We start from the raw sequence: 57,671 nt of genomic DNA on the forward strand, positions 1-57,671 counted from the left end.
CATCTCTTCCCCAAAATATTCCTGTCCCTCTCGGCCCAAACATCCATTTATGCGTGCCGGCGACGAAAAAGTCGCATCCGACCTCCTCTATATTAACGTTTTCAACCCCTAGCCCGTGAACGCCATCGACACAAAGAAGGATTCTATCATCATCTTCTCTAGATCTATTCTTGTATGATACCATCTCCCCAATCTCTCTCACCGGTATTTTAAGCCCCGTGCTGGAATGAACCCAGGTAAGGGCAATAACCCTTGTCCCGGGGCTGATTGAGCGGTAGACATTGCCCACTAACTCGTCTATAGATGTGTTATAGCTTCCGTTGTGAAGGCTTATCTTTCGAACTGTGGCACCCGTCCTGAGCGATCTCAAGTCGAGAGATTCCAGGGTAGAGTAATACTCGTGCTCAGTCGTTAAGATCTCCTGGTCCCCTCTGACCTTGATTCCCGTATATAAAAGACCCAGCCCCATGGTGGTACTGTCCGTCAGCGCGATCTGAGAATAATGGGTGTTAAGATATGATGCTGCAGCGAGCCTTACCCCCTCCTCGGATTTTCTAGAATTCTCACGATAATATTGAACAGGATTTTCATCCAAACCGTGCCTGTGCCTTTCAATTGCCTGCTTTACAGGCTTTGGATGAGAAGCTAGGAGGAAACAAGACATATGCACATAATTCCAATTAAGGTCAAACTGCCTTCTAACCTGTTCCCAGTCGTCTTCGTAAAGGATCTCTTTAGGCTTTTCCTCAATCGGCTCAATAGGTCTCCTTGCACAGGAAAATTGTGCTAGCAAGACTGCCCCACTTGCTAAACCGATTGAATTGACAAACTTCCTACGGCTTATATCCATGTTATTCTCCTTCTTGATCGAATATCATAATCTGTAATGGTACTATTTTAAAATACACGATCCTTTTCTTTTGACTTGAGATTCACGCGACATTATTTAAAAATATTAAGATATGATCAGGCATTCTATTTTAGGATAGGTCGATCGTTCGAAGAATGGAGGTAAAAAATGAAGTCAACCATTGTGTCAGTGATACTCTTGGTTTCCATGATGAACTTTAGCATGGCTCTTGCCGAAGAGGAAACTGACTCCGATAGTGTAAACTGGGTATCAGGGGTAGTTGAGTCCATCCAATCGGGGAAGGAGAACAGCCTTGTAAGCGTGACTATGCAAAATGGTGAAAATTTTAACTTTTCTTCTACCAACGATAAGATGGAAGGAATACAGGTTGGTGAGAGCATTTCAGCCAAGGTTGTGAATGGCTGGGCGCAATCGATCGCGAGACTCGGAAAGCCTGTAGAAATTGTACATCCAAAGAAAGATTCAGAGGGATTTCAGTGGGTGTCGGGCGAGATAACGGCGATTCAAACAGGCAAAGAAAGCAGCCTTGTCAGCGTTAAGATGCAAAATGGCGAGAACTTTAATTTCTCGGCTACGAACCAGATGCTCCATGGAGTCATGGTAGGCGATAGGGTGAGGGCGAAGGTCAATAAGGGTTGGGCGGAAACTATCGCGACTAATGGGGGTCATTTCTGAACCTTATACTAGAAACACAATTTATAGTCTTGAGACAAATATGAGGCGAGCGAAATAAAGGCTTCAACAAGTGGGTACCACTGTTTGCCTGATAATGATTCACGCTGGAGCAATCTGCAGGGTATTAGCACCTAAACGAACAGTCTTTTCAGTCAATTGCGAGCGGAAACCTTCCTTCGACAATGCTCAGGACAGGTTAGGTTTGGATTCCTTATGCTTTACCTATGCGGGGTTGGAAAACCCCGCCTATCGTTATTGATGACGGTATTTATTATGGATAGTCGGGATATTCTTGCCCCGATAGGTTTCCATGTCATCGATCTTCTGGAGGACTTGAACGGCCTTCCAAAAATTGCGTTAAGAAAATCAGGAACGAAGACGTATAGAAAAATTTGCTGGTTGCGGTTGGAATGAAACTCCCTGTAGCAAGCTACAGGGAATTCACTAGTTAAATTTTTTAGTCGGAGTGTATGATTTTTAGCGAATTTTTGGACAGCCCAGTCCTGAGCCCTGAGTTTCATCGAAGGGCCTGTCCTGAGTTTATCGAAGGATCGAAGGGTTGCTTCTTTGTATCAAGACAAAGAAAATAAAAAATTAAAAGATGGATCCCCGATTAGAGCATTCGAGGATGACGGATGACTAAGTTTCGACCAAATTTACTATTTTTTTGGCTTCTCTCCTCGAATTACGAGACACTTACGCCAACGACATTGGAAACCGTGTAGGAAGCTACAGGCAATTCGCGAGTTAATATCTAAAATATGTATGACGTTTAGAAATAGCCCGTATACGGTTTATTTTAAAGTTTTAGCACACCCCTCAGAATATCCGTTGTGGTTATGATCCCCACCAGGTCCCCGGTGCCGGAAACTACAGGGAGGGCGTTGAATTTACATTCACATATTATTCGGGCCGCATCCTTGACCTCCGAATCTTCGGATATAGTGACGGGACCAGCACGCATGACATCGCCCACGGTTAGATCTGATTCTACATAAGTCTGAAAGAGTGCGGTACGCAGGTCTCTGTCTGTAACAATGCCAATTAGTTTTCCATCCTCAACGACAGGAGCCTGGCGGAAGCGATGCTCTAACAACAGGTGAAAAGCATCATTGATGTCTTCCTCTGGAGAGATTGTCACAGGATCGGGAGTCATAAACTTTTTCACAATCATATATATACACTCGGGAATCTAAATATGTTAAGAAATTATACCAAGAGTTTTACTTTAAGAAAGCGAATAAAGAAACAGGAATATGGCGTCAGAACTTCGAGACGACAAAAGTTATTGTCACTTTCTTGACGCAGGTTATTGGGATGCCAATTAAACCCCTTTGAGTTCAATTACTTGGGACCGTGCCTCGACATTTGAATAAATGATCATTATATAGGGCGGATGGATTGTCCAGATGAGATTGACATCGCTTTAAATTAGAGTATATTTAACTAAGGAGTTTGCTGTAGTAGTTCTGTTCTAAATTAAGATTCGCGTCTAAATTTTTTTCTGAACCACTCGCATGATCCAATTTTATAGATAGGAGGTACCTTAACATGGCAGGACGTGAGATTGGCACTGTCAAGTGGTTCAATGCAACCAAGGGTTTTGGTTTTATTGAGCGCCAAAATGACAAAGACGTGTTTGTTCATCACAGTGATATAGCTGGCGACGGCTATCGTTCACTTGATGAAGGACAACGTGTAGAATTCACGGTTGCTGAAGGGCAAAAAGGCCCAAAGGCCCAAAACGTTGTTCCCGCTAAGTAAATTCATATTTAACTAAGGCGAACAATAAAAAAGCCCAGCGAATTTGCTGGGCTTTTTATTTAACAAATGTAAATGGGGTCCTGAACGTATGCCCACGTGCATCGAGTAGTTTCATCTTAGTAGGTGTGGATTCCCGAATACAGATTTCGGCAATGGAAGGCGAGGCTTGGTTGAGTAGAAGATTGCTTCGTGGCGTTGCCACTCGCAATCGTAAAAGCCAGGAATTTCGAGGATAGAATCTTTTCCAGTTTTTTCTTCATTGATCTAACTCGCCTTTCTATCTTCTTTGTCTTGATACAAAGAAGCAACCCTTCGACATCGCTCAGGACTGGGCTGCCCAAAAATTTGCTAAAAATCATTAACTCCGACTAAAAAATTTAATCCAACCGCAACCAGCAAATTTTTCTATACGTCTTCGTTTCTGATTTTCTTAACGCAATTTTTGGAATGCCGTTCAAGTCCTTTTTATTCCCTACATATATGTGTCGGATCGGCTATTCTTAATAATTATGTTTTCTTCGTCCGACACTGTTTTACACTCTTAAGTACAAATTTGTGATGATGGGCAAGTTGTTCTTCAGTATACTGATGCTCCTTCCCATACGGGCAGGCTCGCCTTGATGCACAATTGTTTTCACAAGTTTCACTGCTCAGGCGGTAATCCATGCACGCTTCCCAATTCCAGCCCCTGTTTGAAATGGTTTTCGCGGGGCATGCTGTGATGCAGGGCTTGGGGCAAGGAGGGCAGGGGGTGAAATTCTTGAGCGGGCTATCAAAAGCCGAGAATACCAGATCGGTATGTATAGCACCTCTTAGAGAAACCCAGGGACCATACTCGGGATGTAAGAGTATTCCCAGGAGGCTGTCAACTCCTACTCCGGAAATTCTTCCCAATTCCATAAAGTCCAGATCAAGCGCAGTGGTACCGAACGGAAAAATAATTTCGTATGAAACACCGCTCTCTTCTAAAATCTCTGCTGCCGATTTGAATATCAATTGCGTGTAATCATCTATCCAATCAATCCGAGATTGTTTGAAATCAGGATTATTTCTCAAGAATGTGCGCAAGATATCCCAGAACTCATTACCGGCAAATCCTATGAGGATGATGGATTTACCACATTGCAAGAATTCATCCAAGCCTTCTCTCTGTGTAACATTCTTGTGGTAGTCGTTTGTTTTAACTTTACTTACGATATTGAATCCGGACTCGTTAAAAAGGGCTTCAATTTTTTCAAACAGATAATCTGAGTTCATGATGGATTGTTTAGAAGGATTATAACCTAGATTTACAAACCTTTAGCAATCGAAAGAGAATTGGCTAGTTAAATTGATCAGATAATTGAAATTGGGTAATTTAAGTTTTCATATGAAATTATCAATATTAGACAGGGTCAATCGCTTAAGGAGCGAACAGAAGAAGAATTTGAAAAGGAAAGCGATTTTCATACTTAAAACACTCGATGTTTCAAGAAATAAGGAGTTGTGTGTAGCATTTGTCGACGACGAGGAAATGCGGAAGCTGAACGCCGATTATCGAAACATAAATCGGACCACCGACGTCCTGTCCTTTCCCCAGGACGGCCCTGATGATTCCATGCTTGGAGATGTAATTATTTCGATTGACACGGCAATAAGACGTTCAAAGCTGCAAAAATTAAACATTGAAGATGAGATTCACAAATTGATGATACATGGGATATTGCATCTCCTGGGATATGACCATAAGAAAAAAAATGAAGCCAGGGTAATGAGGAAAAAGGAATTAGAAATCCTATCAAGCATCGAGTCCCTGTAAAGGTTTTTCAAACGATGCTTCTATCTCTTCAAGCTCTTTAAGGCTGGGGAGGTCCCTCAAGCTTCTGAGTCCGAAGGTCTCGAGAAATTCGCTGGTGGTTGCATACAGGAATGGTCTTCCGATCACCTCCTTTCTGCCACTGATTTCGACGAGGCGTTTTTCCAACAGAACTCCTATGACACCTGTTGAATCGACTCCCCTTATCTGATCAACCTCAAGTCTTGTGATGGGCTGATTATAGGCGATTATTGCGAGTGCCTCTAAAGCGGCACGACTCAGACGGAATGGCTTGGTCTCTTTAAAACGGATAATTTCCTCACTGAAATCCGAATTGGTTCTGAACTGATAACCGTTGGCAACCTCGTGCAATCTAAATCCCCTATCTAGGGAATTCCATTCGCTTATCAGCTCCTCAATACACTCACTAATTTCACTTCTTTTTAGTTCAGGTAATACCTTTTGGAGCCTCTGTATTGAAAGCGGTTTTTCTGAAACAAAGATGATGCATTCAATCACCTTTTTTAAGTGTTCTTTTTCCAAGCTACATGTTCTCCCGCGTAGGCTAATTTTATCGGTCCAAACGGATATTCCTGATATGCATTTATCGTACGAGCTCTTATAAGCTCTAAAATGGCAAGAAATGTAATGATCAGGTCCAATCTCGATGCATTTTTTCTAAAGAGGTCCTCAAACCTCATTTCCTTTCTTGAAATAAGTATAGATGTTACCTCCTCAATCCTCTCATCCAGTGTGACTGTTTCAATATCAAATTGTATTCCCTCTGATATACTTAGATTTCTGCGCTTGAAAACCTCTCTTAAAGAATCGATTAACGACCAGAGGTCAACCGTTAACAGCTGATTTGCGTCATCAGCCGTGTCGTCCTCATACGATCTTGTAAACACATCCCTTTCCAGCGCTTCAAGCCTGGAGAACTGTTCAGCCGCTTCTTGATATCTCTGGTACTCAATGAGCCTTCTTACGAGGTCGGATCTGGGATCATCCTCTTCAATTTCATCATCATCTTCAGGCTTTGGCAGCAGCATCTTTGATTTGATATGCCCGAGCTCTGCCGCGATTATCAGATAGTCTCCGACAATCTCTAAATTCAACTCTTTCATCATATTCAGGTATTCAAGATATTGCTGTGTGATTAAAGCAACTGGGATGTCGTAAATGTTGATCTCATGTTTTTTTATAAGGTGTAACAAAAGATCAAGAGGACCCTCGAAAGCCTGTACTTTAACCAAGCATGTCTCAGGACTGTCCAAAGTCGGCGATGCCTCCGTGATTCATATAATACAGGATTTCTTCGATGTTCATCTAGTAATATGATGGATTATTTGCCAAAGTTGACCATAACCCAGCCCTGAAATTAGTTCGGTAATTATTGAAACAGGGTACCAAATAACGACCGAAAAGATACGTCCCCCAAATAAGAATAGTGCGAATAATACCATTACTCCGTAAGGCTCAAACCTACTGTAGGCATATGCTTGTCTCTCAGGCAAAAGTCCATAGAGCACTCGCGAGCCGTCCAGCGGGGGTATTGGCAGTATGTTAAAGATAGCAAGCCCCACTCCGTAAATGACGGTAAGAACTATCACCACGAGAAGTGTTGAGTAAAATCCCGACGTCGCCTGATCGAATGTTACAATACTGGGAATTAGATTTCTCAGAAATATACCGGCAACAATGGCCGTCAACAGATTAGAAACGGGACCGGCAAGTGCGACGAGAAGCATTCCCTTTTTGGGGTCTTTAAAATTAAGTGGATTTACGGGGACAGGCTTCGCCCAGCCAAAGCCAACCAGAAACATCAGAATAGTGCCGATTACATCAAGGTGAGCGATGGGATTCAGGGTTAACCGACCCTGCCTGAGCGCAGTATCATCTCCCAAATACTTGGCAACCAGGCCATGGCAATACTCATGAATCGTAAGTGCGAACAGAATAACAGGAGCCTGGATTATGATGAGTTTATAGTTGAAATCCATGTATGAGATCTCTATTTACTGTTTAAAATAACGATAAAAAGACAATCAAATTCAAGATCTGGGGTGATATTTTTTATGTATCTCTTTTAGCCTCTCTTTTGCGATATGTGTATAAATCTGTGTAGTCGAAATATCAGAATGTCCGAGCATGATCTGGATTGTTCTCAGGTCTGCCCCTCTCTCTAGAAGATGTGTAGCAAAAGAATGCCTTATAGTATGAGGGCTTATTTTTCTATTTATACCACACTTAATTGCATGGGCTTTCAGAATCTTCCAAAACCCCTGACGAGTCATTCCCTCACCGCGTCTGGTAACAAATAGGTAAGGTGAACTCCTCGATTTAAGAATATTTGGTCTCGATAGAGCCAGGTAATCCTTCAAGGCAGTTCTGGCTTTCTCACCCGTTGGCACTAACCTTTCCTTTGAACCCTTGCCGTATACAATCAGGTAACCCAGCTCAAAGTTTACACTATTGAGATCAAGGTTCACAAGTTCTGATGCCCTGATGCCGCAGGCGTACAATGTCTCCAGCATCGCTCTATTCCTTATGCCTTCATATGACGTGGGATCGGGTGAGGAGAGGATCCTTTCCACATCTTCTAATGATAGAAAGCCCGGAATGCTTCTCTTCATTTTGGGTGTTTTTATGTTAAGGCTGGGATCTTCAACTATGATCTTCTCGAGAAGCAGAAATTTAAAAAACTGCTTAAGAGAAACCAGATTGCGTGCAACTGATCTGATATTGATACCTTCATCCAGCAGAGTGGTAAGATATTCTAAAAGGTCGTTGTACTTAACACCCTCAATCCCGGATATATTCCTTTTCTCGAGGTAATCTATAAATTTTAGGACATCCCTTCCGTATGCTTCCAGTGTATTTTTTGAGAGCCCTTTTACTGCAGCCTGATAAGAGAGAAATGAATCTACAAGATTGTTCATCCTAAGATTTAGATCTGAAATTCTAAGTGCCCAATTCCCAAGAATGAAGGTAACTCTTTTGCTGAGGTGTAAGCTTATCGATCTTTACACCTAATGAATCAAGCTTCAATTCGGCAACGAACATATCCACATTAACAGGAACATTATACACCTTTTTCTCTAAGGTTTTGGAATTCTTAACCAGATGCTCGACACAGAGGGCTTGATTTGCGAAGCTCATATCCATAACACTCGGGGGATGTCCCTCTGCAGCGGCAAGGTTTATTAATCTTCCTTCGCCAAGGACATTTATCCTTTTACCGTTTTTGAGCGTATATTCAGCAACGTATTCTCTAAAATCTCTTTTCCCCTTCGATATACTCTTGAGCCCATCTAGATCCAGCTCGACATTGAAATGTCCTGAGTTGCATACAATTGCACCATCCTTCATTTTCAGGAAGTGCTCTTTCCTTATAACATTGATATTCCCCGTAACAGTACAGAATAAGTCACCTATCTTCGACGCTTCATCAATCGGCATTACCCTAAAACCATCCATCACGGCTTCGAGTGCATTTAGATTATTGACCTCCGTGACTATTACGTTTGCACCGAGTCCCCTGGCCCTCATCGCAAGCCCTTTGCCACACCATCCATATCCACAAACGACAAAGTTTGTTCCTGCGATTAGTTTATTTGTTGCCCTGATGATTCCATCCAGGGTGCTCTGTCCGGTCCCGTATCGATTGTCGAAGAGATGTTTCGTGTTTGCATCGTTGACCGCTACGATCGGATACCTCAAGACACCGTTTTCAGCCATGCTTCTTAAACGGATTACGCCGGTTGTTGTCTCTTCGGTTCCTCCTATTAGATTGTCAAGAAGATCAACCCTTTTCTTATGGAGGGTTGAGACCAGATCAGCGCCATCGTCCATCGTAATCTGCGGTCTGGTGTCCAATACATCGTTAATGTGATTGTAATAGGTCTTTGTGTTCTCGCCCTTTATGGCAAAGACTGATATCTTATGATCTTTCACAAGACACGCAGCAACGTCATCCTGCGTGCTCAGCGGATTTGAGGCGCAAAGAGCCACGTCGGCACCGCCTTCTTTTAAGGCTATCGCGAGGTTTCCTGTTTCAGTAGTTACATGCAGGCAGGCCCCGATCCTTATTCCCTTGAGGGGCTTTTGCTTTTTAAATCTACTCCTGATTTGGGCCAAAACAGGCATCTCGTTTGCAGCCCACTCGATTCTTAATTTGCCCGTTCTCGCCAATCTTATGTCCTTTATATCGTATTTCATGAATATTCTCCGATATGTTATAAAATTTTTAACACATTCTTGAGTTTTTTTGTGATGATTGGTACTTAGATAAGTTTTTTGGGAAATGATATGCCTTTAGCTTCACCAATCTATTTCAAATTTTTGATATGTTATTATTGAACTGCCTTTCTCAATAATTCTGTCTTATCGGTTGCCTCCCAGGTGAAATCCGGTTCTTCTCTTCCGAAATGCCCATATGCCGCTGTCTTTGTGTAGATCGGTCTAAGGAGTTTAAGTGTTTTTATTATTTCAGCGGGCCTCAGGTCAAAGATCTCTCTTATACCCTTTGAAATCTTCTCTTCAGGGACAACCCCTGTATCAAATGTATCGACCATTACCGACACCGGCTCGGCAATACCAATTGCGTAGGCGACTTGTACCTCACACCTCTTTGCCAGACCCGCCGCAATAACATTCTTGGCAATATAACGAACCATATAACTAGCGCTTCTGTCAACCTTTGAAGGATCCTTGCCGGAGAATGCACCGCCTCCATGCCTTGCCCACCCACCGTAGGTATCTATTATGATTTTTCGCCCGGTTAGTCCCGCGTCCCCTTTCGGGCCTCCTACCACAAACCTGCCTGTGGGATTTATAAAAATCTTAGTTTTTGATGATAATAGTTCTTCAGAGATTACCGGTTTTATAACATTCTCTACGATGCCTTCATGAATTGTCGAGTTGGATACCTCGGGTGAATGTTGAGATGACACAACAATTGCTTCAACGGATCTTGGTTTATTGTTCTCATACCTGACTGTTACCTGAGTCTTTCCGTCTGGTCTGAGAAAGGGTAGAGTGCCGTTCTTTCTCACCTCGCTCAGGCGTCTTGCGAGTTTGTGAGAATACATGATCGGAGTCGGCATGAGTTCAGCGGTCTCATCTATAGCATAGCCAAACATGAGTCCCTGGTCTCCCGCACCCTGTTCCCTATCCTCCGAAGGATTAACACCGAGGGCAATGTCTGGAGACTGTTTGCCCATTACCATCAGAATACCGCAATTCTCAGCATCGAATCCCATTGAGCCATTTACATATCCTATGTTTCTTATCGTTTGTCTCACGACCTCTGGAATGTCCACATTCGCAGTGGTTGTGCGTTCGCCCGCTACAACCACCAATCCTGTGGTTAAAAGGGTTTCACATGCTACTCTGCCGTTCGGATCCTGGGCAATAATTGCGTCGAGTACCGCGTCCGAAATCTGGTCAGCCATTTTGTCAGGATGCCCTTCTGTAACAGATTCAGAGGTGAATATGAAATCTTTTTGAGCCATACGAATTATCTCCTAGCCTAACAGCCTCCCGTAAAACGCAAAAAATATAATCCTTTAACTAATTAAGTCAAGGAATTACGGGATTTATTATCCTTATATTGAGTCAACTTAACTCAGGATCATACTGGCATTTATGGAAATAAATTTAAACAAAAATAATATATCGTATACGCTGAATGCAGATGGTATAATCGTATATTAGATTTCAAATTCAGTAATATCAGGTGTGAATTTAGCGAGCATTTTTTGATACCTAATCTTTCAGGCTATTTTCATTTATATTGAAAACTTTGAGGATATTTTCTCTGAGAAGCATTGTATAAAACGATATGGACAAAATAATTGCGCCTTCAATTCTCTCAGCTGACTTCGCTAGGTTAGGGGATGAGGTAAAAGCAATCAGTGACTGCGGCGTTGAGTGGATTCACGTTGATGTAATGGACGGTCATTTTGTGCCTAATATAAGCCTTGGGGTACCGGTAATCGAGGCGCTTAAGAGCATTCCATCTCCACCGATGGACATCCACCTGATGATTGATAATCCAGACGATTGCGTGGAATTATACGTCCGCGCCGGAGACCCATTTGTGAAGGTTATCACGGTACAATATGAGACCTGTAAATTATTACACAGCACAATATCTAAGATTAAATCGCATGGTGTCATGGCTGGTATCGCGTTGAACCCATTGACCCCTCTCACCACACTAGAGGAAATAATTCCTTTTGCAGATCTAATACTGATAATGACGGTTGAACCCGGTTTTGCAGGTCAAAGTTTTATAACGTCAATGATTCCTAAGGTGGAACGCCTGAGAAAACTTATAGACACTTTGGATCACAGGCCCTTGATCGAGGTGGATGGTGGAATAAACCTGGATAACGTAGGGGAAGTAGCAAAAGCCGGAGCCGACGTGTTTGTATCCGGGTCCGGCATTTTCAAAACCAATAGTTACGCCAAGACAATTCGAGAAATGCGAAGGAAGATCAAAAACTCAATTAAATAGAACATAAATCAATCTTTGTATTGCACTGGAGAGTTAGTAATATTATTATGACAATCCGGCCTACAATTAACGAGATTTTGAACACTAAAAAGGGAAGAGAGCTTTGAAAGGCAATAGTTTAAATGACTTTGTAAGAGATATTGAGAATTACTATCTGAATCTAAAAGGGGAGGGCATCATGCTCTCACCTAAAGAGTATGACCTGATCGTGAATTGGAGGTCGAGGTCAGTGCCCAAAGAGATAGTCATAAGGGGAATTAGAAGAGCCTTTGAGAAAGGTTTTAGCGATGATCACGATAGAAAACAGAATTTTCGAAGTCTAACTCAATGTGCAGTTTATGTCGAGGAATTGATCAGGGAATACAAATCCATCCAGCAAACTGATCTAAATGAGGCCAAGCATGGCAATGAGGATATGATTCAATTAACAGTGGAACGACTCAATAAAATAATATCATCTGAAAAAAGGGAATCTATAAGAAAACATTATATAAAATCAAGGAAGAGAATATTAGATCTTCTTAAGGAGGGTGAAGCTGACGTGTTTAATCGACTAATACAGATTGAGGCTGATTTTTATGAAGGTTTGTTCCAGAATATGTCCGGAATAGATAAGAAAAGATTAATCACACAGGCCGAGGCCCATTTGAGCACCAGAGAACGATTCATGACCGAACGGGCCCGCGGTGAAAGTCTTGTCTCATTTCGAAATGAGTTGCTGACAAAAGAGTTAAAATTAATAAACTTCAACAGAATCTATTAATAACGAACTATGGTTAGAAAGAAAAGCGTAATCGGATGTGAGATTTGTTATGGCGACGGGTACATTGTTGAAAAGAAGGGTCAATACGCTAACGCACGGGTGTGTAATTGTGTGCTACAATGCACTGATTGCAATTCATCAGGGTTGGTACTCACTAAAAATAAAGCTGGTTACATCCACACCAAGGCGTGTGAGACATGTGGAACGGTACGTCGGAATGTAAAACTCTATAACATGGCGGGGATACCGGCAAAATTTTCCCATGTGCTACAGGTGGACGCAGGTTTTGATCCATCGAATAACGAGTCTCAACAAAGGGCTCTAAAGTATGCGAAGGAAGAGTTCGTGAAGAAGTACCCTACAAAACTGGGTTTCCTACTCATGGGGGCATCGGGTCTAGGGAAAACGCATCTCACCATAGGAACAATATCCGAGCTCACCCTAAAATATGGTGTAAAGTGTATGTTTCAGGATTTCTTTGATCTTCTAACGGAACTGAAAAAGGCTTACTCACTTGGGACTCCGGAGATCGAGGTGCTCAACCCACTAATTGATACGGAGGTCCTGGCGATCGATGAATTAGGAAAGGGTAAGAGTAATGACTGGGAATTAAACATCCTGGATCAATTGATCTCAAAAAGATACAATGCTTCAAAGACTACACTCATAACGACTAATTTTATTTCAAGTGATTATACGAAGGATCACATGGTCGAGGATTATGAAATTCTTGACTTAAGGGTTGGCAAAAGGATAACATCCAGACTCCATGAAATGTGTGAATTCATTCACCTCAGAGGCATCGATAGAAGAAGGGTGCGTAGAAACGTTTAAAATTTCCAGTACTGTGAGTGTGTACTCTTTACATCTGCGATAATTGAATCTGCGCTCGTCTTTAGACCTGTTGCAGGGTAGCCCGTTTTCTTTTTCTCTATCAATTCCTCTACAACCTCCCTTGTCGAGAGCCAAAGACCCTCAAGACTGTATCCACCCTCGAGAATGAAAATAATGTTCCCACCGCTATACGTCTCTGCTGCCTCCTTTAGAAACCTTGTCATCTGCGCGAATCCCTTTGGTGTTATTTTCATACCGCCTAGCGGATCTTCGAAATAGGCATCAAAACCCGCTGAGACCAGGATAAACTCCGGACGAAATTGCTCTATCACGGGGCCGAGAATCTCAAAGAAGATTTTTGTATATTCAGTATCCCCCATGCCCCCAGGAAGTGGTACATTAATGTTGTAGCCGGCACCATCGCCCATGCCAACTTCTTTTAAGGAGCCAGTGCCAGGATAATGAGGATACTGATGGGTCGAGAAGTATAGAACCTCTCGAGAGCCATAAAACATATTCTGAGTCCCATTTCCGTGATGGAGATCCCAATCTACAATTAAGACTCTTTTAAAATTCCGTGATTTAATAATATAGGCTGCGCCTATTGCAACGTTATTAAAGAGACAGAATCCCATTGCCATATTTCTTTCAGCATGATGTCCCGGAGGACGCACCAAAGGAAATGCCATATCGATTTTCCGGTTGAGTATGTCATCAATAGCGGATAACATACCTCCTGCTGCGCGAACCGCTGCAGCAAAGGATACCGGGCAGGTGGATGTGTCGGCGTCTAGAAATACCCTAGGCTTCCCACTTGTAGATTTTATTATATCAAAGTATTTTGGATCGTGAACTAGACATATCTCTTCCTTGGTTGCATCCCTGGGCTGCAATACTTCCAGCTCTTCGGTTAGCTTAGTTTCCTGAAGCATATCCCAAATGGCCAAAAGACGGTCTTGGGACTCTGGGTGCCCCATGCCATTGTCATGTTGAAAATAAAGATTATCAAGAAAGATCCCTAGCTTTTTAATCTACGACCTCCTACAGGAAAATAGAGACTAAGAAGATTTGGATCCGATGTAAGTCTCCATATTTTATACTAACTTTCGTTTTTTTCTAATGCTTTTAGAATCTTCCATTATTAATTTCTTTATGGCGCCAATTAGATAAAGAGAGCCAGTGATGCAGGCCGGGGTTGAATTATGTTTTTGAAGCTCGATGAAAGCCGCTTTGGAATCATTCATGACTCTTACGTTATTAACATAACTCCGTGCGATATTTGCAAGATCTTCTGAGGGCATATGTCTTTCTGATGGAACATCTGTGATTATCATACCTTCGGTGATGGGGGATAATTCTCTCAAATAATTTTCATGATCCTTGTCGGCAAGCATTCCTAATAAGAATAGAAATTTCTTCTCTGGGTAGGCATGCTTAAGTGAGCTTCTTAATGCATATGCAGCAGAAGGATTATGTGCACCATCCAGAATCAAAGGGGGATTTGATCTCAGCGTTTCCATCCTGCCTTCCCAATTAGCTGTTGAAAGTCCTATCCTTAAACTTTTCTCATCTATGTCTATTCCATAACGTTCATACAGGATCTCTATTGTGGCAATTGCCAATGTCGCATTATTAATCTGATATAAGCCGGGAAGCGCAAGTTGAAGGTTTATTAAATTGAATGAATGACCTTTATAGTTAAAGTAAGCCAAGTTTTCTGATTCTGAGGAGAAATCCCTTCCCATATAGAACACTCTGGCAGATTCTTTCTCTGCCGTAGTACTTATAACATTCAGCGCCGATCCATCTGTGCCAGTGACAACCGGGACTCCATATTTAATCACTCCCGCCTTTTCGTAGGCAATCTTGTCGATATTGTTTCCGAGATACTCAGTATGATCCAAATAAATGTTCGTTATCACAGAAACGATTGGGTTTGCTATGTTAGTGGCGTCAAACCTCCCACCCATACCTACCTCAAGCACTGCGTAATCCACCTGTTTTTCATGAAAAAATACAAATGCAACAGCCGTTAATACCTCAAAATAAGTTGGTTGCTCGGTTAAGATCTTTGAAGCCTTTCCTTTAATCGTCATGATCAGTCGGTTCAGATCACTAAGGGATATCTCCTCGTCATTTACTTTTATTCTCTCTGAAATTCGGACGAGATGAGGTGATGTGTAGAGACCAACCGTGAATCTAGCAGCGCGTAGTATGGATGCGATGACCGCTGCTACGGAACCTTTGCCATTTGTTCCGGCAATTATTATACAGGTTAATTTCTTATGTGGATTATCAAAGGCTTCGAGGATTTTTGAAATCCTATCAAGACCCAGATTTATCCTGTGTGCGCCAAGAGAATTGAGATAGTTAATTGCGTTACGCATTTTTCAGTGTCTGGCTCTTATGAATTTTGGGTTATCCATTAATTAACCGGGCGGCCAGGTCATCCTCCGTCCCCCCAACATATGTATATGAAGATGCCATACGGACTGCCCGCTCTCTATACCACAATTTATAACCAGTCTGTATCCCTTTTTACTTATACCCTGTTGCTGTGCCACCTTATTTACCACATCGAATAGATGTCCGATAATCGGTAAGTCAGCATCTTTAATCTCGGCTAAGGAGCGCATATGCTTCTTCGGGATTACCAGAATGTGGACCGGCGCTTGCTTATTTATATCAGTAAATGCCATAGAGTCAGGATCTTCATAAACTATGTCGCAGTCCGCTTCCTTTTTTACTATATTACAAAATATGCAATCATCCATTCTTGCTCTCCTCGTCAGTTAAAAATTTGGTTGGGTATATGATAGCTAGAATTATAAATTGTAACAGGAAACTTGACCATGTAGTGGTAATTATTGCCAAATGGTATTTTTTAGTTGATAATATCAAATAATCTTGTACAATTGATACTTATTATCAAAAAACATAAATAAGGAACCGAAATTGATTCCAAAGATTAGACCAAAGGCCGAACGGAAAAAGTACCTGGAGGAATACATCGCGAAGAAGCGCCTTAAATCCACGACTCAAAGAGACGTTATATTTGATAAATTTTTCAATTATCTCGGTAAGCATGTAACGGTTGATGAGCTTTACGAGAGTGTCAAGAAACATTATCCCAGGATTGGCTATGCTACGATTTACCGAACACTAAAGCTCTTTAAAGAATGCGGTCTCGCTTTCGAAAGGAATTTTGGAGATGGTAGAGCCAAGTATGAACCGGTAAAATTTGAAGGAGAACATCACGATCATCTCATATGTATTGGATGCGGGAAAATTATAGAGTTTGCCAATAACCAAATCGAATCCTGCTCGCACCAGGTGGCAAGAATGAACAATTTTAATGTAATGAATCATAAGCTAGAGCTCTATGGTTACTGCTCATCTTGCCCTGAACAAAAGGAAAGTGCTTCTGGTTTTTAATGACGCGGAAAACCAGGATAATCCGTACTAGATCAATTAGTATAGAATTTACAGAAATTGAATTTCTTAGCGGCAAAGGGCGACCATATCCCTTACAGCCTTTTCAATTCCTACAATAACTGCATTAGCAATAATACTGTGGCCTATATTTAATTCTTCGATTCCCTTCAGAGTGGATACTTTCCGTACGTTTGTATAGTTAAGACCGTGCCCGGCGGCGACTCTCAGCCCAAGCTTCTCCGAATACTCGATTGCTTCTTGGATCTTGCTGAGCTCATTCTCTTCGTCTTTTTCGTTTGTAGCATTGGCGTAAATTCCCGTATGTATCTCTACCATGTCTGCGCCAGCTTTCCTAACCAGTTCAATTTGTTTAGGGTTAGGATCGATGAAAACGCTAACAAATATCCCAGCTTTTTTGATCTCATTTACAACATGGGCGACCGTCTCAGGGCTTTTTAAAACATCGAGTCCACCTTCAGTCGTTATTTCTTGTCTCTTCTCGGGAACGAGCGTGACCATATCTGGCCTCACATCCAAAGCTATATCTATCATCTCACGGGTCGGTGCCATTTCCAGGTTGAGTTTTGTCTTGACGGTTTTTCTAAGAATTAAGAGGTCCCTGTCTTGAATATGCCTCCTATCTTCTCGGAGATGGACTACTATGCCTTCCGCTCCGGCCAATTCAGCTACGTAGGCTGCTAGGACCGGATCCGGCTCTTTTGATTTCCTTGCCTCCCTTAATGTAGCGATATGGTCTATATTCACATTCAGTCTTGGCATGGTTACCTTTCACCTATATGCCGATCTATTTCATTGGCGACTTCTTCGGCGATTTCCTTTACTATAATATCGTCTTCCCCCTCTACCATAATTCTTGCCAAGGGCTCGGTACCAGAATATCTCAAGTTTATTCTTATTTTTCCGTTGAATTCCTTTTCTTTTGACGAGATTAATTTGGTAACCATGGGTATTTCGCTAAAGGGTCTTTTCTCTTTAACCCTGACGTTTATCAGTAATTGAGGAAAGAGATCAATTATTTTCGTAAGCTCAGAGAGATTTCTGCCTTTACTCTTCATGATTGATAAAATTTGAAGGGCAGCTAAAGTCCCGTCTCCTGTAGTTCCGTGATTTAAGAAGATTAGGTGTCCTGATTTCTCGCCTCCAAAATCGCATCCCATTCTCCTCATCTCCTCGACTACATATCTGTCGCCGACCTGTGTCCTAACCAGATGACATCCCCTATTTTTTAAGAATATCTCAAGAGCCATATTGCTCATAATAGTTGCAACCACCGTGTTTTTTGACAGTGAACTAGTTGAAATCATTTCATCTGCAAGAACTGCTATGATTTTGTCACCATCGACTACATTGCCAGTCTCATCACAAAAAACCACTCTGTCTGCATCTCCATCCAGGGCGATCCCTATATCAGCACCCGTTTCTAAAACCCTTTGTTTTAGTAATTCGGGATTTAAGCTTCCACAGTTTGTGTTTATATTTCTGCCGTCCGGACTAATACCTACGGTTGTTAGCTCTGCACCTAGTTCCTGAAATACTAAGGGAGAAACCCTATAAGACGCTCCGTTTGCACAATCGAGAACCATCTTTATCCCATCAAGTGTTAAATCTTTAGGAAACGTATTCTTAACAAATACCACATACCTTCCAGGCGCGTCATCAACCCTGAAAGATTTTCCAATCTCTGTTCCCCTGACCCTCAGATTGTCGATCCTGTCGGTTGAAATTAATTCCTCTATTTCCAATTCCTTCTCATCCTGGAGTTTAAAACCAAATTTATCAAACAACTTAATTCCGTTGTCCTCAAAGGGGTTATGGGAGGCGGATATCACTACGCCAGCATCGGCTCGCATATTTGTTGTAAGAAATGCTACCGCAGGGGTAGGGAGGGGGCCAACAAGCAAAACGTCTGCTCCCATTGATGCAATTCCAGCAGATATAGCCTGTTCAAAAATGTACCCTGATAGCCTTGTGTCTTTTCCAATTACGATTTTCAGTCTCTTATCATCTGATTTTTCATCCATCAGGACACTTACAAGAGCCTTTCCAAGTCTCAGGCTTATCTCCGGAGTCATAGGGTGCAGATTTGCTATCCCTCTTATCCCATCTGTGCCAAAGAGACGCTCTCTTTTATGGTTCAAATCTATTCTCCAGCTAGTTTAATTTTATTTTAAGAGTCTTGGGTTCCTGTTTCTTTAGCTTTATGCTACCGGTAAAAGGATAAGAAACACTTACATTTAATCTCTGTAATTTTTTAACAGATTCTTTAAGCTTACCAACATCCACATACACCTCAATATCATTGCTATTCAGGTTCTTTATAAGGCTATAAGGCCCTTCGAATGCAACCTCGGCCTTTAACAATCCTCTAGGTTCAAAATTTAGATTCTCAAAGTTTACAAATTTTATATCTAGGTCTTTGAACGCTTTTTCCAGCGTCTTTTCCTCTATATTTATAGTAACGCGAGTCGTTTTATCACCAACCAGTTTTACCAAACGATTAGGGGATCTCAGAGGTACTTCGATTGTGAACTTCGACGTTTCTCTAATCGTTGATATGGTATCCGTTGGGATAAACTTCATGTCTGAGACAATTGATTTAGGACCACTGACTGTTGCTGTAGAGGGTACAGCTTCAGGCTTTCCTATAATCTCATATCCAGTTTCTGGAGGACCTACTATAGGTTCGACTGCGATATCCTTACGGATTAACTCATCCACATCAACTGTTACTTCAGCGGGGCTGATTCCAATTACTTGTACTCCTCGAGGTGGCCTTATCTGCTCTGTCCGGATGTTAAACTTGGATACACCCTCTGAGACATGAGCGAGGTCGATTGTAAGGATTAAACTTTGGGGTGAGAGGGATGATAGTTGGCTTCGTGGGCCCCTAACAACAAGATTTAGTTCTTCCGGAGGTTCATTGGTAATTACTAGACCCGAAGGCAAGTTTGCGTAATTGACGTCTATTGTAATATTTTTCTCAACACTTGACTCCAGCGAGACCACAAGCCAAATAAATATTGCAATGGCAATCGCGAAAATCTTTTTGCCTATATTCTTAACAAAAATATTTCTAAATGCATTACGTATGCTGTTAAACACTTGTCCTTTCTACTTGCTTCTTCCTTAGTATGCGGTTTATAAGACCTTTTCCTTCTGTGTTTTGCTTTTTTAAATCCAATAGGTCGTTAAGGCGGTTGGTAAGAGAAGTTGCATCAAGCCCCCTAATTAATTCGCCTTGATGAGCAAGGGATATAATGCCGGTTTCCTCAGAGACAACAACAACTATGGCATCTGTTTCCCTGGATAGTCCAATTGCGGCTCTATGCCTAGTACCCAGTTCTCTCTCAAGTTCCGGATCGGTTTCGAGGGGGAAAAAGGATCCGGCGGATAAAATTTTGTTATTTCCTATTATTATTCCACCGTCATGCAGTGGAGATGAAGGATTGAATATACTTATTATGAGTTCCGCGGATACCCAAGCATCAATCTTCATTCCAATTTCAACAAAATCAGCAAGACTGTTATTTTTCTCCAGTGCTATAATAGCGCCGATCTGCCGACTGGATAAAAAGCTCGTGGCCTTCACGAGGTCGTCAACAATATGTCTTTCTGATTTTCCTGGAGATATATTTATGAGAAAAGGATTTTTCCCAAGTGCCGCGAGGGCTTTTCTAATATCCTGTTGAAATAGTATGACAACAATTAAGATTATGGAGCCAAGGAAATGCCCTAAGATCCAGCCGAGCGTGAAGAATTCCCATCGTTGTGAGAAGAGGTATAAAAGGAAAAGCGCGCCGAGACCTACAAGCATCTGTACTGCACGGGTTCCCTCGATCAGGGTCAGAATATAATATATGATCAAGGCAACTATAATTATGTCTAGGCTGTCCCATAAGATTCTAAAATTCGATATAGCATCAGACACAGTTTAAACCCTCAAATTTGATGAATTTACCTTCACGCTAAAAGGATTTACTCATTCTGCATTTATAATTGCATCCACTACCTTAGCAACTCGATTCATATGCCGCACATCGTGTACCCTGATAATCGAGGCACCATTCATTATCCCTATTGCCACAGTAGCGGAAGTACCTTCTAATCTGTCGTCTAAGTTATTAGAGCCAATTATTTTACCGATAAATGATTTTCTTGAAGTGCCGATCAACACTGGCTTTCTAAGAACAAGTAATTGATTTAGGTACTTCAGAAGTTTGAGATTTTGTTCAGTGGTTTTTCCAAAGCCAATGCCGGGATCTACGATTATACTGTATGGTGACACCCCAGCGCTCTCTGCGAATTCCACGGAATCGCTAAGTGATTTAATTATATCGTGAATAATCGATTCATAATGGGTCATATTCTGCATGTCTATTGGATGAGAAGAGGTATGCATGATAACAAGTCCTGCCTCGTTAGCCGCCACTGTATTTGCAATCCCTGGATCAAATGTAAGTCCACTAATATCGTTTACTATAGACGCGCCTTCTTCTAAAGCCTCTTTGGCTACCTTTGACTTGGTTGTATCTATTGACACTGGAACATTGAAGCGCTTTACAGCCGCTTTGATTACAGGTATGACTCGCTCAAGTTCTACTCTTTCAGAAACACCGTATGAGCCAGGCCTCGTTGATTCTCCCCCAATATCTATGATATCCGCCCCATCTTTAATCATTCTATCTATATGGCTTAGGGCTTTGTCTATTTCAAGATACCTTCCACCGTCAAAGAATGAATCGGGTGTTACATTAAGAACGCCCATGATAAGCGTTTTGGAGCTAAGATCGAAACTAAAACCTCTGAGTCTTAGATCATTGGACTCGATTTCGCGACAAACCAATTGTTCTTTTTCTGTAGAGATAACCTTGTCAACTTGAGATATGCTTTCTTGCATAAAAAATGCTTGCTTGCTTTTTACTTACAGATTTTTAGGCAATCGCAATCCAAAGGTCAGCAAATTTTGGATTAGATAATAACTTGCAGTTGGGTAGCTCTTTGAGAGCAATTATGTGCTGGAATCATCGATCTTTGTTCTCAACGCTACTGTACTCTGTTGACTAAGCCCGCTCTCCCAAGAGGGATAGTTCTTCCTATTTTGCTTCACGAGCTCGTCGAGTTCTTTGCCATCTACTACCTCTTTGTCAAGCAAGACTTCGGCAAGTTTGTGGAGTAAGTCTATATTTTCCTCTAGGAGAGTCTTTGCCTTCCTATAGCTTTCATTTACAATCCTTTTTATTTCGTTATCGATTTCGAGGGCAGTCGCTTCACTGTAATCTTTACTTCGAGCAATCTCTTTCCCCAGGAATATCAGTTCCTCCCTCTTGCCAAATGTAACTGGACCAACCGTCTCGCTCATACCCCATTCGCAAACCATCTTTCTCGCTATCTCAGATGCCCTTTCGAGATCATTCCCTGCACCGCTGGTTCTTTCTGCAAACACAATTTCTTCAGCTGCCCTTCCACCAAGAAGTACCATAATTGTCTTGTTTAGATACTCTCTTGCGAGCGTGTACTTATCCTCTATAGGGAGCTGCTGTGTTACCCCGAGAGCCAAGCCTCGAGGAATTATAGTCACCTTATGAATTGGATCGGTTCCGGGAGTTAGCTTGGCAACAAGAGCATGACCGCCTTCATGATAGGCTGTAATTCTTTTTTCATTATCGCTGATTATCAGACTCTTTCTCTCGACTCCCATGATAACCTTGTCCTTCGAATATTCAAAATCTTCCATGCATATTTTTGTCCTGCCAACACGAGCCGCATGCAAAGCTGCCTCATTAACTAGGTTCTCCAGGTCAGCACCTGTAAATCCGGGAGTCGAACGCGCTATTAATTGAAGGCTGACATTATCCTCAACTGGCGTGTTAGTAGTGTGCACTTTAAGTATCTCTTCTCTACCCCTGACATCAGGTCTCGGGACGACTACCTGCCTGTCAAACCTGCCGGGTCTAAGAAGCGCCGGATCTAAGACGTCAGGCCTATTTGTAGCAGCAATTACGATAATCCCTTCGTTAGGTTCAAATCCATCCATCTCAACAAGAAGCTGGTTAAGGGTCTGTTCTCTTTCGTCGTGTCCCCCGCCGAGTCCGGCTCCCCTGTGTCGTCCCACAGCATCTAGCTCATCTACAAATATTATGCACGGAGAGTGGCGTTTTGCCTGGCCGAAAAGGTCTCGGACCCTGGATGCGCCAACACCCACAAACATCTCCACAAAATCGCTTCCACTAATTATGAAAAAAGGAACCCCTGCCTCTCCGGCTATCGCCTTCGCCAGGAGTGTTTTTCCTGTTCCCGGAGGCCCTACGAGTAAAACCCCTTTTGGAATACGTCCTCCTAGTCGGGTGAATTTCTTTGGATTCTTAAGAAACTCTACAATTTCTTGAACCTCTTCTTTTGCCTCTTCTATGCCTGCAACATCTTTAAACGTGATCTTATTCTGGTTTTCTGATAGCATGCGTGCACGGTTTTTCCCAAAGGACATGGCCTTAGTACCGCCGGCCTGCAATTGCCTCATAAAGAAAACCATTATTACGATGAGAAGTATGAGTGGAGCCCAGTTCAACAAGAGGTGTGTTAAGGATCCTTCCTGTTGTTCGGCGAATTTAAACGTAACACCCTTTTCACCAAGCTTCTTTATAAGTTCGTCACTCGCTGGTCCTACCGTTTTGAATCCTTGGGATAGCTGATCTCTATCATTGGATAAAAAAGTACCCTTAATCTCTTCCCCCTTAACTTCAATATCTTTGATTTCGCCTCGGTCCAGGCTCGAAAGGAACTCACTATATGGTATCTCCAAATAATTGTTCCTCGGGGTATGGATCAATTGGTAGAGCGCAATAATTGCCACGAATATTACTAACCATAGAATTAAATTTTTGAACAATTGGCTACTCACAATTACCTCAATTTATTTGGAAATAGACACTAAAATGATAGCATAAGTAAAATTGGTTTTCAATATTAGTTGTTAACATTAATTTACATGATGGAGTAGGGTTTCTGACAGTTCATTCTTTAACTATTACCGATTAAAAACACCTGTACTCAAGTATCTTTCCCCAGTATCACAAAACACAGTTAAGACCTGCTTACCGGGTCCAAGCCTCTCGGCAATCCTGGCAGCAGCGAGTCCATTAGCCCCTGCGGATATTCCTACAAGGAGTCCCTCTTTTCTCGCTATAAGCCTTGTAAACTTCTTTGCCTCCTCTCCCGTTATAGTAATGATCTCATCGTAGATACTCGTATTCAAGATTTCTGGAATAAAACCCGCACCAATTCCTTGAATCTCGTGAACACTTGCTTTTTTCCCCGATAGAACAGCACATTCTGCAGGTTCAACAGCTACGATGAGAATATTAGGAAATTTTTCCTTGAGGACCGCACCTGTCCCGGTGATAGTTCCACCGGTTCCAACGCCGGCAACAAATGCGTGGATCTCGCCCGGAAACTGCTCAAGTATTTCGGGTGCTGTAGTCTTCCTGTGTGTCTCAGGATTTTCTGGGTTTTTAAATTGCTGCGGCATGAATGCATCGGAATTATTGCAAACTATCTCTTCGGCTTTTCTTACCGCTCCTTCCATCTGTTCCTCAGCGGGGGTAAGGATCAGTTCTGCCCCATATGCAGCTAAAAGCAATCTTCTTTCAATACTCATGTCATCGGGCATCGTGAGTATTAACCTATAGCCTTTTACTGCACAAACAAGGGCAAGCCCAATACCGGTGTTACCACTTGTAGGTTCTACCACGATTGTCTTTGAAGGATGTATTTTCTTTTCCCTTTCTGCGGCCTCAATCATGCCTAAACAGATCCGTTCTTTAACACTTCCTGCGGGGTTCATGTTTTCAAGTTTGGCCCAAACTGTTGCTGAGGACTTGGGAATAAGTCTATTGAGCTTTATGATATAGGTGTCTCCAATTAGATCTAAAATATTATCGACTGGGGGTCTTATCACCGCTTTCTCCGGGTCTTATTATCCATACCTATTATTGATGACTTATATGGATCGAGCGCTTCGCATCAGAAATATTTCAAAAAATAATTTTCAGGAATAATAGAAAATGAAGTATCTAAAGATCCTGCTAATCCATACTTATTAAATTTGCCAATAATGATTCTATCAACTGTGTATTGTGCCGAGAAAAACGCGCTCTTTATTTTTAAGGAACAATAGAAAAATGTAAGCGTAGCCTAATGAATAATCAATGACAGAATTTCGTAAAAGGCGTCTTTATCTTTATTGTTGAGTGATTTGAGGATAGTCTTAATATCTACCCACGGAACATCGGGTTTTCTAATCTCATTCTTAAGCTTTAACAAAATGCCCTTTAACTCCTGGTCTTTAATGTCTCGGATAAACTCATCAAGTGATCTATTTCCTTGATTTTTTCGATTTTCCATTGTTTAATATACTGGTAAATAAGGAGAAATACATATTTTAAAACTAATTAATACACTTAACGTTGTCAAATAAACATGGGTGTAATCATTATTGATGAAAAAGAAGCAATTGAAGCACCGTCGTAATAAACCAAGAATAAAACTTTTTTTTCTCCTTTTTTTTGTTTTTGTAATATTACCCCTTTTATCTCTTTATATCGTATACTGGTATTATATATACGATCTCCCAGATCTAACGAAAATCACAGGTTACGAACCCCCCTTAATAAACGAAATTTACTCATCTGACGGTAAGCTAATCGCGGAGTTCGCGATTCAAAAAAGAAAACTCATTCCATATGAAGAAATTCCTCAACACGTGAAAAATGCCTTTTTAGCTATAGAGGATAAGCGTTTCTTTCATCATAGGGGTGTTGATGTTATGAGAATTATAGCTGCCCTTATAACAAACATAAAGGAAGGTGAAATTGTACAAGGAGCTAGCACCATAACTCAGCAGGTAACAAAAAATCTGGTTCTCTCACCTGAGAAAAGCATTTCTCGAAAAATCAAAGAGGCTATTCTCGCATACAGGATGGAAAATAACCTTTCTAAAGAGGAGATATTCTATATTTATCTCAATCATATCTATCTAGCAGATGGGACATATGGGATTGAAGCTGCGAGCAATAACTATTTCGGGAAATCATCGATGGAAATAAATATTGCAGAGGCTGCTTTTCTTGCTGGTCTACCGAAGAGACCAGAGTACTACTCGCCCCGTAAACATTTTGATAGAGCCATTAACAGGCAGAGGTTGGTGTTAAAGATCATGGAGGAAGATAACTTTATAAGCAAAAAACAAAGACGGGAAGCCGAGGCGTATAAAATTAATATTATCCCAAAGGGCAACATGGTTATTGATGTTGCACCTTATTTTGTAGAGCTTGTAAGACAGCATGTTGAGAACATGGTAGGTGCAAAAGCATTTCGTAAAGGTGGCTACAAGATATTTACTACGCTCGATACTGATCAAAGTCTAGGAGCTCAGTGGGCATTGAGAAGGGGCATACTCGATCTTGAATCTAGAAGGGGGCATAACCTGGTTATCAAGAATTTGAATAACGAGGATAGCATAAATAAGTTCAGAGAATCACAAAAGATAGATAACATGTTAGAAGGCAATACCTACGAAGCTGTATTAATCGGTCAAGATAATGTCGACAAATTAGAAACCGTATACAAAGCAAAAGTCGGTATAGGAAATAAAACGGGAATGCTCAACTATGCGGTTAGCTCGCCATTAGGAAGCCCCGTAAAGGGTTTGAAATCTGATTTATCTGAAAACTTTGCCCCTATAAACGGATATCACGGGGTTAGCTTGACCCCTTCCAAACTAAAAGTCGGAGATGTCATAAGAGTAAAGGTTAATGGCAGCAATGACGGGGTCTATCGGGTTTCATTGGACGCTACGCCTAAGGTTCAAGGAGCCTTAATGGCCATGGATGTCTCTGGAAATGTAACGGCGCTGGCGGGCGGTTACGATTTTTTAAATTCACAATTTAATAGGGTTACGCAAGCACTAAGGCAGCCAGGATCTGCATTTAAACCGTTTGTTTATGCTGCAGCGATTGCCAAGGGTTACACCGAAACATCGGTAGTATATGATATGCCTGTTGCAATCAAAGACTGGGCGCCCAAAAACTATGACGGAGAGTATTTGGGACCGATGATTCTAAGGAATGCCCTTGCTAAATCAAGAAATATGGCAACTGTGAGGATACTTTTAGATATAAGTCCCAGACGAGTTGTTGAATATGCAAAGAGGTTTGGATTCGAATCCCATCTATATCCTTATCCCTCTCTCGCACTCGGTGGATCCGATGTAACTCTATTAGAATTAGTAAAGGCTTATAATGTGTTTGCATCTGGCGGTAAGCTTGTAGAGCCTAGATTTATACTTCGTATATACGATCGGAACGAAAGGATGATAGAGGATAATGTTTCGGGCAAGTTAGTGTCTAATGATGAGATTCAAAGGGAGGATAGAGAAAAAAAACGCATAAAGATTTTAGAGAAGATTGCTAAGAGCATAGGCAGTACTTTTAGGAGCGGGAGTGATGACGAAGAAGAGAATTACCTTAGGGAGGAAGATATTAGCCATAAAGACTTCAACAAAGATGAAGGGTTGTCATATTTATCACCTCAAGATTTTCTCGAAGGATTAAGGTCAAAATCAGTTAGCTTGTCAGCTACAGGTTTCGGAAAGCAGGTCATAAGTCCCGAGACAGCATTTATCGTTACTGATTTACTCGAAGCAGTTATTAACGAAGGGACCGGACGGAGGGCGAGTAGTCTCAGGTCTATCGCGCCAGTTGCCGGGAAGACAGGAACTACAAATGAATTCACAGATGCATGGTTTATCGGGTTTAGTCCTCATACCACTACTGGCGTCTGGGTAGGTAAAGATAATCACACGTCATTAGGAAAGGGTGAATCCGGTTCCAGGGCTGCTCTGCCCATATGGATGGATTTTATGCAGACAGTCCTGAAAGAATCTCCTGGTGGTGAATTTGAGGTGCCGCGCGGGATACGATTTGCCTATACGCCTTATGGTAGTATTCCATACACTTCGGATTCATCAATTCGTGAGACGGTTACTGATATCCGAGATTCAAACAAAAACTACATGGAAAGCAGCTATGATGGGAATACAAGTAAAGCCAAAAAAACGAGTGAAGACGAGGTTGATATTGATTTCTTATTTCGTCATTAATCCAGGCTTATAAGCTGTTTTATGGAGCTAAACTTCTTTTCTCCTATTCCATCTATCTTCTCCAACTCATAAAGATTCTTAAAATTACGATTGAATTTTCTATACTCGATAATTTTTTGAGCTAATTTCGTACCTATTCCTGGTAGATTTTCGAGGTCCTCGAAAGTTGCGGAATTGATTCCGATAGGAACTCCGAGGACTAGGCTCTTTCTACCGTTCATTCTAGAGAATATTACCTTATTTTCCGCAGTGATAATCAACTTATCACCATTCTTTGGGAGCCTATGGAGTCGATACGATTCGACAAATCTATTGGCTTCATAATCGCCATTTAATTCAACAATATATGGGGACTGATTTTCTTTTGCTATTTCAAGATAAACAGGTTTGGAAATCGGGGTTTTTTCTTTAGGAGAACTGATTTTTTGAATGTAGGTATTCAGTGAATAAAAGACCGTTATGAACAAAGACAGCAGTAAAATTGATCTGTTGTATGATTTTGCGAAATCATAATTGTCGTTCATCCTAAATCAAGCTATGGATCTAATATATTCCTTTCACAGCTCCTCCGTCTACCTGTATAGTCGTTCCGGTTATATAACTTGCCCTTTCCGATGAAAGGAATACAACAAGGTCAGCTAATTCTTTCGGCTTACCAATTCTTCCTATCGGTATGTCTTTTTCCATGGACGATAACACTTCTTCAACGCTCATATTGGCATTCTTGGCTCTGGTTTCGGCCAGGTGGATTATCCTGTCGGTAAGTATTCTGCCAGGGCAAACATTGTTGAATAAGATATTATCCTTAGCATATTCATTGGATAATGTTTTGGTGAGGCCTATTACTCCAGCCCTTGAAGTATTCGAGAGGATTAGCCCTTCGATGGGCTGCTTAACGGCTACTGAAGTAATGTTTACAATCCTTCCCCATTTTTGTTTTCTCATGTGTGGAATTGATTCTTTCATGAAGCTTATAGTGCTCAATAGGTTAAGTCCTAAGGCTCGCTTCCAATCCTCAAGAGAGAAATCGGCAAAATATCCCAAGGGAGGTCCCCCTGCATTGTTTATCAGAATGTGAAGCTTGGAGTACTTATGCAACGTTTCGGAAACCACGCGTTTAATGTCATCAGCATTTGAGACGTCGGCTTGGATTGGTAAAACACCTACGCCGGCTTTGGACCTTATTTCTTCGGCAGTGTCTTCTAATGCCTCTATGCCCCTTGCACAGATGGTTAAATTCACCCCTTCCTCAGCAAGTCCCAATGCAACGCCTTTACCCAAGCCTTTACTGGATGCTGCTACTATTGCGACCTTATTTTTTATTCCAAGATCCATTTTCCGATTTTTCCCCCTTTGCTTATATTAAAGTATAAGTCGAAAATGCAAAAAAAGGATATCAGGAAAAAATATATCAAGAATACATTAAAACATTCAGACTACTTCGATAAATCCGATTTAAAGAAGTTCGTGTAATGGAATTCTTTTGAAATGAATTTGAAATGAAATAGAAGACCTGGGCTGTCTTAAAGATACTATTCAGACCTTTGTATACCGTTTTTTTCGATAACCCTTCTGGATGATCCGGCAGGTTTTGGCTCGACAGCCGTTTTCTTATCGCCATCCCCGCTCGGTTTAGTCCCCTTCGTGCTGTCGGAAATTGCCGGATTATCCTGGGCTTCGGCCCTGGGGGGGATTCCAACATTCTTTGCATAATCGGTTGAATACCAGCCATTGCCCTTTAAATGAAAGGAAGAGAGAGATACTATTCTTTGTAGTTTTCCCTTACAAATCTTGCATCTTTTAAGTGGCTTGTCATTAAAGCCCTGGAGTGCTTCGGTTATCTCGCCACATTTAGTGCACTCATATTCATATATCGGCATGTTAAGAACCTCTGATTTTGATCTTGTGGATTCTAAAATAGTTTTAATATAATGGATAAACCTTATTTTTCAAGCTCTCAGATTAATTGATTTGAAAATAAATTAGAAGAACCTATCGTATTATGGCCAATGTATTTAGAAGGGTAGGGCAGAATATTGGAGAATATTATTCTGCCTCTATCCATGCAATTACCTTTTTTTAATATTGCATAAAGGATATTGCTCACACGTCTAGTTATTGTTGCTTCTTGAGGATTTCGTGCTTCATTGCCTCGATCAGGGGATCGGTATCGCCCTTTTTTATTCCTAAGGTAATGAGTTTTAGATCATGCTTATTCAAAAGCGCATGTTGTGTCAATGGTCTTATGAGGAGCTCTTCCCCATATGGGTCCGCAAATAGTCCACCATGGAGCCCAATTAAAGCGTTTTTTAATCCCAGTTTGCTGTGCACGGCATGAATATGATCAGCAAAATTATCAACTATATCCTTAACGAAATGAATTGCTAATCTGTCACCTTCGTGAGCGGCTTTAAGTACAACTTTAGAAAGACCTGCTATCTGGCTGTTAACATTGCTTTTTGTACCTGATGGCGGATAGATTAGCGGAATTATCTGGCCAAGATTCGTAACATTAAAATGATCCCTTATTCTGTGATATAGAACAGTAGGTATTTGTCCTCTCCCATCTTCTATCTTGAGCGCAGCATCAATCGCCCTCATTCCCAATTGGTACCCCCCTGGTTCTGAGTATGTCCGAAATCCATAACCGCCCGCCCGGACATATATCTCTTTCCCGTCCTCTGATGCCTTTCTCCTACCTATACATACGGAGCCTGTTCCAGCGATTAAAACTATCCCGATATTTCCGATTGCCATTAAAAGCAGGCTGGCGTCACTGGTAATATTGCTCAAGTTCTTACGAAAGCCATGTTTCTCAAATCCTCTTTGAATATCTCTATGAGATTTGTCTGTTCCAGCACCGGCAAATCCACCAAGCAGAAGGGTATTCTCTATGTCCTTGATCTGAAAAGTGCATAGGATTTCTTTAATAAGCTGATTCAGACCGATAATCCCATCTTGTCTATAATTATATGAATTGAAGTAGGTTTCTCTTATTAATCCAAACCCTATTTTACTGGTATCTGCGACAGAAGCGTGGACAACTCTAGTTTTTGAACCACCCGCATCAATTCCAATAATGTTTATCATACCTTCAACCAAAACTTAATCATCGATCTCACATCCTATATTAGATTAACCAAAAACCGCCGAATTTCTAAATACTTAAATTTTTTATTCTGAAAGGGTAGGGGAATATTTTAAATTAAGTCTCTTCAAGATTGATAGATTTTATTTAAAACACCGTAGAGAAAATCGACAAAGATATTGATCGAATATTCAATTGTCATTCGGACTTATATCCTAGATTTAATTTATTTTCTTAGAATATCTAAACCATAACATAAAGTCCTGTACCTAACATACCTATATAATTCTACAATATGAGTCATTATCGTTTAAGAATTTGCACTTTTCTAAGAACTTGCGTTGATAAAAGTGGTTTAAAGCTAATGTGCCTATCATTAGAATGGTCAATGATAAGTCTTCTAAAACCAGTTGAAGTATGGAGAATTTGAAAAGGATTTAGACTATCATTCGCGCAAGAATTGCTGTAACCTGCATAACTTATTGAAAAAAATAACTATATCCCGTAACAAGAAATTACATCGAATGTACTACAATTATTCATCAATTATATGTTATATTTTGAAATCTCAGCTAATTGAAGCAGGGTGATGCCTTGGGAAATCCACTAATATTAGTTTACATAATATATCTTATCGGACATAATATGATTACATAATCCCTGGTATATTCTGTTATATGAAGCTTAAAGATAAGACCGCTCTCATTACCGGAGGTAGCAAAGGCATTGGCAAAGGTATTGCCAAAGCCTTTCTAAAGGAAGGGGCTATTGTTATAATTTGTGGAAGAAATGAAAGAGATTTGAAAAGAACCCGCGACGATTTGAGCAAATATGGGAATATCTCATATATCAAAGCCGATATATCTAAAAGGAATCAGGTTAAATCACTGAAAAATAAGATAGAACGGATGTTTGGTAAGCTGGATGTCTTGGTGAACAATGCCAGTGTACTTGGACTTCGTAAACCTATAATGGATTATGACGAGGATATTTGGCAAGAGACAATTCATATAAACCTGAATGCTCAATTTTTCGTGACCAAGGCGCTGCTCCCGCTATTAATGAATGCAAATAATCCTTCAATAATTAACGTTAGTTCAAGCGTTGGAAGACGCGGTAAAGGTGGATGGGGAGCCTATGCTGCATCAAAATTCGGACTTGAGGGCCTAACACAGGTGCTTGCAGATGAATTGAAGTCAAACGTACGAGTTAATTCTGTTAATCCTGGCGGTACAAGGACAGAGATGCGTGCGGAGGCTTATCCGGAGGAAGATCCTGAAACCCTTCCGACCCCGGATGATATAGCGCCAATTTTCGTATATCTAGCATCTGATGATTCAATCAGTGTGACCGGTGAAGCCTTCAATGCGAGAGATTGGATGCGTGAACAGCAAAGTATGCAATAGTCTTAGGATGATAGGCAAATAATATAATGGATTAGATTATAGTTTTGGTATAACTATTTCATTATGCAGTAATATATCTATTCACGATCTGAGGTCATGAAGTAAGGTATGGGATTAACAAATAGTTATAACCTACCTGAACCATTATATTAATGTTGGCCTAGGGTTCAGCAATTATTTATTGTATATCAAAATATGTACTTCCTTCGGTCCATGTACTCCTAAAGTTAGATTTAACTCGATATCCGCAGTTCGGCTAGGACCTGTGATAAATGTGAGACAACGCATGGGATTTTTACCACGCATTTCCTGATGATATTCATGCTTAACTATCTGAAATAACTGAAAAATATTGTGAACGATCTTTTTTGACTCTAAAATAGCTATATGTACTGGAGCTATAAGTGATACTAACCGTGGTTTCTTCGGATTTGAGAATAAAACCAAGGTTCCTGAATCAGCAATTGCATAATCCGCTTCGGTAATACCTATATCTGCTTTTGCAAGTTGCTCTTTATCATGTGACTTAATTAGCCTTAGCCCATTACTTTCAAGATATTCAATAACCTTCAATTTCTTGATTAAAGCCGTTTCCCATACCAGGAATGATTTTGAATTAGATTCAGCAGTTAAGTTAGAAAGATACTCCTTGATTTGATCCTCGTTATTTATTACTTTAGCGATCCCATTTACCTTAGTTAGCTCATTCATGAAATTTTCAATGAGGTTCTCGCTTTCCTGTACCAGGTTCTGAGCAGTTCGTGTTTCTCGTCTGTAGTTATGTAAATCAGCTTCTTTATGGAATATGGATTCTGGAGCATCCGTCTTTTCATCACCAGGCCTATAAATTCCTCTTTTTATCGTATTTAATATCTTATCCCTGGAACTTATTCCCATACTTGTTCATCCTTTATTTCATCCCATCGTTTCCTGAAGGGTTTTTTCGCAAAGACTGGTAGATCTCTGTTTTTCGCCCATTGTGAGAACGGTGGGGGCAGCAAGGTTATATTATGTCCATTTCCACGATTCCACAGTTTTTGAACATAATAGGCTAATGTGATTAATGCCATATAAACCCTTGGACTCTGCATCGATAGGCGCCAGAGTTTGATTCCCAGGCTCTCGAATGTCCTAACCCCTACCCTATTCATTTTTCTGTTTTCTTCAATGACCCTATTCCTGAGTTCCAATAGAACCTTCGGTATATCGATTTTCAGGGGACAAACATCTTTACACGCTCCACAAAGAGAGGAAGCAAATGGAAGGTCAGGTGCTTTATCAAACCCCAGGAGTTGCGGAGATATGATCGCACCAATAGGACCGGAATAGACCCAACCATATGAATGTCCTCCGACCTTTCTGTAAACAGGACAGATGTTAAGACAGGCACCACACCTTATACAATAAAGGGATTCCCTGGTTTCATCAGAGGCCAGAATATTTGATCTTCCATTATCCAGTAATACGAGATGAAATTCTTCAGGGCCATCTTTTTCGCTTTTTCTCTTTGGACCACTTATAAGGGACACGTATGAAGACATCTTTTGACCCGTAGCGCTTCTTGCCAGTATGCTCAGAAACAGCGCTAAATCCTCGAAGCGAGGAATTACCTTTTCTAGACCCATGAGGGCAACATGTATCCTTGGTAGAGTAGTTGTCAACCTAGCATTCCCTTCATTTTCAACGATTACAATAGTACCGGTCTCTGCCACAGCAAAGTTTGCACCTGATACTCCCATGTCTGCCATCAGAAACTTCTGTCTTAGTTTATCCCTAGCTATCCTTGTGAGGTCTTCGGGTTCGGTGTAATAAGGGATCTTCAACTTTTCTGAAAAAAGTTTTGAAATATCTTCTTTAGTTTTGTGAATAGCCGGAGCGATTATATGTGACGGTGTTTCACCGGCAAGTTGAATAATATATTCACCAAGATCTGTTTCAATGGCCTCTATTCCCGCATTGTTAAGCGCATAGTTGAGCTCAATTTCTTCTGTTGCCATCGACTTACTCTTAACGACTGACTTCACTTTCCCATTCAAAGCAATCTCTAGAATTATCTTCGTCGCCTCATCAGCATCCTTAGCCCAATGAACTATTCCTCCATTTTTAACGATGTTTTCTTCTAGCAGCTCCAGGTATGTGTCAAGCCTTGAAATTGTTTCCTTTTTTATTTCTCTCGCTATAGATCTTAAATCTTCCCAATTATCTACTTCCGCAATTGCAGTTTTTCTTCTTTCTCTAAAGCGATCTGTTGTAAATCTCAAAGCCTTCTGAAGGTTTTCATCTTTCAAGGCCTTGTCTGATTCTTTATTAAAATCGTGTCTATATAACCCCATTTTGAAAACTAATTACTGATGATTAGCCTCGATCCGAAGCGAGGAGTTCTGCCAAATGCATGGTCTCGATAGGGATTTTTCTTCTTTTTAGTGCTCCGCCAATCTGCATAAGACATCCCATATCCGCTGATACTACCGCTTCGGCACCCGTGTTTATAATATTTTCTAGCTTTTCGTCTAATATGGAAACAGATACGTCTGGAAACTTTATTGAGAATGTTCCTCCGAAACCACAGCATGAATCGCTATTGTTCATCTCAATAAAATCGATCCCCTTGACGGAATTAATGAGTTTTCTGGGCTCATCCTTAATTTTCAACTCTCTTAATAGATGACAGGAGTCGTGATACGTAACCTTACCAGCATAATAAGCTCCTACGTCTTTCATTTTCAATACGTTTACAATGAAATCAGAAAACTCATGAGTCCTCAATGATACCCTCTCGATGATTTCATGCATTTCCGGATTGTTCTTAAATAGTTCCTTATAAAAAATCTTTACCATACTTGTACATGAGCCTGAAGGACAGACGATATAGTCATCACGATCAAATAGAGAAAGAAACCTCTTTGCAAGTATTTTGGCATCGGAATGATAACCGCTATTAAAGGCAGGTTGTCCGCAGCAGGTTTGGTCTCCAAGAAAATCTAAATCTACACCAATTCTTCTGAGAACCTCTACCATGCTTTCGCCGACATGAGGAAAAAAGGTATCGACTAGGCAAGTTATAAATATGTAGGCTTTTATTTCAGTGCCTTCCTTTTTGAGAGCAATTTAAAATGCGCCGATTGATTGTCGGTCCCCTCTTGATTATTTCCATTAGAAATTCCCATGTCAAGAACTACCGGGTCTTTTACCTTTATTGATATTATGTACAGATAAATTAGAATATCATGTCTTAACACTATCTAAGGAGACACCATTTATGAAGATATTTTTAGGATTGATTACCGTTGGTGTTTTAATAAGCATCGCGCTTAGTGCATGGATACTTCTAGAATTGGAATCAGTTAAGAGCGATATTAGTGTCAGGAATCAAGAAATATCTAGCGCCATGGAAGACTTAAAGAAGTTAGCTGCGTCGAGGCCTGACGCACGTCCCGCTTCTCCCACCCCTGCCAGACCTCAAAATGTTACAGTGAGTATAGACGATGACCCTGTGAAGGGGGATCCTAAGGCACCTGTTACAGTGATTGAGTTTAGTGATTATCAATGTCCATTCTGTAAGAGGTTTTATGATCAGGTCTTACCATCTTTGGAGAATGAGTACATTAGCAAAGGCAAGGTGAGACTTGTCTTCAGAGATTATCCACTGGATTTTCATAAAAATGCTCTTCCTGCTGCCATTGCTGCCAACTGTGCTGGGGAACAGGGAAAATACTGGGAAGTTCATAACTTCTTGTTTGAAAACCCGAATAAGCTCGATACTGCTAGTATACTAAGCTCTACAGAAGAGTTAAATCTCAATCGTGAAACACTTGAGAAATGTGTTAATGATAAGACAAAGGAAGCTGAGATTAATAAAGATTTTCAGGAAGGTCAGTTATACGGTGTAAGAGGTACCCCAAGTTTCTTTGTTGGAAAAACCGACGATAACAAGAATGAAATGACTGGTGTATACATCAGGGGAGCACAACCATTCCAAGTCTTTAAGGCAGAAATTGATAAACTCCTTGCTGAAAAATAGATGATCACCCGAAGCGGTTTTTCAGATACTACGAACCGTGATATTATCGAAACGGTCGTTGTACAAGATTTATTTAAGTAGCCAATTTCCTCTAAATTGGTATAGTGTTTCCGCTGTCAATCGCGTCCGACCCCGCAGTTATTGCTCGAGATGGCATATTATTTATGGATAATCTCTTAATTTTTAACGTGCTATTTCCTAAACCTTTGCCCAATTGAATTGGTTTAAATGGGCATTCAAAAAATTGCCAAAATCAATTCCGGAAGCGTTAGAAAAAGTGACAATCATTAGTGTGATCTCGAAGGAACAAAGTGACTGAGAGAACTAATTAATTATCGCAATAGATATCTCGCATTCGCTCGATACGCAAGCGTTTTTTGTTAGCCCTGTCCTGAGCTAGGTCGAAGGATTGTTACTTTGTATCAAGACAAAGTAAATATTGTAAAAGTTTTAATTAATCTGAAATAACTACCTATAGATTCTGGCTTCCCAAGGATCTAACGTCTGCGGTGAAATAATCAATCACATTAAACCTACTATTCCCCTTCGCCACCGGGAAATAATATTTACGTTTCTACAGGCGATATGTAAAATATCAATTCTATGATTAATCCGAACCGACATGAGCTTGCGATTCCTCCCCATTTCGATCCAGACATGGTATCCAAGGTATGGAAGGTGGATTATCAAAAAATTGCTAAGACCGCAAGCGACTGGTCTAAGAAGCATAATATTCAGCCTTCAGGTAATGAAAGCTTCAAGCTTTGTCTCATGATTGTCGATGCTCAGAATACCTTTTGCATCCCGGATTTTGAGCTTTTTGTTGGTGGCAGGTCTGGAAAAGGAGCAGTACATGACAATCAAAAATTATGCGATTTCATATACCGAAACCTGCACCTAATTACCCAGATCATGCCCACAATGGACACACACCAGGCAATGCAAATTTTCCATAGTATATTTCTCGTGGATGAGAAGGGAGAGCACCCCTCCCCTTTTACTCTCATCTCACATGAAGATATCAGAGATGGTCGCTGGCGATTTAATGAATTACTCAGCCATGATTTGAAACGAAATCCGCAGTACATTAACAGTTATCTGCTGCATTACACGGAGGAGTTAAAAAAAACAGGCAAGTATGAACTCACGATTTGGCCGTATCATGCAATGTTGGGTGGCATCGGTCACGCTTTGGTCTCATCTATCGAAGAGGCGATTTTTTTCCATACGATGGCAAGGCACAGTCAGCCATATATTCATGTTAAGGGAGATAATCCTTTGACCGAGCATTACTCGGTTTTAGGCCCAGAAGTGAAATCGGGTCCAGACGGCAACCCCATAGGATTAAGGGCAGAATCACTGTTTCAGAAAACTTCACAGTCAGAGGAATTATCTTACGAATTGACAGCCTTTGACGCAATTGTAATAGCTGGTCAGGCAAAGAGTCATTGTGTTGCATGGACAATATCTGACTTACTGGATGTAGTAATGAAAGTCGATAAGAGCCTGGTAGAAAAGGTCTATCTATTGGAGGATTGCACATCGCCGGTGGTGATTCCCGGGATTATAGACTATACGGACGAAGCTGATATGGCCTTTAAAAGATTTGAAGATGCCGGGATGCATATTGTAAGCTCAACAGAGCCAATAGCAAGCTGGCCAGGTCTAGAATAGCTGGCAATTACTTAAAGTTCAATATCAAATCCTGTTCATGTTTATCTATAAAATGGGTCATAGATTCAGTTAGGGGATGGTCCACTATCTCAAATATCCCTTTTCTCAAGATTAGCCACGCATCTATCGCAAATTGTTGGATGATCCGGGTTGTCGCCTACAGAGATTCTATAAGTCCAGCACCTTTCGCATTTCTCTCCGGGCGCTTTAATAACCTTTACAATAAGTCGCTGTAGTTCATCGCTCTTAAATATGAAATCGGCCCCTTCAGGGGGCTTATTTAAAAGCTCTGTATGCGATACAATAGCGAGTACCCTTAATTGCTCAAGATTATCGGATATAAATGAGATAGTTTCAGCATCGCCGTATATCTCAACGCCGGCCTCAAGTGAACTTCTGATAAATTTACCATTTCTTGCTATCTCCAGCGCTTTTAAGATCTCGTCTCTGATGACTATCAATTTATTCCACTTTTCTTCAATATTATTATCAATAAAGTCAACTTCAGGGAATGTGGTGAGATGGACACTTTCTTCCACTTTTCCGGGAATATATCTCCAAATCTCATCTGTTGTAAACGTAAGGATTGGTGCAGATAGTTTGGTAAGCCAGCTCAAGACTATATACATTGCAGTCTGAGAGGATCTTCTCTTCCGTGAATTTGGATAGTAAGTGTACAGAAGTTCCTTTTGAACATCCAAATACACCGAGCTCAAATCAACAATGCAAAACCTTTGCAATTCATGGTATACGACATGGAATTCATATCGATCGTATGCTCTTAGTATCACGCTGGTTGATATTGCCAGCTTGTGAAGCATCCATTTGTCGATTTCATCGAGGTTCTCATAACCCAGTCGATCTTTCGAAGGATCAAAATCGAAGAGGTTTCCAAGGAGGTATCGAAATGTATTTCTTATCTTTCTGTATGATTCAATAAGCCTGTCCAGTATCTCATTGGAGATTCTAATATCTCCCCTGTAATCCTCCGCTGCTACCCATAACCTCAGTATTTCTGCTCCGTACTTACTGAGAATGTCAGAGGGAGAAATTACATTACCCTTTGATTTTGACATCTTTTCGCCTTCCTTATCCACGACAAAACCGTGCGTTAGTACTGATCTATAAGGAGCCTTATCCCTGGTTCCCACAGACACGAGCAGACTCGAGTGAAACCATCCCCTGTGCTGATCGCTTCCCTCGAGGTACATATCAGCCGGCATATATAGCTCAGAATTCCTTTCCAGAACGGCAGCAAAGCTTACGCCTGAATCAAACCAGACATCGAGAATATCGGTTTCCTTTACGAATTTATCACTGCCGCACTCCGGGCATTTTGTCCCTGTAGGAATAAGTTCATGCACATCGAGTGTAAACCAAACATCCGAACCATGCTCCCTAAAAATTTCAGAGACATGATAGACAATCTCTGGATCCATCAACGCATGGTCGCATTCTGAGCAGTAGAAAATGACTATTGGCACACCCCAGGCCCTCTGCCTTGAGACACACCAATCAGGGCGATTCTGAACCATGTTGTATATTCTTTCCCTACCCCAGTGAGGGATCCATTTCACTTTATCAATTTCCCGAAGTGACTTCGATCTTAGTCCGTTATTCTCCATTGAGATAAACCACTGGGGGGTTGCCCGGAAGATAATCGGATTTTTGCATCTCCAGCAGTGGGGGTATGAGTGAGTCAACTCACCCTCATCGAGAAGATTTCCTACCTCCTTTAATTTTTCGATAATGCTTTTATTTGCGTCGTAAACAAATGTGCCGCCAAAATACTCAACGTCCCCAGTAAATACACCCCTTTTATCCACGGGGGCATAAATATCAAGATTGAGTTTCACGCCAATTTCATAGTCATCCTGTCCATGTCCCGGGGCTATATGAACGATTCCGGTGCCAGCATCAAGCGTGACAAAGGTTCCGAGGGTAACAATGGAGTTTCTGTTATAAAAAGGGTGTCTAACCTCTATTCCCTGTATTTCGTCTCCTTTAAACGTCTCAATTATTTGAGTCTCGTTTCCTAAGACCTTTTCGACAAGGGCTTCTGCCAAAATCAAGACTTCATCTTTATAGGCAACCGCAACGTATGTATAATCAGGATTAAATGCAAGAGCCAGATTTGCTGGAAGAGTCCAGGGAGTTGTAGTCCAGATCAAAGCATATACTTTCTTATCTTTGAGTGAAGGAAATTTTGAAATCAATGTATCAGGTTCGACGGGAAACTTAACATAAATTGACGGTGATACCTTATTGTCATATTCAACCTCAGCCTCTGCCAGCGCGGTCTGACAATCATAACACCAGTACACCGGTTTTTTCCCTCGATACAGGTTTCCCGCTTTAATAAAGTTTCCAAGCTCACTGGCTATAGTGGCCTCGTAATCAAAATCCATAGTCAGATAGGGATTCTCCCAATCTCCAAAAACCCCTATGCGTATAAACTCATCGCGTTGAATCTTCACAAATCTGTCGGCATATTCCCTACACAGGTTTCTTATTTCATCTATAGTTGTGGATTGCTTACCGGGTCCCAGACCTTTCGTGACTTGATATTCAATCGGAAGGCCATGACAATCCCAGCCTGGAACAAAATAAGAATCCATCCCGGTCATTGTCTTCGATTTTACGATAATGTCCTTGAGTATCTTATTCAAACAGTGACCAAGGTGTATGTGCCCATTCGCATACGGCGGTCCATCGTGCAGAATAAATTTAGGCCTCCCCTTCGATGTTTGTCTGACCTTTTTATAAAGTTCATTCTGGTCCCAAGCTTTCAGAATTTCGGGCTCCATCTGATTAAGGTTCCCCTTCATTTTGAGATCGGTTCTTGGAAGATTTAGGGTGTCTTTATAATCTATGCTCTTTTCATCGGCCATATGGTGATTTTTCTCCGGCTATATTAGATTGGTCAAAGCGTTAATGGTTGGTTCGTGGTTTCTTCTTAAAGTGAAAAGAATATTAGTCAAGATAGATGGAAATGCAAGCGGAGTTAAAGGTTAATATTGAAGATAAGTTTGGTTAATTATTCTCCTACTATTTCCACTAGTTCTTCATACACTCTTCTCGAAAATGCAACCCAATTTTCCCATGCTTCCATGTATTCCATGCCTTCATCGACCTTTTTCTTAAGTATGATACCGATGCTTGTATGCTCGATCAAAAATTCCTCATCTCCATCAATTTTTTTTTGAAGAATTTCAGCATATTGTTTGATAAGTTTAAGCTTACCTTCATCATCTTCTCGCAGCTCCATAATAAAATAGGGTTTTGTTTGAGCCGTTGGCATCTGCATTATGTTGCAATTCATGTAGAGTCCCTTCTGAATCGTTTCTGCCTTCATTGAAATGAGAATGTCCATCCTATTCCTTTGGATAGATTTTATCAGGTTTTTATTTTAAGACCAGGTAAGTGTGGATGTCAAGCAGGGTATTGAAGATATATTTATAGGTAACAATCAGGGATTTTTTTGGGGTTTTTGTTAACCCACCAAAGAGACTAAGCCGACAAAATTATGCTTGCCTACCCTTCTCTTCACTTTTTTCAAGAAAATTTCCGCCTCGCCCGAACCGCCCTTGTCATTCTCGGACGCAGTAATCGGGAATCCATCAACAGCGAGGTTTCCTTTTCCCTCTCTGTACCTCTAAATCCATTCACACTGAGCCCTAACTCTAATCGAAGGTTCCATGCGCCTGTACTAATTCAATCGGAGAGCAACCGGCGAATACACACGTAGCGGAGGACTTCAGTCCTCCACTTATCTTTTAATTGATAATGAAAAGTAAGAGGACGTTCTCGATGAGAAAAGTACCAAAGACGCTTTAAAAAAGTACCGGGAAGAACAACAAAAAGAAAAATAACTCATTTATTAACGCCCCAGAAAAAGTCATTTCCTAAAGGCTTCGCGAAGAGACGAACATGTTGCAGCCATCGCAATTCTAGATTGATCAAACATCCCTACAAAGTTAAAGAAAGCGTGAATCATTCCGTTATAGCGCACCAATTTTACTTTTACGCTAGCTTCCCCCAGTCTTCGAGCATAGGATTCTCCCTCATCCCTTAAGACATCTAATTCACATGTTATTACAAGGGCAGGGACTGACCTACTAAGATCCTTCGCAAGCAATGGCGATACCTGAGGATTAAACGCATCTCTCTTCTTATTTAAATAAAGACCACGGAACCACGCCATATCAGCCTTTGTAAGAAAATAACCGGCAGCGTAACTACGATAAGATTCTGTGTGAAATGTAGAAAGATTCGTTACCGGATATATAAGCAACTGATATATCAAAAACGGGCTGCCCTTATCCCTCGACATAAGTGATACTACAGCCGCTAAATTCCCTCCAGCACTATCTCCGCCAACGGCAATACGGGAAGGATCCCCGTTAAATACGATAGCATTGTCTGCCACCCACTTTGTAGCGGAATAACAGTCCTCGACTGCGGCAGGAAATTTATTCTCTGGGGCGAGACGGTAATCAACGGAAACTACAACACAGCCTGCCCCTTTACATAATGACCTACATACATTGTCGTGGGTATCGAGGTTGTCAATAACCCATCCCCCGCCGTGGAAATATACAAGTACTGGGAAATGTTTTTCACACTCAGGTGTGTAAATACGTATTGGAATTTCTCCTGCGGGACCCGGAATGATTATGTTCTCAATGCTTGCGACTTTTTCTAAGGGAAGGCCGAGTTGTTCACACGATTTAATTGCGAAATCACGTGCTTGGACCGGAGTCATTGATCCGAGTGTTGGAAGATTTGCCTTCTCCAAATTCTCCAGAAATTGTTTTACTTGAGGGTCTAGGACACCGCCCCTTGGACTAGTAATCGTCCTTTCATATTGTCTCGACATTAGAATTGCTCCTTTCTATCTGGGAATCATAACATTTAGCCTAAGTCTTAAATTTCGTAATGTGAAATCGCTTGTGCTGTGAGTTTTATTAAAATACCTGTTGAATGCCCCGTGGTGAAGCCACGGGGGCGAAAACAGGTTTGACCTTTGGGCAATAAAGGGTTTAAAACCGGGTATGAGCCCAGTAAAGAGAACACATCAGTATTCTCCTCGAGAGATAGTATATGAATATGTGGGGTCAGGCGTGAATATATGAGTTATTTTTCTTTTTGTTCATCTCCTCCTATTTTTTAAGTTTTCTTTTTTACTTAGCGCCATCATGAGATTTATGTTTTGTCCTTTTCTTGTCATTATCAAATTGAAGATAAGTGGAGGACTAAAGTCCCCCGCTACTGGGTACTCCTCGCAGACAGCCAATCGGATTTCTGGTAAATGAATACGATTATTGCAACTGATGAGATTGGTTGGAAACTAAGTTTCTCGCAATGACACACCTTTTTGAAATAATGGGGAGGAAGAAACTTAATTTTTTCTCTAAGCTGTTAAAGTTTAGGCTGCTAGAGCAACAGTACGAGCAGCAAGTCCAAGTAAGGTGCCAAGCGTGTTTTATACGTATTTAAAATTTCCCTTTTGGTTATCTAAGCCGTTGTGACTTCTTATTATTCGTTTAAAATAAATCTTTTAATTTAATTCAATTTTACGAATTTCTGATATGTCTGAAAAAACCTGAATAGTTCAAGGAGATGCCAATGAATGCTCTTAAAAATAAGATCGCAATCGTCACCGGTGGAACTGGCGCATTGGGAAAAGTGATCACTATAGCATTTCTTGAGGAAGGAGCAAAGGTCGTGTGTACTTACATTGTTGATAAAGAGAAAAAAGAATGTCTTCCATTAACCAAGAATCATAAAGACAAAATTGTTTTTGCTAGAGCTGATGTGACAAAAGAGAAAGACGTGGTAAACGTCGTTACCAGTACTATCAGGAAATTCAAAAGAGTTGATATCCTGGTCAATGTCGTCGGTGGATTTGCTTACTCCTATATAAAGGACACGGATGAGAAAACCTGGGACCTTATGATAAATTTAAATTTAAAATCTGCATTTCTATGCTCGAAAAATGTGCTCCCACGAATGATTGAGCAAAATTACGGGAAGATAGTTAATATATCTTCTCGACCCGCCCTGAAAGGCTCGGCCGGAGTCGGCGCGTATTCGGCTTCAAAGGCAGGGGTTTTAAACCTGACTGAAACTATTGCCGATGAGGTCAAAGATTACAACATCAATGTGAACGCAGTCCTTCCAAGTACGATAGATACCCCTGCAAACAGAAGGGATATGCCTGAAGCCGATTTTTCAAAATGGGTAAGACCCGAAGAGATCGCCAGGGTCATAGTCTTTCTCTCTTCGGATGATTCAAGGCCTATAAACGGTGCCGGTATTCCTGTTTATGGAAAAGCATAGACACAACGAGGACAAAAATAAGTGAATTTTAACGAAGTAGAAGAATACTCAGGCACGATCATATCAATACCTTTTAACTCTCATAAAATTGATGCTCTTCACTACCATATAGATACTCATTCAAATCACCGGGAACATAAACCTGTAATTGTTCGTCTTCATGGAGTCCTTGGAAACATTCTAGATGAGACAGAACATTACCTTCCAAGCATACTTGCAGATAATGATTTCTCTTCTGTTACTATGAACACAATTCTTGCAAATCTAGGACTATTTTTTGGTTTTGGAATATTCGACGATACTATTCCTCAAATTGATGCAGTGTGCGACTATCTTAGAAATATCGGTTTCAGGAAAATTATCATTGCTGGTCATGGGCTTGGAGGATCTATTGCACTGAGATACTGTGCGCTGAGAAACGATATTAAAAGGTATCCCGATTTAAATGGAGTTATTGTGATCGCAACTCCATTTTCAATGCCCGATACAATTCGCAGAAGATGGGAACGTTTTGGGAGTGAACCAAGTTATGATGAGGTTTATGAAAGGGCAAAAAGAATTTTCAACCCTGAGGATAAAGCAGAACCCGCTCATGACGAGACGATAATAGTAAAGAAGGCCCATGGACCTACAAATCTCCCCGAACATACCGAGATATACACACTTAAAACGTGGTGGGCGCTTTCTGGACCTGAGGCCGAAGGTGCCAAGGCTTACAAACAAATTGGAAACATTAAAGATATTCCTGTTCTCCTAGTTCATGCATCGAAGGATGAAATAATCGAGGGTCGAGACTCTGAGGACCTTTGCGAAATAGCAAAGAGTAATGGCAATAAAGATGTGACACATGTGAATATTGATGCTAACCATTCATTTGATGGAAGGCATGATGAACTAGCACAAGCAATTATTAACTGGTTAAACGATAGGTTCTAAATATGAAGGCATCATACAAGTTCTTGGTATAACGGAAAGATGGCTGAGCCAAAAATCCGCGAAAGACAGAGATTGATAAGGCTTCGAGCTTCAGATCGGACTTTGCTTAGCAGCCTTTTAGTAACCAAGGATTACACCGGAATAGAGGAAATTCTTGACACGCCGATTTTACTTCAAATTCATGGCTTGTTAGGTCACTTTCTGGCGAGGGGAACTCCTCGCCTTCTGCCTCATGCCCTGCTCGAGCGAGGGTTTAGCTCTATGTCTTTAAACACCAGGCTTGCTTTTGCCGGACAGTTTACTGGAAAGGGGATCTTCGATGACACTCTGCTGGATATCGATGCCGCACTGAAGTTTCTCAATGACACCGGATTCAATAATATCTATATCCTGGGTTACAGTCTGGGTGCAAGTATGCTCGCTTACTGGTTTGCAAATAGGAAGCCTCGGAATGTCAGGGGAATCGTATTCGAAGGAATCCACTATTCAACGTCTGACGCACAGAGGGCTCGTTTGGAAAAGTGGGGCGGATCACCTACATATGAAGAAATATATGAAAGAGCAAAATGTGTTCTAGGAGACGATCCTTATAAAAGTAAGCGAGACGAGATATTTGTTGTTTATAGAGCCAGGGGACCAACGCAAGAGCCGACCGATAACGAAATCTTCACATACAAAACCTGGTGGTTTATGATGGGGCCACACGCATATGGTGCTATGGCGCATAAACAGATTCCTAAAATTGAAGTGCCAATCCTCTTTTTAAGGGGTAAAAATGATTTCGTTGTTCATCAGTGGGAGGTTGACGAGCTGGTAAAAATAGGGGAAGAGGCGGGAAACAAAAACATTAGATTAAGAGTCGTTCCAAATGCAAGGCACGATTGCATGGAGAACCCTGAGGTGATGTTAGAAGAGATTGTCAAAATGATGAATTCTTATTCAGCTTAAGTATATAGATAATATATCACATCATGGATAGCCGAGGTTTTCCAACCTCGGATTAAATAGGATGTCGAAATAGACTACAAAATATGATTTCTCAAGGAATAAAATAATATGGGTTTGGGAGCTTAAATACCCTTTCAGTGTGACCTCCCGCTAGGTGACTGAACTGATCACCTATATTAACAACTATGGTGTAGCCTTTGTCGGTTATCCTGACTGCTTTGGCAATATTAGCAGCATTGATTTTATACTTCTATTGTCGTGTAAAAGAATCTTAAGTTTTTAATTTAGAAGAAGCTGATTGAGTTTATTAGCTTTTTCCAGCTGCTGTTTTTTTGGGCGATAAATGTGCGTACTCTGCCCAAAACATGGGTGCACTTGTTTACATAAGGATAGTTTCAGTTCACAATTTTGATATGGTAATGGTGCTTGAAAAATATGAAAATCACAATACGTCACACAGGACATTGATGTGAAAATCTTTACATGTGCAAGAATTCAGACGATTATAAAGTTTATTGGAATTACACAGCGGAAACATATCTTTGAACTAGTATATTCTTAATAAATTTTACTGCACCGAGGACAAGTAAACTGTGCGAAGAAGCGATTTCCGGAACCTGAAAAGGTGTGATCATATGTGATTTCCAAGAATATTTGACTTCCACATTGATTACAGGAATATGAATCATTAACGCCAAAATCGTGTGCGAGATGTGGGGCATCGAACTTGGAAGGTTGAATAGCTACGCGGTAGCTGCCAACACCGGGCTTGCTATACGGTCTCGATCTCGTCTTTGCAAGGTGTTTCTGAATTTTCTCTATGACATGCGTCGGAGTTGCGAAAACCTTTACAAGATAATCGTCCGCCCCGAGCCTCAGCCCCTTTTCTATTTCATCTTCCCGACCTCTGTTACTGAGAATTATGATTGGTGTCAATTGAGTTCTAGGATTTTTTCTAAGTTCAGATAAGATGTAAAAACCATTTATCTTAGGAAGAACTAAATCCAGAAGAACTAAATCAGGTTTGCTATTCAATGCCTTGTTCATCCCCTCCTCGCCGTCTCTGGCAAGGTCCACATGATAACCCTCTATGGAGAGTTTATCATGATATACCTTCTGAATCATCGGATCGTCTTCTATTATTAAGATTCTAAATTTTCTGGCACCTTCCATGTCTAGCCTCAATCCAGAACTTTTTTGATCTCCTTGAGAACACCGCTGGGAATAGTGCTACTTTTAATAATGTAACTTACGCATCCCGCCCTTAAGCACTCTTCTGTAGTCTCACTACTTGTTACATTGGTGAGTGCTATAACCGGTATTGCTTTTAGTTCAGGATCGGCCTTAATCCTTTTTAAGACCTCTATTCCATTGAGTCTGGGCATAAGAATGTCAATAAGGATCAAATCTGGTTTTAATTGTTTTGCCTTTTCTAGTCCGTCTATCCCGTCTACGGCTGTCTCAACTTCATATTGTGCCATCTCGAGCTTTCTTGTGTATGCCTTAAGGAGAAGCTCATCATCTTCAACAAGCAAAATTTTAGCCATCGTACACCTCACATCTCCTGTCGCCTTATATATCTAATAAACTCTAAACACATCATCGTTTATTATATTCCAAAATTTTGTATCCGATAAACTCCATTAATCCAGCCTCGACTTAATGCTACTAAATGTGTTCTCTATCGGGAGCAAGCTGATCTCGGGCTTTTGGTAGGCAAAAAGAAAATGTGCTTCCCTTTCCCAATTCACTTTTTTCGAGCCATACATCTCCCTTCATTTCATTAAGAAACTGCTTGGATATGTAGAGACCCATTCCTATCCCCCCTTTATAGTCACCCGAAAGCGAATGCTGTACAGCTCGAAATTTCTGAAAAAGCAACCCCTGATCTTTCTCTGGGATTCCGATTCCAGTATCAATCACATCAGTGATTATATGGCTGTCATTGGCGTGATGAGTTATAATTACACCCCCCCCTTCCGTGAATTTCAAAGCATTCCCAATAAGGTTAACAATAACCTGCTCAACTCTAAATTTGTCGCCTGATACCAATAACGCTCCTGCCACTGTTGGTTTCTGGTATTCCAGCTTTAGCCCTTTCTCCTCGGCTATAGGCTTCAGGTCAGTTAGGATCTTGTCGCAAACTTCCTCGATGTCAAAATCTGATATTTTAAATTCTAATCTTCCCTGCTCAATCCTTGACACGTCCAGCATATAATTAGTTAAACCTATTAATCGGTTTGTAGCCGTATTAATGTCTGCCAATGCTTCCACTGCTTCCGTGGGTAGACTGCCGTAGTCCCCTTCTAACAGCATAGAAACGAATCCGTTGATGGCAGTTAGAGGAGTCCTCACCTCGTGTGACGCCATCGATATAAACTCGTCTTTCATTTGGTCAAGTTCCATAAGTTTCTCGTTTGCATCTTTCAAATCTTGATATAGCCTTGCCTTTGTTATTGCTGTTGCAATTTGATTACCAATGGTCGAAAGCAAATTCACTTCCCTCTCATTAAACTTACGTTCCTTATAACTCAGAAACCATATTACTCCTATGACTTTCTCTTCTATAGTTAATGGGGTGCCTAGGGCACTGTGATGTCCTAGATCTCTACCCGCAGGACCGACAGTTGGCTCCTTCTTTACATCTTGAATCTTAAGAACTTCCCCCTTGTTAATTACCCTCCAAGTAGTTCCTTTGGGATATGGTATCCTCCCTGCCCTATTTATATAATCCTGGGGAAGATTTCTTTGGGCCTGGAGAATAGCTTCTTTTCTATCCTCATCCACTAAATAAATCATAGCCATATCCACATCTTCTAGGCTAACCACCGAATCCAGGGCAATCTCGTAGATCTCCTCCAGGTTGAGGGACTTATGCACCGCTTGAGTTATAGCATTTAATATTTCTAAGTCCTTACTTCTCTCATCCAAATCTTCATATAGCTCTCTTAACTCGCGTGATTGGTCTTGAGATTTTTCATACAATGATGCCTGCGCTATTGCTATTCCGATTTGATTCCCTACAGCATTGAGGAGGTTTAAATTTCGCGAAGTAAGCCCTAACACTCTTCGACTTGCAAAATTTACTACCCCTATTGTTTTATTTTCTTGTACTATAGGCACTGACACATGAGTATGATGACCCAATGCCTTACCAGCAGGACCAAGGTCGGGGTCTTTTTGAACGTCGTCGATATAAGACAAATCACTGGATTTGATAACCCTCCATGTCACACCCTTTGGATATGGTATTCTCCCTGCCCTCTCTATATAGTCTTCTGTAAGGCCCCTGTGTGCTTGTAGCACTGCCTCGTTAGTATCCTCATCTACGAGATAAACCATTATGATATCAAACTCTGTTATGTCTACTACCTTGTCTAGAGCAATATTTAATACCTCTTCAAGATTTAAAGATTTATGAACAGATGTAGTTATTACATTTAGAGTAGATAAATCTTCATTGATTAACTTTAAGTCCTCGGTCTTTTTTGCCTTCGCTACCGCTATTGCAATCTGGGTACCAATGGAAGTAAAAATCTCTATTTCCCTTCTACCAAATTTATTCTTTTTATTGCTATGAAAATGTATAGCACCTATTGTTCTCTCTCCTCCCTTTATAGGCACCGACATAAAGCTTCGAAATCCAGATTCCTTACCGACAGGGCCAACGTTTGGATCAGTCGATACATCTTGAACAACATAGACCTCATCCGTTTCGATAACCCTCCATGTCACACCCCTAGGATATGGTATCCTCCCTGCTTTCTCTAGATATTTATCCGGGTATCCTCTATGAGCCTCAAGCACTGCTTCATTTGTAACTTCATCTATTAAATATATACCCACTATATTTATATCCGTTAGTTCCAAAACCTTATCTATTGCAGTATTAAAAACATCATCAAGTTTAGATGACTTATTAACCGATTCCATAATGGTATTTATTATCATCAGTTCATCTTCAATGCTACTGCGCTCAACCGCCTCAGAAATCAAATTGCCAATACCCTGAAGGAAGTGAACATCATCCTTTGTGTACGTCCTTATACTTGGGCTGTGAGCACCTAACACTCCATAAGGCCTTGCCTTCCCATAGATGGTAGTGCTTATGCCACTTGCTACACTGTGGTCGAGAAGCAGTGGAGGAATAGTGAATCTGGTTTCCTTGCCAATGTCTTCCACAATCACAGTCTCATTGCATTGAAGAGTGTAGCCTGCCTGCGATTCAGCCCCTGCATCTACAATATAGTGGCCTACATACCCCTCTTTCCATCCCACACCTGCCTGCAACAGCAAGGAATTGCCGTCTGGTTGGAGTTCCAAAATCTTGGCATATTCTACCCCCAGGGTTTTGGCTAGCAGCGAGACGGCTTCGCTCATCAGCGTCGTAAGGTCGCCGCCCCTTAGCGCAAGTTCACCCAGTTCAACCAGAGCTCGCTGATGCTTTTCACGAGTTTGGTGCTCTGCCTCAGCCTGCTTGCGTTCGGTTATATCTTCTACCACAGCCATGCCAGATATAACATTTCCTACGTCGTCGCGGAGTGGTGAAAGACGAATAGACACCCACAACTTTTCTGAGCTGCTGGTTGCTTCATAGAAACCTTCATAACTTTCTGTATGACCCTGAAATACCTTTTCCATTAAGGGCAAGACGCATGGATTTTTTAGTTCCTGGATATTAATGCCTATTATTTTGTCACGAGAGGTTTGAAGGATGTGAGCGAAACGTTCATTACAATGAGTTATATTAAAATTCTTATTGAATATATACACACCTACTGGTGATTGATCAAAAAGAGTTCGGTAGCGCTCTTCCGATTCACGTAATAGCTCCTGTTGTTTTACATTGTTGATTGCTATTTCTATCTGATCTGCAACAACCTCCAATAGTTTAAATTCGTCTTCACCAAATTGGTGTTTTTCAAATGCACCTATACTTCCGCATCCTACATTAAAACCTTCATATCTAATAGGCACAGACACATGACTCTTTATCCCCATATCTCTTCCTGCAGGGCCAATGACCTGATCTTTATCTACATCCGGAACATAGATTGTCTGTCCCTCAATGATTGTTTTCCACGTAATTCCCTTTGGATAGGGTATTCTGGATGCCTGTTGAATATATTGAGATGTGTGGCCTCGGTGAGCCTTAAGAACTGCCTCTTCTCCTTCGATTATGTAAAAACTACAGAAGTTCGCTCTATCTACATTCTTACTCATGCTCTCAACGGCACTTTCCAAAACATCTCTTAGATTTCCTGATTTATGAATACTTTGAATTATTGTGCTGACGATTCTCTCATATTTACTCTTTTTGGACAATTGAATATGGCTTTCTTTCAGATTCTCTTCGGCCTGCCTGCGTTTGGTTAGGTCAAGGTTGATGGTAAGGTAGTTCAATCCAGCAAATATGAATGCCAAAAAAATTACAGAAGCATTTAGAAAAATAGATTTGCGAAAAATCTTGCGTTGATGCTCTAACCTCGAGTGTACCAATACATATTCATCGGCCTTAATTTCATTAATGGCATCTCGCAGATATCCCATTATTGCTGTCCTTCGCTTACCAGTCAGAATCAATTTCTGGGCCTCTTCAAATCTATGTCTCGTGCGGATGTCTATTGACTCCTTCAATAAGGCGAGTCTTTCCGAAGCCAAAGACTCAACTTCGTCGATCCTAGCCTCTTGGATTGGATCATCTGGAATTAATTTCCGAACCCCGCTAATTTCTTCGTTAATTGTTTTAATTGTGTTGTAATATGGTTCTAGATAGGCTTCCGTTCCTGTTATGACGTAACCACGAACTCCACTTTCAGCATGCGTCAAATTTGAAAATAATTCTTCTAACTTTAAAAGGCCTATATGGCTTTTTTGCACATTTTCGGATACTTCGATCAGACTCTTAGAGGCCTGAACTGTCATGAAAACGGTTGCTAATAAAAGAATCACTGCAACCACTAGCCCGACTCTAATCATCTTATCTGTCTTCAATTTGGCGTTAATCACTATATCTTATTCTATTCTTAGAATTTATTTTAATCTATAAAATTTCAAAAAACGAGATAATTGATTAAACATAGGAGAGATAAGAGACAAAGGCTATTAATATGTAAAGGAAGATATCAGTTATTACTGAGGGGTGCTATTCGATAAGTAGCTAATTACTCTTGGTATCACTTGCTTAGTAACCATGAACCCCTCGCGATTTCATTATCACTGACCCCCACCGATTTGGGTTATTGTGAGCAAGTGCATAGGCATATGATATCGTTTATCACTTCTTACCCTTTTTCGACTTTGACCTTTTTGGGTCGATAGACATGGGTGCTTTGACCGAAAAATACTTCGGCGGATTCCATAATTGTCTCTGAAAGGGTCGGATGAGGGTGTATGGTCAACTTAAGATCTGCCACATTTGCTCCCATTTCTATGGCTAACACCCCCTCTGCGATCAATTCCCCCGCTCCTGTTCCGACAATACCTACTCCCAGGATCCGTTCAGTTTCCGGGTCTATTATCAGCTTGGTCACCCCATCGTTTCGATCCAGGGTCGTTGCCCTTCCGGAAGCTCCCCAAGGGAAACGCGCAATTTTGACCGGACGATTTTCCATTTTCGCGTCTGTCTCAGTCAAACCACACCATGATATTTCGGGGTCTGTAAATACTACCGCGGGTATTGCAGTGGGTTCAAAGGCGACGTTGTGTCCCGCAATCACCCCTGCTGCTACCCTACCCTCATGCGTTGCCTTGTGTGCCAGCATCGGCTCGCCCGCAACATCCCCTATCGCAAATATCGTTGGTTCCGAAGTCCTCCTCTGCTCATCAACCTCGATGAAGCCTTTGGAATCGGTTTTCACCCGGGTATTTTCCAGACCGAGATTCTCAGAATTGGGCCTTCTCCCCACCGAGACCAGAACCTTTTCAAATATCTGTTCGCTGCTTTTAACGTTGGAGCCCTCAAGTTTAACCCTAATTCCCGATTTCTCTTCATTCATACCGACCACTTTGGTATCCAGCATGACGGAGTCAAAAATCTTCTCCAACCTCTTCGAGAGGACCAAGACAAGATCCCGGTCAACGCCAGGCATTAAACCTGAAGTCATTTCCACAACAGAGACTTTGGTGCCAAGCGCTGCGTAGACGGTTCCAAGTTCGAGCCCTATATAGCCTCCTCCCACTACGAGCATATTCTTGGGAACATCAGGCAAATCCAAACCACTTGTCGAATCGAGTAAGCGAGGAGAATCGATTGAAAGATTTGGAAGATTGGCAGGGCGAGAACCGGTAGCTATGATTACGTTTTCAAAGCTTAATAATTCGCTTCCTTTTTTATTTTGTATCTCAAGAGTTTTCTTATCTGAGAATTTAGCACGACCCTGTATATAGTCGATCCTCCGATGCTTTGATAGCTGACCCAGCCCACCTGTCATCTTTTGAACCACGTTATCTTTCCAATTACGAAGCTTATCGATATCAATGACAGGGTCGGAAAAGCTGATCCCCCAGTTTGACGCCTCCTTAGCTTCAGTTATGACTCTTGCAGCATGTAGCAGTGCCTTAGAAGGTATGCACCCGCGGTAAAGACATACTCCTCCCGGATTAGCTTCATTGTCAATTAAAGTCACCTGCAATCCAAGATCGGCAGCCAGGAAAGCGGCAGGATAACCACCTGGTCCACCACCTATAACGGCAACTTGTGTTGATTTCATTTCTCTACTCATCACTTCAATTTGAAAAGATAAAATTGAAGCCACAGATTAGCACGAATTTTCACTAATTGACATAAATCCAATTATTTAATTTAAGATAATTATGCTTTATATAAGTAATTTTCGTGTGTATATGTGGCTGAATAAATTCATCCTTCAAGCACAAGCTTGAAAGGCTCCTCCAAGGCTTCGACAATCCACCGCAAGAATCGAACTGCATCTGCGCCATCTATAATTCGGTGATCGTATGATAGTGAAAGCGGCAACATCAGCCGGGGCTCGAAATTATCGTTTATGAAGACAGGCTCGATGTTGGAGCGCGATACCCCAAGTAGGGCGACATCCGGTGCATATATAACCGGTGTAAAATAAGTACCCCCGAGGCCGCCAAGATTGCTAATGGTGAAAGTCCCTCCCTGCAATTCTTCGACCGTGATTTTTTTATTCCTCGCTTTTTCGGACAATTGCGTAAGCTCTGAGGAAATTCCAATCAAATTCTTCTTATCCACATTCTTTATGATGGGTGCTAGAAGGCCTCTGTCGGTGTCTACTGCGACGGCGATGTTATAATATTTTTTGTAGATTACCTCGCTGTTTGTCATATCTACGCTGGCGTTGAATTGAGGGAAGATCTTAAGCGCAGAGCCGACTACCTTGATTAAAATAGCGGTCATAGTCAGTTTCCCACCAGCATCTTCTGCTTTCCTGCCAAAGAGTTTTCTTGTTTTCTCTAACTCTGTAATATCGGCCTTGTCATGCTGGGTCACATGAGGAGCCTGCCAGGCAGAAGTCATGCGCTCTGCTGTTAGTCGTCTTACCTTGGACATCGGCTTCCGCTCTATTTCTCCCCATTTTGTAAAATCAGGTAAAGATATATCTGCTTTTCCCACTTGAATTTCTTCTGGACCAGTCTTTGAAATCTCTTTGCTTGCATAATTTTTTACATCTTCTTCCGAAATCCGGCCCCCCGCACCTGAACCCACAATCTGATTGATATCCACCCCGATCTCACGAGCCAATCTGCGAACCGAGGGTGAGGCCGGGACGAGTTTTCTTGGAGCCTCTTTCTCGACACCTGCTTGAGACGATCGAGCAAATTCTACGACTTTGCCTTCTTCCTTCGAGGCTGCTTCTTCTTCGTATTCTTTTTCTTCGATCTCTGTCTCGTCTTTTCCTTTTGGTTCAGCTTCAGTTTTTACTACCGCAATCTTCTTTTTAGCTTCAATCTTTTCTTCGGCTGATACTTCTACTACTTCCTGAATCGCTTCTTTAACTTCGGGCGCTTCTTTTTCTTCTTCCGATTCATCTATAGTAACCAATAATTGTCCTATATTTATCGTTTCTCCCTCGTTTACGTGCACTCCAGTTATAACACCACTTACAGGTGCCGGAACCTCAATCGCCGCCTTATCTGTTTCAATTTCCATAATGGGCTGGTCTTTCGAGACTCTATCACCGACAGAGACATAAACGTTTATGACGTCTCCTGTCGCTATATCTTCGCCCAGCTCAGGCAATCTGAATTCAGTCACCATAGGTCATCGTCACTATCAAGAAATCATTGGATTTAGTTTGTTTGGCTCGATTTCAAGGTCCTTTATAGCATTTTCAACTATATCAGTATTGATTTTTTTCTCTCTCGCGAGTGCAGCAAGAGTCGCCAAAGTTATAAACCTAGAATCGACTTCAAAAAAGTCACGCAGGGCAGATCGACTACCGCTTCTGCCAAAGCCGTCTGTTCCCAGTGAGACAAGGGGTCGTGGAAGCCATTGAGAGGTAGAATCTGGAAGAGCCTTCACATAATCGGTAGCAGCAACGAAAACACCGGGTGCGTCGCCAAGGCATTGAGTAATGTACGGTATTTTGTTTATCTCCGACGGATGCAACATGTTCCATCTCTCAACATCTAGGCCATCTCTATAGAGTTCCTTATAACTGGTCACACTCCAAACATCAGCGGCTACTCCATACCTTTCTTCCAGAATCTTCTGGGCCTTAAGGGATTCATTCAGGATTGACCCGCTTCCAAGTATCTGGGCGTGGTGCTTAGCTTCTTTGTTTTCAGATGCCTTAACCTTGTACATTCCCTTCAAAATACCCTCCTTTACCCCTTTGGGCATGGGTGGCTGAAGATAGGGTTCATTCATTACGGTCAGATAATAGAATATGTCCTGCTGCTCTTCATACATACGACGGATACCGTCCCTTATGATTACGGCTATCTCGTAAGCAAATGCTGGATCGTAGGTCTTTAAGTTTGGGACAGAATACGCTAAGAGGTGGCTATGACCATCCTGGTGCTGCAACCCTTCGCCGGCCAGTGTTGTGCGACCGGAGGTTCCGCCAATCAAAAATCCGCGGCACCTCATGTCACCGGCAGCCCACATAAGATCGCCAATTCTTTGAAAACCAAACATGGAATAAAAAACGAAGAAAGGTATCATGTTTATACCGTGAGTGGCATATGCGGTGCCTGCTGCAATAAATGAGGACATTGAACCAGCCTCCGTAATACCCTCTTCGAGAATCTGCCCATCGAGGGCCTCCTTATAATAGAGAAGGGTATCCTTATCAACAGGCTCATAGAGTTGTCCAACATGAGAGTAAATGCCAACTTGGCGAAATAGAGATTCCATCCCAAAAGTACGAGCCTCATCCGGGATAATAGGAACTATCAGTTTCCCAATCTGTTCATCTTTAAGCAACTTAGAAAGCATTCTTACGAATGCCATAGTCGTTGCAACACCTCTATCACCGGATCCCTTATGAAATTCTTCAAAAAGCTTTTCAGAAGGGGTCTTGAGAGGCTCGCAGTTAACCGACCTATCAGGTATATATCCGCCGAGTTCCTTCCGCCTTTCATGAAGATATTTGATTTCGGGACTATCATCGAGAGGCTTATAGAATGGCGCTTTGGAAACTTCTTCATCAGAGATAGGAATACCAAAACGAGTTCGAAATTCCCTAAGCTCTTCCTCATTTAATTTCTTTTGTTGATGAGTTATATTCCGACCCTCACCGCTCTCGCCAAGTCCATAACCCTTAATTGTTTTAGCCAAGATCACAGTTGGTGAGCCTGTATTATCTATCGCGGCCTTAAAGGCGGCATACACCTTTTCGGGATCATGCCCCCCTCGCCTAAGTTTTTGGAGTTGTTCATCGGACAGGTTTTTCACCAACTCCAAAAGCCGAGGGTCAGTACCAAAAAAGTGATCACGAATGTATTTTCCCGATTCAACTATATACTTTTGATAATCACCGTCCACAGCTTCTTCCATGCGATTCACCAGAACGCCGTCGTGATCTTTCGCTAGCAGCGGATCCCAGTCACTTCCCCATATCACCTTAATTACGTTCCAGCCTGCTCCTCTGAAGATCATCTCAAGTTCCTGTATTATTTTGCCATTGCCGCGAACGGGGCCATCCAATCTTTGCAAATTGCAATTTATTACGAAAATCAGATTATCCAATTTCTCCCTTGCTGCTAAGGTAATTGCACCGAGGGATTCGGGTTCATCGGTTTCTCCATCTCCCATCAAACACCACACTTTTGCGTCTGATGGCTTTTTTAGCCCGCGATCCTCAAGATAACGGTTAAACCTCGCCTGATAGATCGCCATAATCGGACTCAGTCCCATAGAGACTGTAGGGAATTGCCAGAAGTTTGGCATTAACCACGGATGGGGATAGGATGACAATCCACCCCCTGGT

The 57,671-nt window shown here is 41.4% G+C and carries 52 protein-coding genes (1 of these 52 running past the window's edge); 14 read left to right on the forward strand and 38 right to left on the reverse strand.

Annotation, left to right across the window (positions count from 1 at the left end):
• On the reverse strand, positions 1–850 hold an 850-nt coding region (locus VGA95_11170), incomplete at its 3' end, for an aminotransferase class V-fold PLP-dependent enzyme (protein HEX9667100.1).
• A 168-nt stretch (positions 851–1,018) separates the two neighbouring features.
• Here VGA95_11170 and VGA95_11175 point away from each other — a divergent pair.
• Positions 1,019–1,546, forward strand: a complete 528-nt coding sequence (locus tag VGA95_11175; GenBank protein HEX9667101.1) for a hypothetical protein — start codon at positions 1,019–1,021, stop codon at positions 1,544–1,546.
• Positions 1,547–2,345: 799 nt separating this feature from the next.
• Here the strand turns inward: VGA95_11175 and VGA95_11180 are convergent.
• Positions 2,346–2,720 carry a CBS domain-containing protein gene (locus tag VGA95_11180; GenBank protein ID HEX9667102.1) on the reverse strand — a complete coding sequence of 125 codons (375 nt, stop codon included), beginning with the start codon at positions 2,718–2,720 and terminating at the stop codon, positions 2,346–2,348.
• A gap of 377 nt (positions 2,721–3,097) precedes the next feature.
• On the opposite strand from VGA95_11180, the gene VGA95_11185 reads away from it, so the two are divergent.
• On the forward strand, positions 3,098–3,310 hold the full coding sequence (locus tag VGA95_11185; GenBank protein HEX9667103.1) for a cold-shock protein: 213 nt from the start codon (positions 3,098–3,100) through the stop codon (positions 3,308–3,310).
• A 116-nt stretch (positions 3,311–3,426) separates the two neighbouring features.
• Here VGA95_11185 and VGA95_11190 read toward each other — a convergent pair whose 3' ends face one another.
• Positions 3,427–3,669 (reverse strand): hypothetical protein, encoded by a 243-nt coding sequence (locus VGA95_11190; protein HEX9667104.1) that lies wholly within the window; start codon positions 3,667–3,669, stop codon positions 3,427–3,429.
• A 148-nt stretch (positions 3,670–3,817) separates the two neighbouring features.
• Positions 3,818–4,567: a hypothetical protein gene (locus tag VGA95_11195; protein ID HEX9667105.1), complete on the reverse strand. Its 750-nt coding sequence runs from the start codon at positions 4,565–4,567 to the stop codon at positions 3,818–3,820.
• Positions 4,568–4,679: 112 nt separating this feature from the next.
• Between VGA95_11195 and ybeY the strand changes: the two genes are divergently transcribed.
• Positions 4,680–5,108: an rRNA maturation RNase YbeY gene (ybeY, locus tag VGA95_11200; protein HEX9667106.1), complete on the forward strand. Its 429-nt coding sequence runs from the start codon at positions 4,680–4,682 to the stop codon at positions 5,106–5,108.
• Here the strand turns inward: ybeY and scpB are convergent.
• The 6 genes from scpB to metK form a co-directional block, all read right to left on the reverse strand.
• Positions 5,088–5,648 carry an SMC-Scp complex subunit ScpB gene (gene scpB, locus VGA95_11205; GenBank protein ID HEX9667107.1) on the reverse strand — a complete coding sequence of 187 codons (561 nt, stop codon included), beginning with the start codon at positions 5,646–5,648 and terminating at the stop codon, positions 5,088–5,090. The genes ybeY and scpB overlap by 21 nt on opposite strands.
• On the reverse strand, positions 5,630–6,379 hold the full coding sequence (locus VGA95_11210) for a segregation/condensation protein A (GenBank protein ID HEX9667108.1): 750 nt from the start codon (positions 6,377–6,379) through the stop codon (positions 5,630–5,632). The genes scpB and VGA95_11210 overlap by 19 nt, the downstream gene beginning before the upstream one ends.
• Before the next feature lie 48 nt (positions 6,380–6,427).
• The gene (locus VGA95_11215) at positions 6,428–7,105 is read right to left on the reverse strand and encodes a site-2 protease family protein (GenBank protein HEX9667109.1); all 678 of its coding nucleotides are present in this window, start codon (positions 7,103–7,105) and stop codon (positions 6,428–6,430) included.
• 51 nt (positions 7,106–7,156) lie between these two features.
• On the reverse strand, positions 7,157–8,044 hold the full coding sequence (gene xerD / locus VGA95_11220; GenBank protein HEX9667110.1) for a site-specific tyrosine recombinase XerD: 888 nt from the start codon (positions 8,042–8,044) through the stop codon (positions 7,157–7,159).
• A gap of 22 nt (positions 8,045–8,066) precedes the next feature.
• Entirely contained in the window at positions 8,067–9,323 is a 1,257-nt protein-coding gene (gene ahcY, locus VGA95_11225) for an adenosylhomocysteinase (GenBank protein ID HEX9667111.1), read from the reverse strand.
• A 134-nt stretch (positions 9,324–9,457) separates the two neighbouring features.
• Positions 9,458–10,618, reverse strand: a complete 1,161-nt coding sequence (gene metK / locus VGA95_11230; protein ID HEX9667112.1) for a methionine adenosyltransferase — start codon at positions 10,616–10,618, stop codon at positions 9,458–9,460.
• 329 nt (positions 10,619–10,947) lie between these two features.
• Here metK and rpe point away from each other — a divergent pair, with 329 nt between their 5' ends.
• The 3 genes from rpe to VGA95_11245 all read left to right on the forward strand — a co-directional run bounded on the left by rpe (position 10,948) and on the right by VGA95_11245 (position 13,222).
• Positions 10,948–11,625: a ribulose-phosphate 3-epimerase gene (rpe, locus tag VGA95_11235; GenBank protein HEX9667113.1), complete on the forward strand. Its 678-nt coding sequence runs from the start codon at positions 10,948–10,950 to the stop codon at positions 11,623–11,625.
• 103 nt (positions 11,626–11,728) lie between these two features.
• Positions 11,729–12,388 (forward strand): hypothetical protein, encoded by a 660-nt coding sequence (locus VGA95_11240; GenBank protein ID HEX9667114.1) that lies wholly within the window; start codon positions 11,729–11,731, stop codon positions 12,386–12,388.
• 9 nt (positions 12,389–12,397) lie between these two features.
• Positions 12,398–13,222, forward strand: coding sequence for an ATP-binding protein (locus VGA95_11245; protein ID HEX9667115.1), 825 nt, complete (start codon positions 12,398–12,400; stop codon positions 13,220–13,222).
• Here VGA95_11245 and VGA95_11250 read toward each other — a convergent pair.
• From VGA95_11250 to VGA95_11260, 3 genes are all read right to left on the reverse strand, one after another.
• Positions 13,219–14,199 carry a histone deacetylase gene (locus tag VGA95_11250; GenBank protein ID HEX9667116.1) on the reverse strand — a complete coding sequence of 327 codons (981 nt, stop codon included), beginning with the start codon at positions 14,197–14,199 and terminating at the stop codon, positions 13,219–13,221. The genes VGA95_11245 and VGA95_11250 overlap by 4 nt on opposite strands.
• 117 nt (positions 14,200–14,316) lie before the next feature.
• A complete protein-coding gene (locus VGA95_11255) occupies positions 14,317–15,609 on the reverse strand; it encodes a folylpolyglutamate synthase/dihydrofolate synthase family protein (GenBank protein ID HEX9667117.1) in 1,293 nt (430 codons plus the stop codon).
• Positions 15,610–15,651: 42 nt separating this feature from the next.
• Positions 15,652–15,996: a histidine triad nucleotide-binding protein gene (locus VGA95_11260; GenBank protein HEX9667118.1), complete on the reverse strand. Its 345-nt coding sequence runs from the start codon at positions 15,994–15,996 to the stop codon at positions 15,652–15,654.
• Between the two features lie 181 nt (positions 15,997–16,177).
• Between VGA95_11260 and VGA95_11265 the strand changes: the two genes are divergently transcribed.
• Entirely contained in the window at positions 16,178–16,657 is a 480-nt protein-coding gene (locus tag VGA95_11265) for a transcriptional repressor (GenBank protein ID HEX9667119.1), read from the forward strand.
• A 66-nt stretch (positions 16,658–16,723) separates the two neighbouring features.
• Here the strand turns inward: VGA95_11265 and VGA95_11270 are convergent, their stop codons facing one another.
• The 8 genes from VGA95_11270 to VGA95_11305 form a co-directional block, all read right to left on the reverse strand.
• Positions 16,724–17,437, reverse strand: coding sequence for a pyridoxine 5'-phosphate synthase (locus VGA95_11270; GenBank protein HEX9667120.1), 714 nt, complete (start codon positions 17,435–17,437; stop codon positions 16,724–16,726).
• 2 nt (positions 17,438–17,439) lie between these two features.
• The gene (gene glmM / locus VGA95_11275) at positions 17,440–18,816 is read right to left on the reverse strand and encodes a phosphoglucosamine mutase (protein HEX9667121.1); all 1,377 of its coding nucleotides are present in this window, start codon (positions 18,814–18,816) and stop codon (positions 17,440–17,442) included.
• Between the two features lie 13 nt (positions 18,817–18,829).
• Positions 18,830–19,780 carry a CdaR family protein gene (locus VGA95_11280; protein ID HEX9667122.1) on the reverse strand — a complete coding sequence of 317 codons (951 nt, stop codon included), beginning with the start codon at positions 19,778–19,780 and terminating at the stop codon, positions 18,830–18,832.
• Positions 19,773–20,606: a diadenylate cyclase CdaA gene (cdaA, locus tag VGA95_11285; GenBank protein ID HEX9667123.1), complete on the reverse strand. Its 834-nt coding sequence runs from the start codon at positions 20,604–20,606 to the stop codon at positions 19,773–19,775. The genes VGA95_11280 and cdaA overlap by 8 nt, the downstream gene beginning before the upstream one ends.
• Before the next feature lie 51 nt (positions 20,607–20,657).
• Positions 20,658–21,443 (reverse strand): dihydropteroate synthase, encoded by a 786-nt coding sequence (folP, locus tag VGA95_11290; protein ID HEX9667124.1) that lies wholly within the window; start codon positions 21,441–21,443, stop codon positions 20,658–20,660.
• Positions 21,444–21,686: 243 nt separating this feature from the next.
• Positions 21,687–23,564 carry an ATP-dependent zinc metalloprotease FtsH gene (gene ftsH / locus VGA95_11295; protein HEX9667125.1) on the reverse strand — a complete coding sequence of 626 codons (1,878 nt, stop codon included), beginning with the start codon at positions 23,562–23,564 and terminating at the stop codon, positions 21,687–21,689.
• Positions 23,565–23,702: 138 nt separating this feature from the next.
• The gene (cysK, locus tag VGA95_11300; GenBank protein ID HEX9667126.1) at positions 23,703–24,629 is read right to left on the reverse strand and encodes a cysteine synthase A; all 927 of its coding nucleotides are present in this window, start codon (positions 24,627–24,629) and stop codon (positions 23,703–23,705) included.
• A 239-nt stretch (positions 24,630–24,868) separates the two neighbouring features.
• Positions 24,869–25,078, reverse strand: a complete 210-nt coding sequence (locus VGA95_11305; GenBank protein HEX9667127.1) for a hypothetical protein — start codon at positions 25,076–25,078, stop codon at positions 24,869–24,871.
• A gap of 94 nt (positions 25,079–25,172) precedes the next feature.
• On the opposite strand from VGA95_11305, the gene VGA95_11310 reads away from it, so the two are divergent.
• Positions 25,173–27,833 carry a transglycosylase domain-containing protein gene (locus VGA95_11310; GenBank protein HEX9667128.1) on the forward strand — a complete coding sequence of 887 codons (2,661 nt, stop codon included), beginning with the start codon at positions 25,173–25,175 and terminating at the stop codon, positions 27,831–27,833.
• On the opposite strand, the gene VGA95_11315 is transcribed toward VGA95_11310, so the two are convergent.
• From VGA95_11315 to VGA95_11330, 4 genes are all read right to left on the reverse strand, one after another.
• On the reverse strand, positions 27,830–28,357 hold the full coding sequence (locus VGA95_11315) for a helix-hairpin-helix domain-containing protein (GenBank protein HEX9667129.1): 528 nt from the start codon (positions 28,355–28,357) through the stop codon (positions 27,830–27,832). The two genes, VGA95_11310 and VGA95_11315, sit on opposite strands and share 4 nt — an antisense overlap.
• Positions 28,358–28,376: 19 nt before the next feature.
• On the reverse strand, positions 28,377–29,168 hold the full coding sequence (locus VGA95_11320) for an SDR family oxidoreductase (GenBank protein ID HEX9667130.1): 792 nt from the start codon (positions 29,166–29,168) through the stop codon (positions 28,377–28,379).
• A 197-nt stretch (positions 29,169–29,365) separates the two neighbouring features.
• The gene (locus VGA95_11325) at positions 29,366–29,713 is read right to left on the reverse strand and encodes a zinc ribbon domain-containing protein (protein HEX9667131.1); all 348 of its coding nucleotides are present in this window, start codon (positions 29,711–29,713) and stop codon (positions 29,366–29,368) included.
• A 235-nt stretch (positions 29,714–29,948) separates the two neighbouring features.
• On the reverse strand, positions 29,949–30,923 hold the full coding sequence (locus VGA95_11330; GenBank protein ID HEX9667132.1) for a BadF/BadG/BcrA/BcrD ATPase family protein: 975 nt from the start codon (positions 30,921–30,923) through the stop codon (positions 29,949–29,951).
• A 675-nt stretch (positions 30,924–31,598) separates the two neighbouring features.
• Here VGA95_11330 and VGA95_11335 point away from each other — a divergent pair.
• The gene (locus VGA95_11335; protein ID HEX9667133.1) at positions 31,599–32,327 is read left to right on the forward strand and encodes an SDR family NAD(P)-dependent oxidoreductase; all 729 of its coding nucleotides are present in this window, start codon (positions 31,599–31,601) and stop codon (positions 32,325–32,327) included.
• Positions 32,328–32,501: 174 nt separating this feature from the next.
• Here the strand turns inward: VGA95_11335 and VGA95_11340 are convergent, their stop codons facing one another.
• Genes VGA95_11340 through VGA95_11350 form a run of 3 tightly spaced genes read right to left on the reverse strand, consistent with a single transcriptional unit; the run spans position 32,502 to position 35,435 of the window.
• Entirely contained in the window at positions 32,502–33,224 is a 723-nt protein-coding gene (locus VGA95_11340; GenBank protein HEX9667134.1) for a lactate utilization protein, read from the reverse strand.
• Complete coding sequence (locus VGA95_11345; GenBank protein HEX9667135.1) at positions 33,215–34,660, reverse strand: LutB/LldF family L-lactate oxidation iron-sulfur protein; 1,446 nt, start codon at positions 34,658–34,660, stop codon at positions 33,215–33,217. The genes VGA95_11340 and VGA95_11345 overlap by 10 nt, the downstream gene beginning before the upstream one ends.
• A 22-nt stretch (positions 34,661–34,682) precedes the next feature.
• On the reverse strand, positions 34,683–35,435 hold the full coding sequence (locus VGA95_11350; protein HEX9667136.1) for a (Fe-S)-binding protein: 753 nt from the start codon (positions 35,433–35,435) through the stop codon (positions 34,683–34,685).
• A gap of 151 nt (positions 35,436–35,586) precedes the next feature.
• Between VGA95_11350 and VGA95_11355 the strand changes: the two genes are divergently transcribed.
• Positions 35,587–36,348 (forward strand): DsbA family protein, encoded by a 762-nt coding sequence (locus tag VGA95_11355; GenBank protein HEX9667137.1) that lies wholly within the window; start codon positions 35,587–35,589, stop codon positions 36,346–36,348.
• 603 nt (positions 36,349–36,951) lie between these two features.
• Positions 36,952–38,022 (forward strand): isochorismatase, encoded by a 1,071-nt coding sequence (locus tag VGA95_11360; protein ID HEX9667138.1) that lies wholly within the window; start codon positions 36,952–36,954, stop codon positions 38,020–38,022.
• Positions 38,023–38,111: 89 nt separating this feature from the next.
• Here the strand turns inward: VGA95_11360 and ileS are convergent, their stop codons facing one another.
• The 3 genes from ileS to VGA95_11375 all read right to left on the reverse strand — a co-directional run bounded on the left by ileS (position 38,112) and on the right by VGA95_11375 (position 42,901).
• Positions 38,112–40,913: an isoleucine--tRNA ligase gene (gene ileS / locus VGA95_11365; protein ID HEX9667139.1), complete on the reverse strand. Its 2,802-nt coding sequence runs from the start codon at positions 40,911–40,913 to the stop codon at positions 38,112–38,114.
• A 146-nt stretch (positions 40,914–41,059) separates the two neighbouring features.
• On the reverse strand, positions 41,060–41,377 hold the full coding sequence (locus VGA95_11370; GenBank protein HEX9667140.1) for a hypothetical protein: 318 nt from the start codon (positions 41,375–41,377) through the stop codon (positions 41,060–41,062).
• Positions 41,378–41,920: 543 nt separating this feature from the next.
• The gene (locus VGA95_11375) at positions 41,921–42,901 is read right to left on the reverse strand and encodes an alpha/beta hydrolase (protein HEX9667141.1); all 981 of its coding nucleotides are present in this window, start codon (positions 42,899–42,901) and stop codon (positions 41,921–41,923) included.
• A 749-nt stretch (positions 42,902–43,650) separates the two neighbouring features.
• Here VGA95_11375 and VGA95_11380 point away from each other — a divergent pair.
• The 3 genes from VGA95_11380 to VGA95_11390 are packed head-to-tail and all read left to right on the forward strand — an operon-like array spanning position 43,651 to position 46,248.
• Positions 43,651–44,364, forward strand: a complete 714-nt coding sequence (locus VGA95_11380) for an SDR family NAD(P)-dependent oxidoreductase (GenBank protein HEX9667142.1) — start codon at positions 43,651–43,653, stop codon at positions 44,362–44,364.
• Positions 44,365–44,385: 21 nt separating this feature from the next.
• A complete protein-coding gene (locus VGA95_11385) occupies positions 44,386–45,300 on the forward strand; it encodes an alpha/beta hydrolase (protein HEX9667143.1) in 915 nt (304 codons plus the stop codon).
• 39 nt (positions 45,301–45,339) lie between these two features.
• Positions 45,340–46,248: an alpha/beta fold hydrolase gene (locus tag VGA95_11390; GenBank protein ID HEX9667144.1), complete on the forward strand. Its 909-nt coding sequence runs from the start codon at positions 45,340–45,342 to the stop codon at positions 46,246–46,248.
• A 91-nt stretch (positions 46,249–46,339) separates the two neighbouring features.
• Here VGA95_11390 and VGA95_11395 read toward each other — a convergent pair whose 3' ends face one another.
• The 7 genes from VGA95_11395 to aceE form a co-directional block, all read right to left on the reverse strand.
• On the reverse strand, positions 46,340–46,489 hold the full coding sequence (locus VGA95_11395) for an HAD family acid phosphatase (GenBank protein HEX9667145.1): 150 nt from the start codon (positions 46,487–46,489) through the stop codon (positions 46,340–46,342).
• 317 nt (positions 46,490–46,806) lie between these two features.
• Positions 46,807–47,421: a response regulator gene (locus tag VGA95_11400; protein HEX9667146.1), complete on the reverse strand. Its 615-nt coding sequence runs from the start codon at positions 47,419–47,421 to the stop codon at positions 46,807–46,809.
• A gap of 8 nt (positions 47,422–47,429) precedes the next feature.
• Positions 47,430–47,795, reverse strand: coding sequence for a response regulator (locus tag VGA95_11405; protein HEX9667147.1), 366 nt, complete (start codon positions 47,793–47,795; stop codon positions 47,430–47,432).
• Positions 47,796–47,916: 121 nt separating this feature from the next.
• Positions 47,917–52,227, reverse strand: a complete 4,311-nt coding sequence (locus VGA95_11410; protein HEX9667148.1) for a GAF domain-containing protein — start codon at positions 52,225–52,227, stop codon at positions 47,917–47,919.
• Positions 52,228–52,532: 305 nt separating this feature from the next.
• Positions 52,533–53,972, reverse strand: a complete 1,440-nt coding sequence (gene lpdA / locus VGA95_11415; GenBank protein HEX9667149.1) for a dihydrolipoyl dehydrogenase — start codon at positions 53,970–53,972, stop codon at positions 52,533–52,535.
• Positions 53,973–54,109: 137 nt separating this feature from the next.
• A complete protein-coding gene (locus VGA95_11420; GenBank protein HEX9667150.1) occupies positions 54,110–55,495 on the reverse strand; it encodes a 2-oxo acid dehydrogenase subunit E2 in 1,386 nt (461 codons plus the stop codon).
• 15 nt (positions 55,496–55,510) lie between these two features.
• Positions 55,511–57,671, reverse strand: the 3' portion of a protein-coding gene (aceE, locus tag VGA95_11425; GenBank protein HEX9667151.1) for a pyruvate dehydrogenase (acetyl-transferring), homodimeric type. Its footprint extends 524 nt past the window's final position; 2,161 of the gene's 2,685 nt are visible here — the last part of the coding sequence; its start codon lies off the right edge, out of view; it ends in the stop codon at positions 55,511–55,513.

The sequence above is a fragment of the Thermodesulfobacteriota bacterium genome, assembly GCA_036397855.1.
In the GTDB taxonomy this organism is placed as follows: domain Bacteria; phylum Desulfobacterota_D; class UBA1144; order Nemesobacterales; family CSP1-2; genus DASWID01.

Excerpts from the sequence above, each read along its gene's own strand:
- VGA95_11360 (HEX9667138.1), top strand. The coding sequence starts at position 36,952 with ATGATTAATCCGAACCGACATGAGCTTGCGATTCCTCCCCATTTCGAT.
- VGA95_11400 (HEX9667146.1), bottom strand. The coding sequence starts at position 47,421 with ATGGAAGGTGCCAGAAAATTTAGAATCTTAATAATAGAAGACGATCCG.
- VGA95_11245 (HEX9667115.1), top strand. The coding sequence starts at position 12,398 with ATGGTTAGAAAGAAAAGCGTAATCGGATGTGAGATTTGTTATGGCGAC.
- VGA95_11410 (HEX9667148.1), bottom strand. The coding sequence starts at position 52,227 with ATGATTAGAGTCGGGCTAGTGGTTGCAGTGATTCTTTTATTAGCAACC.
- VGA95_11405 (HEX9667147.1), bottom strand. The coding sequence starts at position 47,795 with ATGGCTAAAATTTTGCTTGTTGAAGATGATGAGCTTCTCCTTAAGGCA.
- xerD (HEX9667110.1), bottom strand. The coding sequence starts at position 8,044 with ATGAACAATCTTGTAGATTCATTTCTCTCTTATCAGGCTGCAGTAAAA.
- VGA95_11250 (HEX9667116.1), bottom strand. The coding sequence starts at position 14,199 with ATGGGGCACCCAGAGTCCCAAGACCGTCTTTTGGCCATTTGGGATATG.
- VGA95_11190 (HEX9667104.1), bottom strand. The coding sequence starts at position 3,669 with ATGATTTTTAGCAAATTTTTGGGCAGCCCAGTCCTGAGCGATGTCGAA.
- lpdA (HEX9667149.1), bottom strand. The coding sequence starts at position 53,972 with ATGAGTAGAGAAATGAAATCAACACAAGTTGCCGTTATAGGTGGTGGA.
- metK (HEX9667112.1), bottom strand. The coding sequence starts at position 10,618 with ATGGCTCAAAAAGATTTCATATTCACCTCTGAATCTGTTACAGAAGGG.
- VGA95_11335 (HEX9667133.1), top strand. The coding sequence starts at position 31,599 with ATGAAGCTTAAAGATAAGACCGCTCTCATTACCGGAGGTAGCAAAGGC.
- VGA95_11355 (HEX9667137.1), top strand. The coding sequence starts at position 35,587 with ATGAAGATATTTTTAGGATTGATTACCGTTGGTGTTTTAATAAGCATC.
- ahcY (HEX9667111.1), bottom strand. The coding sequence starts at position 9,323 with ATGAAATACGATATAAAGGACATAAGATTGGCGAGAACGGGCAAATTA.
- VGA95_11180 (HEX9667102.1), bottom strand. The coding sequence starts at position 2,720 with ATGATTGTGAAAAAGTTTATGACTCCCGATCCTGTGACAATCTCTCCA.
- VGA95_11260 (HEX9667118.1), bottom strand. The coding sequence starts at position 15,996 with ATGGATGATTGCATATTTTGTAATATAGTAAAAAAGGAAGCGGACTGC.
- VGA95_11375 (HEX9667141.1), bottom strand. The coding sequence starts at position 42,901 with ATGTCGAGACAATATGAAAGGACGATTACTAGTCCAAGGGGCGGTGTC.
- VGA95_11420 (HEX9667150.1), bottom strand. The coding sequence starts at position 55,495 with ATGGTGACTGAATTCAGATTGCCTGAGCTGGGCGAAGATATAGCGACA.
- VGA95_11320 (HEX9667130.1), bottom strand. The coding sequence starts at position 29,168 with ATGGATCTTGGAATAAAAAATAAGGTCGCAATAGTAGCAGCATCCAGT.
- VGA95_11310 (HEX9667128.1), top strand. The coding sequence starts at position 25,173 with ATGAAAAAGAAGCAATTGAAGCACCGTCGTAATAAACCAAGAATAAAA.
- VGA95_11390 (HEX9667144.1), top strand. The coding sequence starts at position 45,340 with ATGGCTGAGCCAAAAATCCGCGAAAGACAGAGATTGATAAGGCTTCGA.
- ileS (HEX9667139.1), bottom strand. The coding sequence starts at position 40,913 with ATGGCCGATGAAAAGAGCATAGATTATAAAGACACCCTAAATCTTCCA.
- VGA95_11270 (HEX9667120.1), bottom strand. The coding sequence starts at position 17,437 with ATGCCAAGACTGAATGTGAATATAGACCATATCGCTACATTAAGGGAG.
- VGA95_11215 (HEX9667109.1), bottom strand. The coding sequence starts at position 7,105 with ATGGATTTCAACTATAAACTCATCATAATCCAGGCTCCTGTTATTCTG.
- VGA95_11255 (HEX9667117.1), bottom strand. The coding sequence starts at position 15,609 with ATGCGTAACGCAATTAACTATCTCAATTCTCTTGGCGCACACAGGATA.
- folP (HEX9667124.1), bottom strand. The coding sequence starts at position 21,443 with ATGGGCGTTCTTAATGTAACACCCGATTCATTCTTTGACGGTGGAAGG.
- VGA95_11305 (HEX9667127.1), bottom strand. The coding sequence starts at position 25,078 with ATGGAAAATCGAAAAAATCAAGGAAATAGATCACTTGATGAGTTTATC.
- VGA95_11380 (HEX9667142.1), top strand. The coding sequence starts at position 43,651 with ATGAATGCTCTTAAAAATAAGATCGCAATCGTCACCGGTGGAACTGGC.
- VGA95_11345 (HEX9667135.1), bottom strand. The coding sequence starts at position 34,660 with ATGGGGTTATATAGACACGATTTTAATAAAGAATCAGACAAGGCCTTG.
- VGA95_11185 (HEX9667103.1), top strand. The coding sequence starts at position 3,098 with ATGGCAGGACGTGAGATTGGCACTGTCAAGTGGTTCAATGCAACCAAG.
- VGA95_11175 (HEX9667101.1), top strand. The coding sequence starts at position 1,019 with ATGAAGTCAACCATTGTGTCAGTGATACTCTTGGTTTCCATGATGAAC.
- VGA95_11370 (HEX9667140.1), bottom strand. The coding sequence starts at position 41,377 with ATGAAGGCAGAAACGATTCAGAAGGGACTCTACATGAATTGCAACATA.
- rpe (HEX9667113.1), top strand. The coding sequence starts at position 10,948 with ATGGACAAAATAATTGCGCCTTCAATTCTCTCAGCTGACTTCGCTAGG.
- ybeY (HEX9667106.1), top strand. The coding sequence starts at position 4,680 with ATGAAATTATCAATATTAGACAGGGTCAATCGCTTAAGGAGCGAACAG.
- VGA95_11195 (HEX9667105.1), bottom strand. The coding sequence starts at position 4,567 with ATGAACTCAGATTATCTGTTTGAAAAAATTGAAGCCCTTTTTAACGAG.
- VGA95_11340 (HEX9667134.1), bottom strand. The coding sequence starts at position 33,224 with ATGGGAATAAGTTCCAGGGATAAGATATTAAATACGATAAAAAGAGGA.
- VGA95_11315 (HEX9667129.1), bottom strand. The coding sequence starts at position 28,357 with ATGAACGACAATTATGATTTCGCAAAATCATACAACAGATCAATTTTA.
- VGA95_11330 (HEX9667132.1), bottom strand. The coding sequence starts at position 30,923 with ATGATAAACATTATTGGAATTGATGCGGGTGGTTCAAAAACTAGAGTT.
- VGA95_11325 (HEX9667131.1), bottom strand. The coding sequence starts at position 29,713 with ATGCCGATATATGAATATGAGTGCACTAAATGTGGCGAGATAACCGAA.